A 45,238-nucleotide genomic window follows, 5' to 3' on the forward strand; every position below is an offset into this window, starting at 1 on the left:
CGGCACGGCACGGGTCGGCACGGCACGGGTCGGCACGGCACGGGTCGGCACGGCACGGGTCGGCGCGGGTCGGCTCGGGTCGGCTCGGGTCGGGTCGGCTCGGGTCGGCTCGGGTCGGCTACACGTAGTACGCCAACCCCTGAGCGGCTGACTGTCCACTTCGGAACCGCAGGAACCGGAAGAACCGCAGGAACCGATCCGGTTGGGTCCCGTTGCCCGGCGGTGTGCCTGCGTCGCCGGGCAACGGCGGCGGCGCGCGTTTGGCGGAAAGGGCCGGGTGTTCGGTGGATCTCGGATCGGACCGGCGCGGCTACGGTCTGAGCCATGGGTGGCAAGCAGGTAGCGGTCAGTGATCTTCCGGCTGACTGGCCCCGGCGTTCCCGGTTCGCCGGCATCTCGTCGCGGGCGTACGAGCACCCGGCCGACCGTGCCGCGCTCGTCGCGATGCGGAAGGTGCCCGGCGCGGACGTCGCCGTCAAGAAGGTCCGCAGCGTGCTGTCCGACCGGATGCTGCGCATGGAGCAGCTCGGCTCCGCTGTGTGCACCAGTGAACGGCAGTTCTCGCGGGTCCATGCGATGCTGCGGGACGCCGCCGATGTGCTCGACCTCGACAGCGTGCCGGAGTTGTACATCCGGCAGCGTCCGGAGGTCAACGCGGCCGCCGTCGGCGTGGGCGAACCGTTCATCGTGCTCGACACCGGGCTCCTCGACGTGATGGAGCCGGACGAGCTGCGGTTCATCATCGGCCACGAGCTGGGCCACGTGATGAGCGGACACGTCCTGTACAAGACGATCGCCCGGTACCTGATCACGATCGGCACCATGGCGGCGGGTGTGCCGCTCAGCGGGCTCGCCATGCAGGCGATCCACGCCGCGCTGCTGGAATGGTCCCGCAAGGCCGAGCTGTCCAGCGACCGCGCCGGGCTGCTCGTGTCCCAGGACCCCGCGATCTGCCTGCGCGCGCTGATGAAGCTCGCCGGCGGCAGGTACGCCGGCGAGATGGACCTCGAGGAGTTCCTCCGCCAGGCCGACGAGTACAGCCAGATCACTGACGTCCGGGACCACGTCGCCAGGTACCTGGTGGCGCACGATCTGACGCATCCGATGACGGCGGTGCGGGCCGGTGAACTCAACCGGTGGGCGCTCGGACCGGACTACGCCATGCTGATCGCCGGGATCTTCCCGCTGCGCCGCCACGACTCGGCCACGTCGATGCGGCAGGAGGTCCGGGAGACCGCGAGCCACTACGGGGTGCGGCTCAAGGAGCAGACCGACCGGCTCGGCTCGTCGGTGCGCAGGCGGATCAGCGGCAACCGGCAGCTGGAGCTGGAGCAGGGCGACCCGGAGCCGAGCCCCGGAACCCCGGCGGGCGAGACGCCGTAGGCACCGTCGGCCGGGAAGCCGTACGCATCGGCGGTGCCCGATCGGGTGACGCCCGGAGACTCGCGAGGGATGACGGGGCCGGGGGTGGCGTTGGAGGATGGTCGGGACCGGTCGCGACGCGAGGTGGGGAACGAGTTGACGACGCTGTTGTTCGTGCACGGCACCGGTGTGCGGGAGCCCGCCTACGGGGTGACGTTCCGCCGGTTCGCCGAGCGGATCGCCCGGATCCGGCCGGACGCCGTCGTCGCCGAGTGCTACTGGGGTGAGCTGCACGGGTCGCGGCTGCACGCGGGTGGGGTGACCATCCCGGCCGGCACGTCCAGTCGCGGGCCGGACGGGCCCGGCGGCGCTGAGGACGAGGACGTCGAGGTCGCGCTGTGGGGCGTGCTGGAGCGGGACCCGCTGTTCGAGCTGCGGCTGGCGGCCACCGACAGCCAGAGCGCCGACGACGACGAGGAGCTGCCGCCCCACGCGCTGCCGGCGGGTCAGGTCTTCGCCGCCGCGGCGCTGCGGCTGCCGGCGAACCCGGCCGTCGCCGAAGCGGCCGCGGCGGCGCACCTCGACGATGTGCTGCTCGACGCGATCCAGTCCGTCGTGCGCTCCGACGAGGCCGGCGAGGCGCTGCGGCACGCCGACGCGCTCGGCGGTGAGCTGCGCGGGGCGCTCGCCCGGGCCGTCGTCGCGGAGTCGCTGCTGTGCGCGGACGAGGAGCTCGGCGGCACCGCGCCCGTCGACGGCCGGCGGCGGGACGCGCTGGTGACGGCGATCGTCGCCGGGCTCGGCGGCTCCGACCGGGGCGTCGGCGGGGCGCTCGGCCGGTTCGGCGCCAACCTGGCGTTGAAGCTCGGCGTGACCCGGCCCGTGGAGCGGCGGCGGGTCGCGATCACCGAGGCGTCGGCGCCGGCCGCCGGTGACGTGATGCTGTACCTCGCCCGGGGCGGCGGCATCCGCGACTTCATCGCCGAGCAGGTGGCGGCCGTCGAGTCCGGTCCCGTGGTCCTGGTCGCGCACAGTCTCGGCGGGATCGCCGGTCTGGAGCTGCTCATCAGCCAGTCGCTGCCGCAGGTGGAGCTGCTGGTGACGGTCGGCTCGCAGGCGCCGTACCTGTACGAGCTCAACGCGCTGCCGACGCTGCCGTACAACACCGGACTGCCGGGCTCCGTGCCGCGGTGGGTCAACGTCTACGACCGGCGGGACCTGCTGTCGTTCACGGGGGAAGGCGTGTTCCCCGGCCGGGTCGAGGACCGGGTGGTGGACAACCGCGCGCCGTTCCCCCGCTCGCACAGCGCCTACTTCACCGCGGACCCGTTCTACGCGGTGCTGGACGAGGTCCTGCCGTGACGTTGCCGGCACGGACCAGCGCGGTCGTCGTGGGCGTGGAGGAGTACGCGATCGGCAGCCGCTGGGGGCTGGACGGCCCGGCGTCCGACGCGTGCCGGTTCGTCGAGTGGCTGCTGGCGCGGGGCGTGCCGGCGGAGCGCATCACCGCGCTCGTCTCGCCGCTGCCGGGCAACGCCGACGCGGTCGCCCAGCGGCTCGCCGGGGTGTCACCCGGGAGCGGCTCGACGCGTGGATGCGGCCGGTCGCTGACCGAGGACGAGCAGGAGGAGCTGCAGGCCCTTGATCTGGAGCCGCTCCGAAGGGCTACAGACGGCCGCGGAGCGGGCCGCCGCGGTGATGCTCCAGGTGCTGCCGTATCTGGTCGAGCCCAACCCGGTCAGTGGGCGAGCTGGTCGGCGAGGTCGTCCAGGTCGCGGATCGGCACGTCGCCGGGCAGGCCCCGCAGTGCCGCGACCCGCATCCCGGCCGCGTGGCCGGCGTCGATGCCGGGCTGGGCGTCCTCCACCACGAGGCAGTCCTTCGGGTCGACGCCGAGCAGGGCCGCCCCGGCCAGGTAGGGCGCCGGGTCGGGTTTGCCCCGCGGGGTGTCCTCGACCGTGACGAGGTGGCCGGTTGGCAGGCCGGCGGCGGCGAGGCGGACCGTGGCGAGGCGGCGGTCGGCGCTGGTCACCACCGCCCACGGCAGTCCCAGCTCGTCCAGCGTCCGCAGCAGCCGCGCCGCGCCGGGGGTGGCGACGACGTCGGACAGGTCGTCGTACTGCAACTCGAGGTTGCGTTGTGCGGCCACGGCGACGGCGGCGTCGGACAGGTCCGGGCGGACCACGCGGATCGTCGTGGCGGCCGGGTTGCCGTGGAAGAGGGTGGCGTCGACCGAGACGCCGTGCTCGGCGGCCCAGCGGTGCCAGGCGCGCTCGACGGCGGCGTCGGAGTCGACGAGGGTGCCGTCCATGTCGAGCAGCACGGCCTTCACGGGGATCATGCCGGACTCTCCTCAGGTCGCCGGTAGCGGGCCTTCATGACCGCGAGGGTGATCAGGGCCGCGCCGGTCGCCGCGTTGGTGAGCACGATCGGCAGGTCGCCCTGACTGGCGCCATACACCACCCAGAGCAGGACGCCGGCGGCCAGGGCCAGCAGATACACCCACGAGATGTCGCCGACGGACCTGGTCCGCCACGACCGGACGAGTTGGGGGAGCCAGCATCCCGTCGTGAGGATTCCGGCCAGCACGCCGAGCACCGACATGGCCGCCTCCTTTAAACTCGTCCAGCGAGGATATTATACGCACATGGACCATCGCGCGGAGACGCAGCGGGCGCAGGGGGCGCTGGCGATGTTGCGGTGCGCGCACCGGTTCCCCGGGATCACCCGGGCCGAGGCGGCGGCGCGGCTGGGGCTCAGCAGCGGCTCGGCGGCCGACATCATGAGCCGGCTGCGGCAGGCGCGGCTGCTCGCGGAGGCGCCGGCCCCGCAGACCGGTGGCCGCGGCCGGCCGACGACGGCGCTGGTCCCCCACCCCGAGGGCCCGCTCGTCGCCGTGGTCGACATCAGCCACGCGACCTGGACGGTGACGACCGCGGCGATCGGTGGCACGCTCGCCCCAGCGGCCGCCCACCGGCACCTGGGGTTGCCCGCCGAGACGGTGCTGCCGTCGGTGCGCGACGCGCTCGCCGCCCTGCACGGCCCCCGCCTTCGCGCGGTCGCAGTGGCGATCCCCGGCACCGTGCACGGCCACACCCTGGTCGAGGCGACGAACCTGCGCTGGCGCGGGGTGGACCTGCGCGCCCTGACCGACCTGCCGCTCGCCGTCGGCAACGACGCGTCACTGGCCGGGGTCGCCGAGGCGCTGCGCGGGGCGGCCCGCGACGCGAGCGTGGCGCTGCACCTGACGGTCGAGGTCGGCGTCGGCGGGGTGCTCATCGTCGACGGCCGGCCCGTCCTCGGCGCGTCCGGCGCCGGCGGCGAGTTCGGCCACCTGCCGTTCGGCGATCCCGCCCGGCACTGCCCGTGCGGGGCGTGGGGCTGCTGGGATCTGGAGGTCGACGGCCGGGCGATGGCCCGGCACGCGGGCCGGCGCGCCCCGGCGGATCCCAGGGCGTATGCGGAGCGGACCATCGCCGCCGCCCGGTCCGGGGACCCGGACGCGGTCGCCGCCTGCCGGGCCACCGCGACGGCCCTCGGGCGCGGGATCGGGGCCCTGCTCAACGCCGTCGACCCGGCCGTGGTCACCCTCGGCGGCCTGGGCGCCGACCTGCTGTCCGTGGCCGCCCCGGCCCTGCACGCGGGGGTCCGCCGCGGCGCGATGGCGTGGCGGCGCGACGACCTGCCGCCGGTGCTGCCGGCCGCGCTCGGCTCCACCGGCCCGGCGATCGGCGCCGCGGAGAGCGCCATGGCCCTCGTCCTGACCGAGCAGACCGTCAAGGTCTGACGGGCCAGGCCGCCGAGCGCGACGCCGAGCGGCAGCCCCAGAGAACACACCGCCCTGAGGCGATCTCAGGGAAAGCCCTGACTCCTCGGCTGGCACCTCTGGTGCTAGCGTTTCACGTGTAAGAAAATTCTTACACGTGAAGGAGCATCATGACAGCGAGTCCGCCCACCGGCGACGACCTGGTCGAGATGCTGGCGGCCCTCTCCAACCCGCTGCGACTGCGCATCGTCGCGAAGCTTGCCGGCGGCCGTGACTACGTGAGCCGACTCGCCCGGGAGATCGGCGTCAGCCGTCCCCTGCTGCACATGCACCTCCAACGGCTCGAGGCCGCCGGCCTGATCGTCGGCAGCCTGGAGCTCTCCGAGGACGGCAAGGCGATGAAGTACTACGAAGTCGCGGACTTCGACCTGCACCTGACCGCCGCGACCCTCGCCGCGGCGGCCGAATCCCTCACGGACCCCGACCAGGGTCCCACCCGCAAGGAGCGGTCCTGATGTATCTGAGCGCGGAAGAAGTGATCACCTGGCCGGAGAGCGTGGCCTTCCTCGGGCTGCTGCTGGCCGTGCTGTTCCTGTTCGGCTTCAGCGTCGCCAGCTGGCTGGAGTACCGCAAACTCAAGGTCACCGGCATCCAGCAGGAGGACCTGCGCCAGCTGGTCAGCCGCTACGAGAAGCTGGCGGAGAGCTCGATGGACGCCCAGCAGCGCATCGCCACCGACGTGGCGGACCTGCGCACCCGCACCGCGTCGATCGAGACCATCCTGCGGACCGTCGAATGAGGCGCGCGGTCGCGGTCCTCGGGCTGTGGCTCGTCGCCGGGTTCCTGCTGCTCCCCCTGGCCGGGAAGCTCGACGAGGTCACCTCGACCGACCCGGCGCTGGTCCTGCCCAAGAGCGCCGAGGTGACCCGGGAGCTGCTGCGGGAGCGCGAGGCGTTCCCCGGCACGGACGCGCCGGAGGCGGTGGTCGTCTACGTCCGCGACGGCGGGATCACCGACGCCGACCGGGCCGCGGTGGAGGCCGACCGGGCCGCGTTCGAGGCGGCCGGGCACGTGGTCGGGCCGATGACGGCGAGCCGGGACGGGCAGGCGCTGCTGCTGTCGTTCCCGGTCCCCGGCAAGGAGTCCGTGCCGCAGGTCAAGGCGGTGCTCGCGGACTCGCCGGCCGGGCTGCGCACCGCGGTCACCGGCGAGGCCGGCGCGCTGGCCGACATGGACGAGATCGGTGAGGGCGTCGACACCACGCTGTTCCTGGCGGCGGCCGGGATCGTGGCGGTGCTGTTGCTGCTGACGTACCGCAGCCCGGTGCTGTGGATCATCCCGCTGCTGTCGGCGGTCGCGGCCAGCCAGTTCACCACCGCCATCGTCTACCTCATGGGCCGGCACCTGGACGTGACGGTGACCCCGGACATCACGACGATGATGACGGTGCTGGTCTTCGGCGCCGGCACCGACTACGCGCTGCTGCTCATCGCCCGCTACCGGGAGGAGCTGCACCGCCACGAGGACCGCACGGCGGCGATGGCGGTCGCGGTGCGCAGGTCGTTCCCAGCGATCCTGGCCTCGGCGGCGACGGTGACGATCGGGGTGCTGTGCCTGCTGGCCGCGCAGATGAACGACATGCGCGGCTTCGGCCCGATCGCCGCGAGCGGCATCATCGTGTCCCTCGCGGTGATGACGACGCTGCTGCCGGCGCTGCTGGTGCTGCTGGGCCGCTGGGTGTTCTGGCCGTTCGTGCCCCGCTTCGGCGCCGCCGTGGTGGCCCGCCGCACCGGCTGGCACCGGGTCGCGGACCTCGTCGGCCGCCGCCCGCGGATGCTGTGGACCGCCACCGCGGTCGTGCTCGTCCTGCTCGGGCTGGGCGTGTCCGGGCTGCGGCTGGGGCAGAGCACGGCGCAGATGTACACCGACGAGGTCGGCTCCGTCGTCGGCCAGCAGCTCATCGAGCGGCACTACTCCGGCGGCGCCTCGTCCCCGGCGGTCATCGTCGCGGCGGCGGACGGCGTGGACGGCGTGGTGGCGGCGGCGAAGGGCGTCGACGGGGTGGCGGACGCGACCGCGACGGGCCGCTCCGCGGACGGCCGCTGGGTGCGCATCGCCGCGACGCTCACCGACCCGCCGGACTCCGACGCGGCGGAGGCGACCATCGACCGGCTGCGGGCGGCGGTGCACGCGGTCCCCGGCGCGGACGCTCTCGTGGGCGGCCAGACCGCGACCCTCGTCGACGTCGGCCGGGCCTCGGAGCGCGACAACCTGGTCGTCATGCCGCTCATCCTGCTGGTGGTGTTCGTCGTGCTGGTCCTGCTGCTGCGGGCCCTGGTGGCACCGCTGCTGCTGGCCGCCAGCGTGGCGGTCTCCTACGTCGCGGCGATGGGCCTGTCCGGCCTGATCTTCACCGCGATCGGGCATCCGCACATCGTGCAGGGGATGCCGCTGTACGCCTGGCTGTTCCTGGTCACCCTCGGCGTCGACTACACGATCTTCCTGATGACCCGGGCGCGGGAGGAGGTGGCGACCCGCGGCAACCGCGACGGGATGCTCACCGCGCTCACCACCACCGGCGGCGTGATCACCAGCGCCGGTCTGGTCCTGGCGGGGACGTTCGGCGTGCTGGTGGTCCTGCCGTTCGTCGCGGCGATCCAGATGGGCGTGATCGTCGCGGTCGGGGTGCTGCTGGACACGTTCGTCGTGCGGACGCTGCTGGTGCCGGCCCTGGCGATCGACGTCGGACCGCGGCTGTGGTGGCCGGGCCGGCCGATCCCCCAGCCGGCCGCGCCACCACCCACCCGGGTGACGGCCGACCTGGCCGGCTGAGGACCGTGTCGCGGTGCCGGACCCCCGGTGCCGCGACGCGGCCGTTGCCCCACCCGACTGTTGCGCCACCCGACCGTTGCGCCACCCGACCGCTGCGCCACCCGACCGCTGCGCCACCCGACCGCTGCGCCACCCGACCGCTGCGCTATCCGACTGCCAGGAACGGCAGACCGGCGTAGCCCAGCGCCTCGAGGTACAGGTCCTCGGCCGACCCGAGCTCCGGCAGCTGCCCGTTGAGCTCCAGGTTCACCATCCCGTGCGAGACCGCCCACAGGTGCAGCGCGACGCGTCGCGGGTCGCCGCCGCCGAACACGCCGGCGGCCTGGCAGCGCGCGACCGCGTCGACGAGCGGCTGATACGTGGCGTCCGCCGCCTCCCGGTCCGCGCCCGACGGCTGGAACTGCGGGACGGTCCGGCCGAACATCAGCCCGTAGAGATGCGGGCTGGACAGGGCCGCCCGCCGGTACGCCAGGCCCAGCTCGATCAGGTCGGCGAGGGGCTCCGCGGTCGCCGGCACGGCGGCGAGGGCGGCGCCGAGGCGGCGGAACCCCTCCCGGTGCATGGCCGCGAGCAGGCCCTCCTTGTCGCCGAAGAGCGTGTAGACCGGCATCGTCGAGACCCCCGCGGCGGCGGCGACCTTGCGCAGCGACAGCCCGGCCGGCCCGTGCTCGACCAGCAGCCGGGCCGCCTCGTCGACCAGCCGGGCCTCATTGACGTGCGCCATGGCGCCGACTATAACAATGTTATGAGCAATAACAGTGTTATTGGCGTGCTGATCCCCCTGCACGCGGGCGGCGCCACCGTCGCCCTGCTCCTGGGCGCCTGGAACCTGCGCCGCAACCCCAAGGGCGACCGCCCGCACCGGCTCGTCGGCCAGGTCTGGGTCGTCGCCATGTACTGGACGATCATCAGCTCCTTCTTCATCAAGGAGCTGCGGCCCGGCCACTTCAGCTGGATCCACGGCCTGTCGATCTTCACGTTCGTGACGCTGTCGATCGGTCTGTGGGCCGCCGTCACCCACCGGGCCCAGCTGCACCGGCGCTTCATGACCGGCTCCTACTTCGGCCTGCTCGGCGCGTTCGTGGGCGCCGTCGCGGTCCCGGTCCGCCACATCCCGCAGTGGCTGGTGCACGAGCCACTGCGGCTCGCCCTCGGCGCCGCCGCCTGCCTGCTCGTCGCGGCCGCCGTCGTCACGCTCAGCCGCCGCCGCGCGGCGGGAAAACCCCCGACCCCCACGAAGACCCGGGACGTGGCGGGAAAACCCCCGACCCCCACGAAGACCCGGGACGTGGCGGGAAAACCGCCGGCCCCCGCGAAGACCTGACACCCGGCGGGAACCCCGCCGGCCGCGAAGACACGGCACACACAAGGCACCACGCAACGTCGCGACGCCGCTACGATGGCGCCCGTGCGGAAGTGGGGCATTGCATTGACGATCGCCGCGGTCTGCGTGGCCGGCGTGCTCATCGCCGTGAACCGGGTGACGGCCGCTCTCGACGGCGACGAGCAGGACTGCCTGCGCCAGTTGCAACTGGACGAGGCCGCGGTGCGCACCGGTCGCGACTGGACCTCCGAGGACATCCCCGGCGTCGGGGACTACGTCGACATCCACTGGCAGGCCGAGGCGCTCGGCAACCCGTGCTCGCCGGCGCCCGGCCCGACCGACTGGGTGTATGAGGGCGTCCTGCGGCTGCGGGACACCGACACCCCCGCCTTCGCCGCCTGGCCGGCCGCCCCGCCCGGCCTGCCACCCGTCCGGGACGCGCTGCAGGCGTTCGTCCCCGCCGGCGTGAAGTGGCGGCACGACGGGCAGTTCCCGCAACGCGTCCAGAAACACAACGTCGACCTGTACGTCGACCCCGACCTCGCCGTGGCCTGGTTCACCATCAGGGACTGAGGCGGCCGGAGGCCCCGCCGGGCAGCACACCGGCGCCGCACGGCCTAGGTTGGATCACATGACCGAGACGATGCTGCACGTCAACGGGGTCGAGCTGTGTGTCGAGACGTTCGGTGACCCGGCCGGCCCGGCGGTCCTGCTCATCGACGGCGCCGCCGCGTCGATGCTCTGGTGGGACGCCGGCCTCTGCCGCCAGATCGCGGCCGGCGGCCGGTTCGTGATCCGCTACGACCAGCGCGACACCGGCCGCTCCACCGCCTACCCGCCCGGCAGGCCCGGCTACTCCAACGGCGACCTGGCCCGCGACGCGGTCGGCATCCTCGACGCGCTCGACATCCAGCAGGCCCACGTCGTGTGCCGGTCGATGTCCGGCGGGCTCGGCCTCATCCTCGGCGTCGATCACCCGGCGCGGGTGGCGACACTCACCTTCGTGAGCACCTCGACCGGCGGCGACGGGCTGCCACCGTCCACAGTGGAGCATCTGGAGCCGACCGGTGACGCGGTCGCCGACACCGTCGCGGCGGTGCGTGCCTACGCCGGCGGTTCCCCGTATTTCGACGAGGCCGCCACCCGGGACCTGGCGCAACGCGACGCGGACCGGGCCCGGGACATCACCACCGCGGCGAACCACTACGCGATGCGGTTCGACCCGCCGGTCAACGGGGACTTCGCGGACCTGAAGGTGCCGGCGCTGGTCGTGCACGGGGATCTGGATCCGCTCCTGCCACTGCCGCACGGGCAGGCGGTCCGCGACGCGATCCCCGGGGCCCGGCTGGTGGTGCTGCCCGGCGCCGGGCACGACCTGCCGCCGCAGCTGTGGGACACGTTCACCACCGAACTGCTGCGACACACCGGGAACCGGCCCGCCGCCACCGGCGTCTGACCAATCATGACGGACGATGGACGCAGGCGCTGGCCGGTGGTGGCCGCGGCGGGGATCGGCACGTTGGCAGCGTTGGTGGCGGTGGTGCTGGTGGTGAACCGCCCGGCGGACACCCCCGAAGAGGCGCCACCACCGGTCGCGACCGGCGCGGTGGACCAGGCGGCGCTGGTCGTCGACGACGGTGACACGGTCGAGGCGAGCGGCCAGGTCCTCGTCACCCCCGGCAAACCGGCCCGGTTCTGCGCGCCAGCCCCGGTCCCGGCGATCGGCCGCCCGCCCGGCGAGAAGCCGACCTGCGCGGTCGGCGTGGACGTCACCGGCGTCGACCCGGCGAAGCTGACCGAGGCGAGCGTCGTCAACGGCGTCACCGTCGGACGGGCGAAGCTCACCGGTGTGTGGAACGCCGGCACGCTGCGGGTGACCAAGCAGAGCGCCCCGGCCAACCGGGCCGAGCCGATGCTGGCGGACGAAGGGGTGCCGTGCCCGGCACCACAAGGCGGCTGGAAACGCGACGGCGGTGACCCCGACCGCAACACCCTGCACCGGTACATCTACGACCAGCACCCGGACCGGTTCCGCCCGATGCGGGTCGGCTGGCCCGAGGGTTTCCCGACCGGCGCCACCGACGGCCCGCAGCCGCCGCAGGTGCTGGTGGTCGAGGTGGTCTCCGGCGACGCCGCCGCGGAGGACCGGCAGCTGCGCAAGCTGTTCGACGGCAACCTGTGCGTGATCGCCGCGCCCGGCAAGCCCAGCATCGCCCGCCAGCAGCAGTTGCGCGACCAGGTGAGCGCCGGCATCACCCCGCTGATGAACGACCCCGCCAACGGCGTCTACACCATGAGCGGCGACGACCTGTTCACCGTCGAGTTCGTGGTGCTCACCCCCGCGCTGTACGAGAAGTTCCGCGCCATCGGCCTGGACCTGCTGCACCTGGAGCCGTGGCTGCGGCCTACCGTGGAGCGATGAGCGACAGCAGCCTCGAGATCCTCGGCCGGCGCAAGCAGGCCAGTTTCACCACGTTTCGCAAGGACGGCCGGCCCGTCGCGACCGCCGTGTGGCTCGCGATCGACGACGGGCAGGTCGTGATCGTCACCGAGCCCGGCTCCGGGAAGGTGAAACGCCTGCGCAACAGCGGCCGGGTGCTGCTCGCCCCGAGCGACATCCGCGGGCGGGTGCCGGCCGGGGCACCGTCGTTCGAGGGGACCGCCCGCCTCGTCGAGGACCCCGAGGGCATCGCCCGGATCCGCGCGGCGATCGCCCGCCGATACGTGTCGGCCCGCATCGGGTACCTGATCAACCGGCTGCTGCGCCGCCCCCAGGAGAGCATCGGCGTCATCGTCACCCTGTAGGACGGCACTCAGCGCAGCGTGGACGGGGGGCCGAAGCGGACCGGGACGCCGGGTGAGAACAGCACGCTTGCCGGTGGCCCGGCCGGGGCCGGCAGGCCCGCCGCAGTGACCAGGGTGTCGTCGAGGTCGAGCAGCTCGGCGCGGTGCAGCGGCCACCGCGGGTGCTCGTTCGGCAGGTGCAGGGTGCGGCCCCACGCGCGGGTGTGCAGCCCCCAGCGGGCGGTGACGAAGTGCTCGATCGGGGTCGGCTCGGCGATCGGCGGGCCGACCCGCACGGCCATGGCGTTCACCGCCGGGCGGGGACCCGGCCAGCGACGGCGGCTGGTGTACCGCACCACGTCGCCGTCCTTCTCCAGCCGCATCCGCGCCCACTTGTACGGCAGCCGCAGCGACGCGTGCGCGGTGAGCACCGGCACCAGCCGTTCGGCCTCCAGCGACAGGAACACCACGGCGCGGCGGCCGGCGGGGTCGACGCTGTACAGCCGCACGTTGGTCTCGCAGAACGTGCCGAGGTACGGCAGGCCCGGGCCGTTGAACAGGCCGAGGCGCACCATCCGGAACCCGATCAGGCCCACGTAGGTGACCCCGTCGAGGGTGTCGGGGACGGTGCCGGCCGGCAGGAACGGCGCGACGGCCTGCGGCGGCACCGCCCAGTGCAGGAACGCCAGGTCGTGCCAGCGTTGCACGAGCACCGAGCGGCGCACCGGCCGCGGCGACTCCGGGGTGACGTCCTCGACCCGCATGGCACCATGATGCGGCACGGACCCCGGTGGGCCCGTGCCGCACCGGTGCCGCATCGGTGCCGCTCAGTCCAGCCGGATCACGGTGCGGGTCCAGCGCAGGCCGTCGGCCGACCGGTACAGCGCGCCCGCGTCGAACGCCAGATACGCTCCCGCCGCGGCGACGACGACCCGCACGTTGCTCTGTTGCAGCAGCTCCGCGCCCAGGCCGGGTTGGCTCGCCGGATGGTAGCTGTTGCCCCCGTCGCTGCTGGTGTACCAGCGGTCCGGCGGGTCGTCGGTGCCCAGCACGACGTGACTGCCGTCGGCGGCGACGTAGGAGTCCCCGCCGATGTAGTACCGCCGCGGCAGCGTCTGGGTGGGGTGCACCCGCTGCCAGGTATTCCCGGCGTCGCCGGTGCGGAAGACCAGCGCCTGGACCCCGGCCGTCGCGGCGCCCTTCGGGTCCGCCGCCGTCATGATCGTGTAGCCGTTGACGCCGTCGGTGCTGGCCGCCCCCATGAACCTGAGCATGTCCAGGTCCGCGTCGCCGGTCTCGGTGGCGGTGAACACGTGTGTCGACCAGGTGCGGCCGCGGTCGCGGCTGACGGCCACCGCCGGCCGTTGCCCGCCACGGTCCCGACCGGTGACCCAGAACCCACCCGCGACGGGCACGTCGACCGGCTCGTCGAGGAACAGGTCGGGCGGCCCGGCCAGCGGCGCCGAGCGGGCGTTGACCGGGTCGACCGCGATCAGGGTGCAGGGATCGTTGATGCCCCGCGGGGAGGCGCACTGCAGCCAGCCGCCGGCGGCGACCTCCGCCACCGCGCCCCCGCCCGCGCGGACCTCGGCCCAGCTGCGGCCGCCGTCCCGGCTGACCCACGGCACGTGCAGCGGCAACGGGCCTTCGGTGCCCGTCTCCACCATCCGCAGCAGCGATCCGGGGGCGGGCGCGGACAGGTCACCGGTGAGGTTGCGCGTCCGCACCGTCCAGCTGCGCCCGCCGTCGTCGGAGCCGACCAGGTCGAGCGTGCAGCCGCCGCCGCAGTTGCCGACCTCGGCGTACAGGTGCTCGGCGTCCGCGGCCGCGACCGCGAAGATCCGGCCGTCGCCGCGTGGGGCCTGCATCGGCGTCGCCGGTGGCAGTCCGAGCGCACCCGCGGCGAGGCTGACGGCGAGCGCGCCGGCCACGACCCCGCCGCCCACCCACGCCGCCACGCGCCGGTGCCGCCGCCGGAACGCCGCGGCGTACACCGCGTCGGCGGACAGCCGGCTGGGTGGCGCGGCGGCGGCGATCTCGTCCAACTGTTCCCGCATCTGGTTCATCGCAGCCCCTCCATCATCGTCAGCTCGCCGTCGGCCTCGAGCAGCTCCCGCAGCTTCGCCAGCCCACGCGCGGTCTGGCTCTTCACCGTCCCCTGCGAACACCCCAGCGCCGCCGCGGTCGCCGCGACGTCCAGGTCCTGGTAGTACCGGCACACCAGCGCCGCGCGCTGCCGCGGTGGCAGCCGGCGCAACGCGGCCGCGAACGCCATCCGCCGCGGCGCCCCCTCGGACGCGCCCGGGTGGCCGAACACGTCGGGTGGCTCCGCGACGCTGCGTTCCCGCCGCCGCCACACCCGGCGCACGTCGGCGAGGTATGCCCGCACCAGGCAGGTCCGCACGTACCCGTCCAGGGCCTCCCGGTCCCGGACCTTCCGCCAGCTCACCGCGAGGCGCATGAACGCCGTCTGGGCCAGGTCGTCGGCCCAGTGCCAGTCGCCGCACAGCAGGTACGCGGTCCGGCGCACCGCGTCCCGGCGCGCCGTGAAGTACTCGCGGAACTGGCGCTGCTCTTCGGTCTCTCCGCTCGGCATCGCACCTCCTCGCCCACTAGGTGCGCGCCGGCGGCCCGTTCGGTTGCACGGCAGCCTGCATAATAGAGAGCCTTCACTGGATCGGGGGAAGCTCGTGACGCGCGCGGATCCGGACCGGTCGGTGGCGATCCTCATCGGCACCACCAACCACACCCAGCAGCCGCCGTTCCCGTTGCCGGACCTGCCCGCGGTCCGCAACAACGTCACCCAGCTGTTCAACGTCCTGACCGCGCCGCCCGTCGACCTGGTCGACCCGTCGCGGTGCCGGCAGCTGCTGGACCAGCCGGACCCGAGCACCGCCGGGCTCGCGCTGCGCAAGCACTGCGCCGCCGCCGAGGACGTCCTGCTCGTGTACTACGCCGGGCACGGCCTGGTCGACGACGACGGCGAGCTGTACCTGGCGCTGCCCGGCACCGACAGCCGGCCGGACCAGCTCGACCTCACCGCGATCCCGTTCGCCCGGATCCGCACCGAGATGCACCGCAGCCCCGCCCGCACGAAGATCCTGATCCTCGACTGCTGCTACGCCGGACGGGCGATCAACACGATGTCGACGGCCGAGGCGGAGACCACCGTGGCCGACAGCACCGAGATCGACGGCGCGTTCACCCTCACCGCCACGTCACGCAACCACACCGCCAGCGCCCCCGCCGGGGAGCCCTTCACCGCGTTCACCGGCGAGCTGCTGAGCCTGCTGCAGCACGGCCCACCCGACGACGCCGACCTGACCCTCGCGGAGCTGTTCCGCCACCTCAAGCGAGCCCTGCGCAGCAAGGGACTGCCGCTGCCGCAGCAACGCAACACCGACCGCGCCGCCGACCTGATCCTGCGCCCCGCCGCGGGGAAACCCGCACCGGCCGCCGGGACCGCCGCCGGAACCGTTTCGGAGGCCGCTGCGCACCTGCCGCCCGCGACGTACCAGCCGGTCATCGACACGCTGTCCAAGCCGCGGACCGTCTGGCACCCGCTGTTCCGGCAGCTCCTCGCACCGCACTGGCGCCGCCTGCCGGCACCGCTCGGCGCGCTCGCCGCCACCTTCGCCGCCACCGTCCTGTGGTGGCAGGTCTCGTGGCACGACGTCCCCGTGCCGCGCTGGATCCCGCTGCAGGCGGTCCTGCTCTGCTTCGCCGCGAGCGTGCCGGCGCTCGCGCTGCTGCTGACGGTCCCGGATCTCGTGCGGGGCCACCACGCCGGCGTACCCACGCGTGACGTGCGGATCAAACGGTCGTTCGCGATCACGGTCTGGGTCATGTGCGTGGTCGCCGTCGTCTGGGCCTTCTGGATCGAGCCGGCGCTGACCGGGACCGGGATCTCCACGTGGATCGTCGCGGCGCTGCCGCTCGCGGGAGCCGTCGCCGCCCTCGCGGGGAACTCGGCGCTGGGCGACCTGCGGGCGCGCCGGGCCGCGCCGGCCGCCGCCGCACCCGACAGCTGGCGGTCGCCGGCCGCGGCCGGGGTCGCGGTCGGGCTCCTCACCGGCGGCATCGGGCGCCTCGGGTTCGCGACCTTCGCCCTGGCCTGCCTCACGTTCTGGGTCTTCGGCCGCCTGCTGGGCGTGCGGGTCGCCGACTGCTTCCGGACCTACGCGGCCCTGCGCCGGCCGCTGACGCTGAAGTTCAGCCGCGACGGCATGGCGATCCGCCGGCCCGCACACGACCGGTTCATCCGCTGGCACGACCTGGACCGGGTCTTCGTCGCCGGCAACATCCTCGCGATCGCCTTCAAACGCGACTACCCGGAGTCGGCCAAACCGCAGGAGCTGCCGTTCTCCCTGGCGCTGAACGGTTTCCGGGTCGCCGACATCCGTCACTTCCCGCACAGCCGGCAGGACGTCCTGCAGAGCCTGTCGCACTTCGCCGGCGCGACCATGCACCCGACCGAGCTGTCATTCGACGACTTCACTGACCTTTGAGCCGGTGCCGGAACTCCGCGAGCGCGGACTGGACCACCCCGTGCAGCCGTTCGAGCTCGTCCTGGGTCGGTTCGCGGCGCAGGTGCACGTCGATCTTGAAGTCTCCGTCGGCGATCGTCACGTCGAAGCGCTCCAGCAGGTCCTGCGGCAGCCTGCGCACGACGAACTCGCGGAACGCCTCCGCGACCACCCGCGGGGTGTCCCCGCAGCCGCAGGTGCGGCCCTCCTGCACCGCGCCGAGGTGGCCGCGCCCGGCGATCGCGTCCGGGTGCACCGGTGCCAGTGCCGCCAGCGCGTCCTGCAGTGCCTTGGCCGCCTCCGGCAGCCGCGACTGGTGCTGCAGGAAGATGCCAAGGGCGACGCCGGCCCGGCCGAGGATCTCGAAGTCCGCGCCGCGCTGCGCCTGTGTCACCGCGTCGGCGAGGCACCGCTCGGCCGCGGCCGGCTGCCCCGCCTCGTTCAGCGCCAGGCCCCAGTTGCGCAGCACCTGACTGATCAGCTCGGGCCGGCCGATGCGCTGTGCCCGGCCGTACGCCGCCTCGTAGGTGCGCAGCGCCGCCTTCTCCTCGCCGGTGTCGCCGTACGCCAGCGCCAGCCCGAGCTCGGCACTCAGCGCGTCCTCGGCCCGTCCCTGCCGGTCGTGGGAGGCCAGGACCTGACGGATCGCCTCGACGCGGCCGGACTGGTCGCCGAGATCGCGGCCGGCGTTGGCGAGGTTGGCCAGCACGTTGAGGGTGGCGGGGTGGTCGGGCCCGAGCCGGGTCTGCAGGACGGCGGCGAGCGTGGCGACGACGGCCCGGTGCGCGGCCGGGTCGGCCAGGTCCCGCCGGAGCAGCACCGCGTCCGCCAGCCGCGCCACGGCGTCGCCCGGCAGCTGCTCCACGCCGTGGAACAGCGGCTCGCCGGCGCCCGCGGCGTGCACGACCTCGGCCCGCACGGCGAGCGCCGCCGCGACGTGGTCGTGCCCGTTCTGCCAGAGGTTGCGCACCGCCTCCTCGATCACCGTCCGCGCCTCGCTCACGTTGCCGCGCTGCAGCAGCACGTCGGCGAGCGGCTCCAGGCCGAACGCGTATCCGGCGTGCTCCCGGCCGTAGAACACCCGGCGCTCCTCGGCGCCGCGCCGCAGCTCCGCCTCGGCCTCCTCCAGCCGGCCGGCCATCCGCAACGCCAGGCCCAGGTTGAGCCGGTAGGTCAGGTGCTCCTTGCGGTCGTGCGCGGGCACCGACGTCGCCTGGCGGTAACACTCGATGGCCCGGTCGAGCTGGTCGCAGTTGAGCAGGATGTTGCCGAGGTCGCACTGCGCCGACGCCCAGGCCGCGCTGCCGTGGCCGTGCCGGACGGTGGCGGCGCGCACCTCGCGCTGCATGACGGCCTCGGCGTCGCCGAACCTGCCCTCACGCATGAGGGAGACGGCGATGTCGATCGGGGCAGCGGAGGCGGTCACGGCGCCGGAGTCTAGTGCGCCACCGCCGCCCTTTACAGGGTGTTGCCGTATGGCCACAGAGTTGTAGAGTGGAGGCCGTGAATGTGCAGCGACACGTGCCGGCCGTCTACCACCAGATCGCGGACCTCCTGCGTGCAGAGGTCACCCGCGGCACCTACCCGGCCGGCGAGCCTTTGCCGAGCGAACGCGAACTCCGCGAGCGCTACACGGTCAGCCTCACCACGATCCGCCGCGCCGTGGCGATCCTGCGCGAGGAAGGCCTCATCACGTCCCGCCGCGGCGCGCCGTCGACGGTGCGGGAACGCCCGGCCCGCTCCACGGTGGTGATGGGTCGCGGCAGCAAGCTCACCTGCCGCATGCCCACCACGACGGAACGCTTCGCCATGGGCATCGACCGGGGTGTGCCACTGGTCGAGGTCCGCGACAAGTCCGGCCGGGTCGAGGTGTTCCTCGCCGACCGGGTCGAGGTCCTCAACCCCGAAGGCCTCGCCAGCGCCGCGACCAGGGTCATGGACGTCGCCTGAGCGAGCGGAAGAAGGCGCGGATGTCGTCGACGAGCAGGGCGGGCTGTTCCATGGCAGCGAAATGGCCGCCGCGGTCGAACTCGCGCCAGTGGACGATGTGGTTGTCTCGTTCGGCCAGCCGACGCACGGGAAGCGCAGCGTCATGGGGGAAGACAGCGACCCCGGTCGGCGTGCTTGACCGACGGCTGGTCGGGGGTGCGGCGGGGTGGAAGGTCTCGTAGTAGAGGTTGGCCGATGAACCGGCGGTGCCGGTGAGCCAGTACAGCATCACGTTGGTCAGCAGCTGGTCGCGATCGACGGCGTCGTCGGGCAACTGCTTCGAGTCGGTCCACTCCTTGAACTTCTCGACGATCCAGGCGAGCTGGCCGACCGGGGAGTCGGTCAGCCCATACGCCAGGGTCTGCGGCCGGGTGCCCTGGATCCTCGCGTAGCCGGACAGCTCCGGCTCCATCCGGGAGAACTGCTCCAGCCGGACCCGATCCTCATCGCCCAGCGTCGCCGCCTCGCCGGGATCACCCGACGGCAGGGTCAGCACGGTGTTGAGGTGCACCCCGACCACCCGGTCACCGTCGATGATCCCCAACTCCCGGGTGATGGCGTGCCCCCAGTCGCCGCCCTGCCCGCCGTATCGGTGATAGCCCAGCCGCCGCATCAGTTCGGCCCAGGCCCGGGCGATGCGCGGCACGTCCCACCCTGACTCGCGGACGGGTCCGGACAGCCCGAAGCCGGGGATGGACGGCGCGACGACGTGGAAGGCGTCGGCCGGGTCACCGCCGTGCCGGCGCGGATCGGTGAGCGGGCCGATGAGGTCGAGGAACTCCACCACCGAGCCCGGCCACCCGTGGGTGATGATCAGCGGCAACGCGTCCGGTTCGGGCGAACGCGCGTGAAGAAAGTGCACGTTGACCGCGTCGATGGCGGTGGTGAACTGCGGGATCCGGTTGAGCCGGGCCTCGTGCGCCCGCCAGTCGTACCCGGTGCGCCAGTAGTCGACCAGCTCCTTCAGGTACTCCACCGGCACGCCGCGGCTCCAGCCGGTGCCGGGCAGTTGCTGTGCCCAGCGGGTCCGCGCCAGCCGGTCCCGCAGATCCGCCAGATCCGCCTCAGGCACCTCCAGCCGGAACGGACGCACGGTCGTGTCGTCACGCATCGGGGTCCTCCTGTTCTTCCAGCCACCGAAGGTGGGTCTCCCACGCGGACTGCTTGCTGGTGCCCATCGCGGCGCCGACCTGCGACCACGAGGCACCGGTGGCGCGGGCCGTGCGCACCGTGAGCTGCCGCCCATAGCCCGCCTTGCGGATCAGCACCTCGGTCAGCGCGAGCAGCTCCAGCGCCTCGTCCCGGGTCAACGGCACCGCCTGCGGGTCCGGGTCGTCCGAGCCGGGCGGCGCCAGCGCGTCCCGGCGGCGCAGCTCGTCGAACCGCGCCGCCGCGGTCAACAACGTGAACCGCCGCTCTACCTCGTCCGGTGTGACCACGCGTCCAAGTCTTCCGTCAGGTCAACCTGACGTCAAGTTGATCTGACGGTCGCGCTGGACGCAGCGGAGCGCTGGTCCAGATCGCACATTTCTGACCACGATCGACAGCAACTCAACGACCAGCGCAGTTCTGCCAAATCTTGACGGAACGTTGATCAGCGACTATGAATGCATCGAGAGCGCTCTCCCGTCCTCACCGCCACGAACGGGAGACCACCCATGTCCCGATCACGCACGGTCCGACTGCTCGCCGGCGCCGGTGCGGCCCTGCTGGGCAGCGCCTTCGTCGCGCTCGCGCAGGCCCCACCAGCACAGGCCGCCGACCTCAACCTGACCCAATACGTCAACCCGCTGATCGGCACCGACGACAGCAACTCCCCCAACCCTGTCGGCGGCGGCGCCGGTGGCAGCACGTTCCCCGGCGCCACCGTGCCCTTCGGCATGACCCAGTTCAGCCCCGACACCCCGACCGCGTCGCCGTCCGGCTACCGCGACCGGGACCGCACCATCGAGGAGTTCAGCCTCACCCACTTCAACGGGGCCGGCTGCTCCAACAACGAGGACCTCGGCCTGCTGCCGATCACCGGCGCGCTCGGCTCGTCCCCGGGCACCGCGTGGACCAGCTACGCCTCGGCATACACGAAGACCAACGAGGCCGCGTCCGCCGGCTACTACAAGAACCGGCTCGACAAGTACGGCGTCGACGCCGAACTGTCCGCCACCACCCGCACCGGCGCGCTGCGGCTCACCTACCCCAACACCACCACCGCCCGGCTGCTCGTCAACACCAGCCGGTCCGCCACCGGCAACCGCAGCGGCACGGTGAACATCTCCGGCAGCAACGTCACCGGCAGCGTCACCGCCGGCGGGTTCTGCGGCTCCAGCAAGACCTACCAGATCTACTACTCGATCCGCTTCGACCGGGCCCCGTCCAGCGTCGGCACCTGGAACGGCGGCACGATCAGCAACGGCTCGACCAGCACCAGCGGCGTCAACACGGGCGCCGTGATCACCTGGGACACGAGCAGCAACCGCACCGTCAACGCCACCGTCGCCCTGTCGTTCGTGAGCGTCGCCAACGCCACCGCGAACCTCAACGCCGAGACCGGCGCCTTCGACACGATCCGCGGCAACGCCAACGCCGCCTGGAACACCGCCCTCAACCGGGTCCAGGCCACCGGCGGCAGCGCCACGGAGCAGCAGAAGTTCTACACCGCGCTCTACCACGTGATGCAGAACCCCAACGTCGCCAGCGACGTCAACGGCCAGTACCGCGGCTTCGACAACGCCGTGCACTCCGCCACGCACCCCGTCTACCAGAACTACTCCGGCTGGGACATCTACCGCTCGTGGGCCGCGCTCGTCGCGTTCATCGCCCCCGACGTCGCCAGCGACATCATGAAGTCCATGGTCCTGGACGGCCAGCAGGGCGGCCTGCTGCCCAAGTGGTCCCAGCAGATCAACGAGGACTTCGTCATGACCGGCGACCCCGGCCCGATCATCGTGTCCAGCGCCTACGCGTTCGGCGCCCGCGCCTTCGACACCGCCGCCGCGCTGCAGCTCATGAAGAACGCCATCGCCGGCGGCAACATGCAGGGCTCCCCCATCCGCGGCCGCCAGTCGGAGTACGCGTCCAAGACCTACATCCCCGGCGCACCCTCGGACTCGATGGAGTACTCGGCCTCGGACTTCGCCATCGCCAAGTTCGCCCAGTCGGTCGGCGACACCGCCACCTACAACTCGGCGATGACCCGCGCCCAGTACTGGCGCAACACCTTCAACACCGAGTCCGGCTACATCCACCCCCGCAACAGCGACGGCTCCTGGCCGTGGCCGCTCAACCCCGCGCAGGAGAGCCCCTACACCGAGGGCAACGCCTCCCAGTACACCTGGATGGTCCCCTACAACCTCGGCGGCGTCATCAACCTCATGGGCGGCCCGCAGACCGCGGTGCAGCGCCTCGACCACCACTTCACCGAGCTCAACGGCGGGCTGTCCCGGCCGTACTTCTACATCGGCAACGAACCCGAGCACAACGTGCCGTGGGCGTACAACTTCGCGCAGCGCCCGGCCAAGACCGCCAGTGCCGTCCGCCGCGTCATGACCGAGTCGTTCACCACCGGTGCCGGCGGCCTGCCCGGCAACGACGACCTCGGCGCCACCTCCGCCTGGTACGTGTGGTCCGCGATGGGCATGTACCCCGTCACCCCCGGCGCGGACACCCTCGCCATCCACGGTCCCACGTTCCCGTCGGTGCTCATCCAGCGCTCCGCCGGCAACATCCAGATCAACGGCGGCAGCTCGTCCAACGCCTACGTGCAGAGCCTCACCCTCAACGGCTCCGCCGTGTCGAACAACTACCTGCGCTACCCCGACCTCGCCGCCGGCGGCACCCTGCAGTACACGATGGGCGGCGCCGAATCGAGCTGGGGCACCGGCGCCGGCAACGTCCCGCCGTCCTTCACCGACGGCGCCACCCAACCGCCGACCCCGGCGTCGTTGGGGGCCAACCTGGCCCTGAACAAGACCGCGACCGGCTCCACCGCCTGCGGCACCACCGAGACCGCGGCGAAGGCCGTCGACGGCAGCCTCGCCAACAACAGCAAGTTCTGCTCCAGCACCGCACCGCGCTTCCTGCAGGTCGACCTCGGCTCCAACCAGACCGTCAGCACGTTCGTGCTCAAGCACGCGGGCCTCGGCGGCGAGTCGACCGGCTGGAACACCGGCGCGTTCACGATCTCCACCTCCACCGACGGCACCACCTGGACCCAGGTCGTCTCCGTCTCCGGCAACCGCTCCAGCCGGACCCAGCACTCGATCACGGCCCGCACGGCACGCTACGTGAAGGTCGACATCGGTACCCCCGCCAACGACGGCAACGCGGCCGCTCGCATCTACGAGTTCGAGGTGTACGGCGGCGGCACCCCGAGCGGCAACCTCGCCCTCGGCCGCCCCGCCACCGCCGACTCCTCGTGCGGCGCTACCGAAGGCCCGGAGAAGGCGGTCAACGGCACCGTCACCGGCGGCAACTCCGACAAGTGGTGCTCGCTCGGCACGAACAAGTTCCTGCAGGTCGACCTCGGCAGCACCGTCCACATCGGATCGCTGGTGGTCCGGCACGCCGGCGCCGGCGGCGAGGACGCGGCCTGGAACACCCGCGACTACGACCTGCAGACCTCCACCGACGGCAGCACCTGGACGACCGCCGCCCAGGTCCGCGCCAACACCGCCAACGTGACCACCACGACGACCAACGTCAACGCCCGCTACATCCGCATGAACATCATCACCCCGACCCAGAACACCAACACCGCCGCCCGGATCTACGAGTTCGAGGCGTACAGCTAGCCCGTTCTTGACCTTGGAGACTTTGTCTGGTCAGGGGCAGACAAAGTCTCCAAGGTCAACTGACCAACCCCCGACCCGCGATCAGCAGCAGCTGCCGCACGGTCCCCGCCGGATCCGCCGACTGCTCCCCGGCCCACGCGAGCCCGGCGGCGAGCGCCAGCACCTGCGCCGCGGTCACGTCGGCCCGCACCTCTCCCGCCTCCTGCGCCCGCTGCAACAGCTGCCCACCCGCGGCCCGCATGCCGGCGCACGACGCGTGCAGCTCGGACTCCTCGTCCCGCAGCGCCGCCATCACCGACTCCGGCAGCCCGCGCACCGTCACCGACCCGGCGGCCAGCTCCCCGAGCCAGCCCAGCAGTGCCTCCCCCGGCGCCGCGGTCGCGGACAGCTCCTCCGCCCGGTCCCGCAGCGCGTCGAACCGGCTCGCCAGCAACGCCTCCAGCAGTGCCTCCCGGGTCGGGAAGTGCCGATACAGCGTGCCGATCCCGACGCCCGCCTGCCGGGCGATGTCCCGCAGCGAGGCATCGGTGCCGTGCGTCTCGAACGCCTCCCGCGCGGCCGCCAGGAGCAGGTCACGGTTGCGGCGCGCGTCGACCCGAACGGTCATGCGCCCTCCTTCGGTTGACAATACGGAGCAGTGCTCCGTATTTTCGGAGCAGCGCTCCGGAAGTCAGCATACAAGGGAGAAGACCCATGCCCGACCGCATCATCGTCGTCACCGGCGCCACCGGCCTGCAGGGCGGCGCCACGCTCCGGCACCTCCTGGCCGACGGACGCTGGCACGTGCGCGCCCTCGTCCGCGACCCGATCCGAGCGGCGAACCTGACCGGCGCCGAGCTCGTCACCGGCGACATGGGCGACCGCGCCTCCCTCGACGCCGCCTTCGCCGGCGCGTACGGCGTGTTCAGCGTGCAACCGGCGTACGACGCGCCGCACTTCGACACCGACGAGGTCCGCTACGGCGTGAACGTCGCCGACGCCGCGCACGCCGCCGGCGTCCGGCACCTCGTCTACACCTCGGTCGGCGGCGTCGAACGCGGCACCGGTATCAGCCACTGGACCACCAAGTGGGAGATCGAGCAGCACATCCGCGCCCTCGGCCTGCCGGCCACCTTCCTGCGACCGGTCATGTTCATGGAGAACCACGCCTCGGAGAAGTACGGCGTGACCAGCCCGACCGCCCTCCTGCGGATGATCGGCCCCGGCGCCCGGGTCCAGCTGATCGCGGTGGACGACATCGGGGCCTTCGCCGCCCTCGCGTTCGCCGACCCGGACACCTACCTCGGCCTCGCCCTGGAGCTCGCCGGCGACGAGGTGACCCGCGAGGAGCTCGTGGCCGCGATCAGCCACGCCACCGGACTGGACCTCAGCACCGCGCCGGTCGCCCCGGAGATCCTCGCCGCGCAGGGCATCAACCTCGACAACGTGCGCCGCGGCGGCTCGTTCGGCGGCTGGCAGGCCGACATCCCCGCGCTGCGCGAGCTGCACCCGGACCTCATGGACCTGCCGACCTGGCTCGACCGGCACGGCGTGGCCCTGTTCACCTCGCGTACAGCGTCCTAGGAGGCTAGTCAACGGCAAAGCGGCAGCCCAGGCCTCTTGTTGATGCGAAGATCGACAAGAGGTCGACCGCGAGGAGCCGTGATGCATCCGCTGACCGCGGACGACGAGCCGCAACGCCTCGCCGCCCTGCGGGAGACCGGGATCCTCGACACCCGGGCGGAGACCGACTTCGACGACATCGCCGCGCTCGCCGCGGACATCTGCGACGCGCCGATCGCGATGGTGTCGATGGTCGACGCGGACCGGCAGTGGTTCAAGGCCCGCGTCGGCTGGGACCCCGAGCAGAGCGCCCGCGACGACTCGTTCTGCACCCACGTGGTGCGGGACCGGCAGCTGCTCGAGATCGACGACGCCGCCGCCGACCCGCGCTACGCCACCAACCCGGCGATCGCCGAGCACGGCGTCCGGTTCTACGCCGGCGCACCGATGCTGCTGCAGGACGGGCACGCGGCCGGCACCGTGTGCGTCATGGACCGCAAACCGCGGCACCTGACCCTGCAGCAGCGCCGGGCGCTGCGGTCACTGGCCCGGCACGCGGCCGCCCACCTCGAGCTGCGCCGCTACGCCCGCACCGTCGGGCACACCGCCGACCGGCTGCGCGAGCTCGACCGGCTCAAGGACTCGTTCCTGGCCAGCGTCAGCCACGAGCTGCGCACACCGTTGGCGTCGGTGCGCGGCTACATCGAGGTGCTGCTGGACGAGGACGAGGCCGCCAACGACCCGGAGACGGTCCGCCGCTTCCTCGCCGTCATGCAACGCAACGCCGACCGGCTCCTGCGCCTCATCGACGACCTGCTCCTCGTCGCCCGCCTGCACGAGACCGGCCTGCGGCTCGACGTCGTCGAGGTCGACCTCAACGAGCTAGCGTTCCAGGCGACGCTGACGTCCCGCCCGATCGCCGAGCACAAGCGGCTCACCCTCACCACCCGCACCGACGGCCCGGTGCCCACCACCGGCGACCCCGAACGCCTCGCCCAGGCGCTCAACCACCTGCTGTTCAACGCGATCAAGTTCACCCCGGCGGGCGGGCACGTCACCGTCACCACGACCGCGACGCCGCACCCGACGCTCTCGATCGTCGACACCGGCGTCGGCGTCCCGGCCGAGGACCTGCCGCACGTCTTCGACCGGTTCCACCGCAGCAGCACCGCCGACCACCTCGCCGCCCAGGGCGCCGGCCTCGGCCTCACCATCGTCAAGGCCATCATCGACGCGCATCACGGCGACATCACCGTCACCAGCGCCCCCGGCGAGGGCACCACCGTCTGCCTGACCCTGCCCGCCACGGCCGGATGACAGGCGGCGAGCCAGCCCGCGCACCCCGATCACGAGCCCGAGCCCCGCGGCGAGGGCGACCTTGAAGACGGTCTTGCTCCACAGGACGCCCTTCACCGCCGCCCACGCCAGCACCGGCCACGGCCGGTCGTGGTGCTGCCACCACAGCAGCGCCGCGAGCACCAGCAGGGTCACCGCCGTCGCGGCACCGATCAGGGCCGCCGGCGCGGCGACGGAGCGGAGGTGCTGCCATCTCGTTCGCATACATCCGAAGCTATGGCCGGCCGGCCCCGGGGTCGTCGGGCCGCGGTCGGATTCCGGGCCCCACCCCAGGTTGTAGACCGGGGCGGGCCAGACCGGCGTCGTAGGCGAAAATCGTCGCCTGGACCCGGTCGCGCAGGTCCAGCTTGGCAAGGATCGCGTTCATGTGGGCCTTGACCGTCGCCGGCCGGACGCCGAGCTCGGCGCCGATCTCCGCGTTGGTCAGCCCCCGGGCGACCCGCCGCAGGATCTCGACCTCGCGGGCGGTCAGCCTGGCGACGCCGGCCGCGACCGCGGGGTCGAGCGCCGGCGTCCCGACGTACGCGTCGATGAGCTGGCGGGTCAGCGCCGGGTCGATGAGCGAGTCGCCGGCCGCGACGACCCGCACCGCGTCGACGACCCGCTGCGGGTCGGCGTCCTTGAGCAGGAACCCGGACGCGCCGGCCCGCAGTGCCGCGTACACGTACTCGTCGAGGCCGAACGTGGTCAGCACCAGCACCCGCAACGGATCCGGGCCGGTGGTCAGCCGCTCGGTAGCGGCGAGCCCGTCCATGCCGGGCATGCGGATGTCCATGAGCACCACGTCGGGGCGCAGCCGCCGCGCGGCCGTGACCGCCTCGGCGCCGTCGGCGGCGACCGCGACCACGGACAGGTCCGGCTCGGCGTCCACGACGGCGGCGATGCCGGCCCGGACCATCGGCTGGTCGTCGACGACCATCACGGTGATCACGCCGGCACGGCCTCCGTCATCGGCAGGGACGCGTCCAGCTGCCAGCCACCGCCGACGGGCCGCGTCGTCGTGAGCGATCCTCCCACCGCGTCGACGCGTTCGCGCAGGGCGGCCAGGACCGGCCGCGGGACCGGCGCGGCGAGCCGCTGCACACAGAGCCGGAGGGCGTCGGGGGCGTGCTCGATCCGCACCATGGCCGCACCGATCGGCAGGACCGCCTCCACGACCCGGAACGCGCACAACTCGACCTCCAGCGGCACCGGCCCCGCGCCGTGCACCTCCAGGGCCACGCCCCCGTCGCACAGGTCGGCCAGGCCCGCCAGGGTCGGCTGTGCGGCGCGGGGTGCTGGCGTGCCGGCCCGGAGCACGGTGAGCAGTTCCCGCATAGCGGCCAGCGCGGCCCTCGCGTGCCCGAGCGCCGCTGTGATGTCGTTTTCGCCAGGTGTACGACCAGCGACCGCCGCGAGCAACTCCGAGGTGTGCGAGAGCACCCGCCCGCGCAGGCCCTCGGCGATGCGGGCCCGCTCGTCGCGGGCGGCGCGGACGGCCCGCTCGGCGACGTCGCGCAGGGCGACCCGGTCCCGCCGGTCGGCCCGGGCGCGCTGCCACGCGACGAGGAGACCGGCCAGCCACCACGGCAGCGCCAGGAGGCCGAGCCCGGCGGCGGACCCGGCGGCGAGGACCGCCACCCCGGCCGGCACCAGCTGCACCGGGTTGCCGGCACCGGCCAGCTCGCCCGGGGGCAGGAACCGGATGATGAGCGCCGCGGCGGTGCCGGCGCCCGCACCGATCGCGGTCAGCCAGGTGAGCCCGGGATGGCGCGGGTCGTACCGGCCGGCCGCGTACACGGGCACCACGACCCCGGCGAGCGCGACCGACGCGACGATCCCGAACCCCGTCGCGGCCGCCTCGACCCGGCCCAGCACCGCCGCGGCCACCCCGACGGCCAGCATCGCCGCGAGCACCGTCACCGGCGCCCGGCGGCGCCACCACAACGGTCCACAGTAGACAACGAGGAACAGCGCCGTCATGGCCGCGTCGGCGGTATCGGCGAAGAGCGGGCCGTGGCCCTCTTCCGCGCGACCGGCGGCCCCGAGGAACAGTGGCAGCCCGGCGACGAGCACGATCAGCAGGCCGTCGATGACCCGCCCGCCGTTCGCGGTGACGGCGGGTGCTTCCCTGGCTTCCCTGGCTTCCCTGCCTTCCCTGGCTTCCTTCGCGTCCGTCGCGTCCGTCGCGTCCGTCGCGTCCGGTGCTTCCGCTGCGCGCGGTGCGGCCGGGGCCGGGCCGGGTGCCGCCGGCAGGGCGGCGTGCACGGCCCAGCCGCCGCCCGGGCGGGGTCCAGCGCTGAGCGTGCCGCGGAGGCGGGCGGCGCGGGCCCGCATGCCGGGGATCCCCGCGCCGGACCCGAGGTCGAAGCCGGCCGCCCCGCCGCCGGTGTCCTCGACGGCGACGGTCACCGTGTCGCCGGCCCGGCTGACGGTGACCGTGACGGCCGCGCCGGGGGCGTACCGCAGGACGTTCGTCAGCGCCTCCTGCACGATCAGGTGGACGGCCTCGGCGACCTCGGGATGCAGCGGCCCGCTCGCGGCGTCGCCGTCACGGCGGTGCTCGGCGGGCCGCTCCTCGCGCAGGTCGATCCGCAGGCCCAGGCGGGTGAAGCCGGCGACCAGGTCGGGGAGGCCGGCGGGGGGCGGCGGCTCGTCGCGGCCGGCGAGGGCGGCGAGCCGGTGCAGGGAACTCGCCGCCGACCGGCCCGAGGTCCGCGCCACGTCGAGTGCCTGGGCGGTCATCGCCGGGTCGCGGAGGCGCTGGGCGGCGGCGAGCTGCACCACGACCGCGGTCAGGTGGTGCGCGGACACGTCGTGCAGCTCCTGGCTGAGCCGCTCGCGCTCGTGGGCCGCCGCGGCGCGTTCGTGCTCGGCGGCGCGGGCCACGTGGGCGCGGACCGCTTCCTGCCGCGCGGTCCGGCGGCGCAGGGAGCGGCCGAAGACGACCACGGCGGCGTACACGACGGCGGACAGCGCGGCGTCGGCGCCGGCGGTCAGCGCGACCGACCCGGCGACCGGGTCGGCCTCGGTGAGGACGTCGGCCACCAGCGTCGACCAGAGCGTGGCCACGGCCGCGCACACCACGCTCACCCGGAGCGTGCGGTGGGCGGCGACGGCGTACAGGGCGATGAGGTCGGCGAACGGCACCACCAGCGCCTGATCCTGCAACCCGAGCGGCTCGACGCAGCTCACCGCGGCCAGGATCACCGCCCACGCCGCGACCGGCGCGGCCGCGCGCACGCTCAGCGCCACGCCGGCCACGAGGGTGATCGCGGTGAGCTGCCAGGCCTGGCCGACGCCGACCGGCACGCCGAACGCGAGCGGGCCGAGCGGCCACGCGGCGAGCTGCGCGGCGGTGAGCGCGGCCGGCAGCCGGACCGCCCGGCCCCACCCGATCCGCTCGGCGCCGTCGTCCATGGTCCGCTCGGCGCAGTCGTCCATGGCGTGAGGCTATCGCCCGGCGGCGGGGGTCAGGTCATCCCGGCGGCGGAGGCCGCCTACACCCTGGGTTGGTGCCGTGGCGTGAGGTCGCCGACGGCGTCGGCGTAGAAGGTGCTGCCGAGGTGGAACGCCACCTGCCGCAGCGTCCACGCGTCACCCTCGACCCGGTCGAGCCGTTCGGCGTCCAGGGAGTGCAGGCGCAGCGACCAGATCCGGGCCAGCCGGGTCAGCCGGCTGCCCGCCTCGTCGAGGTCGGCGGCGGTGAACGCGGCGAGGTCGGCGGGGGTGGTGACGGCGGAGGCGTGCCAGTGGTCGGGCGGCGGGGTCTGCCCGGCGAGGCGCGCCTCGAGCTCGGCGAGGTGGTCCACGAGGTGGTCGCCGAGGCGGCGGATCGCCTTGTGCGGGGTGTAGACCCGGTCCCCGGCGGCGATCGGCCGGCCGTCCCACGCCGGCCAGGTCCGCGCCAGCCGCAGGGCGTGGGCGACGGCGCTCTCGATGACGAGGGCGGGGTCGCGGTCGTCGGTGGCGGGGATGTCGTCAGTCATGCGCCGAGGCTAGGTCGCGCACTGTTCGGCCCTGGTCGAACACTGCCTTCGGGCTCGTCGGCTTCCCCGTCAGACTTCGGGGCTCGTCGGCTTCCCCGTCAGGCTTCGGGGCTCGTCGGCTTCCCCGTCAGGCGAAGCGGATGTGGACCGGGCTCGCCGGGGCGGTCTGTGGGGCGAACGCGAACGCGGCCAAGGCGCCGCGCACCACCTCGACGGTGTCCTCGCCGACGAGGTCGATCCAGGTCCGCTCGGCGGCGACGCCGGCGGTGCGCATCGCCTCGACGGCGCGGCGGCCCTCGGCGGTGAGCTCGAGATGGCGGACCCGTGCGTCGCCGGCGCTGGCCTGGCGGCCGAGCAGGCCCTCGGTGTGCAGGGTCGCGCAGATCTTGCTGATCGCCTGGGTGGTCATGCCGAGCCGCTCGGCGAGCTGGGTGACGGTGTCGAAGCCGTCGGCGATGAACAGCACGGTGAGCGACTGCGACGGGGTGAGGTGCCCGTAGCCGGCGGAGGCGAGCTCGCCGAGCAGGTTGCGCACGATGCGCTCGCAGCAGGCCGCCAGCAGCATGCCCAGATCGTGCTCGGCCCGGTCGACCTGACTCATGCCGAAAACCGTACCGGACTTGACTCGGTAACTCAGATACGTATCTAATTTTGGTAACTCAGTTACCCAGAGGAGGAGCCATGCCAGTCGAGACCGGACGGATCGTGTTCACGGACGCCACCGGCGCCGTGGTGACGACGGAGGACCTGCGCGGCGGCGCGCGGGGCGTCGCACTGTTCTTCATGCGGGCGGCGAGCTGCGCGATCTGCGTGCGGCACGCGCGCGCCCTGGCCGCGTTGCGGCTCACCGACCGCGACGTCGCCCCGGTCGTCGTCGTGCCGGGTGGCGCCGCCGAGGCGGCCCGGGTCCGCCGCGCCGCCGGCGACGTGCGCGTGGTGTCGTCCACCGGCGCCGAGGCGCACCACGCGGTCGGCCTGACCAGGACCATGCTGCTGCAGCACAGCGGCACCCTGCTCGTGGACGCCGCGGGCGAGGTCCGCTACCGGCTCGCCACCGCCCTGCCGATGGGCGCCTTCGACGCCGCTGCGCTCACCGCGGCCGTCGACCGGCTCTGAGCCCGTCAGCCGGTGCGCACCGGCAGGCTCGTGAACCCCTTCAGGCTCAGACTGTCACGCCGCTGCCCCTCCCCCGCGAGCGTGAGGGACGGGAAGCGGCGGGCGAGGGCGGGCAGCGCGATCTGCGCCTCCAGCCGGGCGAGGGGTGCGCCCAGGCAGTAGTGGATGCCGCCACCGAAGGACAGCGGCGCGTTGTCGGAGCGGTCGAGCCGCAGCCGGGACGGATCGGCGAAGCGCGCCGGGTCGTGGTTGCCCGCGCCGAGGTACGCCACCACCCGCTCACCCTCGGCGACACCGACCCCGCCGAGCTCGATCGGCGCGGTCACCACACGGCTGCTGAGCTGCACCGGGCTGTCGAAGCGCAGCAGCTCCTCGACCGCCGGCTGGGCGAGCTCCGGCCGGCGGCCGAGCAGCTCGTACTGCGCGGGGTCCCCGAGCAGCGCGACGACGCCGTTGGCGAGCAGGTTGGTGGTCGTCTCGAAGCCGGCGGCGAACAGCAGCGCGGCGTTGCTGAGGATCTCCTCGTCGGTGAGCCGGTCGTCCGCCGCCTGCGCCTGGACCAGCGCGCTGAGCAGGTCGTCACCCGGGTGGCGGCGGCGCTCCTCGACGAGCCCGGCGAGGTGCTCGCGGATGGCGGTGGCGGCCGGGTCCGCCCTGGCCAGCACGTCCGGGGTGATCACCTCGAGCACCTGGGTCCAGTCGCGCACCAGGGACTGGAAGCCGCCGCGCTGCTCCGCCGGCACACCGAGCAGCTCGCCGATGACGTTGACCGGCAGCGGGAACGCGAACGCGGCGACGAAGTCGGCGTCGCCGTCCAGGCCGTCCAGGAGGTCCTGCACCATCCGTTCGATCGCGGGCCGCAGCGCCTCCACCCGCCGGGGCGTGAACGCGGAGCTCACCAGCCGCCGCAGCCGGGTGTGGTCCGGCGGGTTGAGGGTGAGCATGCTGGTGAAGAGCTGGTGCAGCGCCGGATGGTCACGCCAGTCCGGGAACCCGACGAAGGCCAGCAGGTCCGCCGGCGGGTGCTGCAGGCGCGGGTCACGCACGACGGTCGCGCAGTCGCCGTAGCCGGTCACGACCAGGGCACCGTCCTCGGCCCGCACGATCGGGGAGATCTCCCGGAGGCGGGCATAGCGGGGGTACGGGTCGGCCCGCCCCGGCATCCTCGTCAGCTCGTCCAGCAGTCGCAGCACTTCCGGGGTCTGCACGATGTCCGGCATCCGTCCACCATAGGCCGGGTCACGAGCGCAGCCAGGCCACGCGGGCGGCCTCGGCCGGCATCACGAACGCAGCCGGGCGGCCTCGGGCGGCCTCGGGCGACATCACGAACGCAGCCGGGCAGCGCGGGCAGCGTCACGAACGCAGCCGGGCAGCGCGGGCAGCGTCACGAACGCAGGTGGGCGGCACGAGCGGCCTCGGGCGGCATCCGGAGCCGTTCGGCGTCCCGGGCGGCAGCGGCCCAGACCCGCTGGGCGGCGCGCACCCGACCGCGCAGCGCGAGATGCCGGCCGAGCACGATCCGCGCGCGGGGCCGGGCCATCGGATACGTCCGTGCGTAGCGGCGCAACCGGCGCACGGCCGCGGCCTCGACCGCACGCACCTCGTCCGCAGGCACCTCGTCCGCCTCGACGCGACGCCCCACCGCGCCGGCCGGGTCGAGCAACGCCTGGCAGACCTCGGCGACGCCGGCGTGCGCCTCGAGGCCGTACTGGGCCAGGGCGGGCCGAGCGCCGATGAGCCGGTCGGCGGTGCGGACCGCCTGCCACGCCTCGGTCCACCGGCCGGCGGCGAGGTGCAGCCGGGCAGCGGCGGTGTGGAAGCGGGCGGCATCGATGCTCGACGCGGCCGGCAGCAGCGGCGCCGCCTCCTCGATCCACGCGTCGAGCTGGGCCCGCACGTCTAGCCGGGCCCCTGCATCGAGCCGGGCCCCCGCATCACGCTGGGCCCCCGCATCACGCCGGTCCCGCACGTCGAGCCGGTCCCGCACGTCGAGCTGGGCCCGCGCGTCGAGCTGGGCCTTCGTGTCGACGGGCGGGGCGCCGGGGTGGGTTGCCTCGATGAGCAGCAGCAGGCTCCACAGGTGCACGACCGGGTCGCGGCGGTCCCGGCCGGACGTCAGGCATCGGGAGGCCGACGCGACCGCTTCCTCGATCCGGCCGGTGAGGTGCTGGGCGACGCCGGCGATCAGCCGTGCCTCGTCCTCCCACCGGTGCTGCGGCGCGACCGGCCGCTGCGGGGTGGCACGAGGCTGCGGGCCGACCCTCGCGGCGGCGGCGTCGACCGCGGCCCAGTCGGCGACCCCGATCCAGTGCAGCCCGCCGACGATCGCGACCCAGCAGGCGGTGAGCGGGTCGTCCGTGCGTTCGGCGGTGGCCACGGCGAGGTGCCGGCGGGCGAGGCGGTGCAGCCCGAGGCTGCCGGTGATCATGCCGAGGCCGGCGCGGGACCGGGCGATCAGGTCGGGGTCGCCGGCAAGTTCGACGTCGTTGAGGGCCTGCACCGCCGCGGGCAGCATCAGCCGGTGCTCGTCGAGCACCCAGTACACCTCGTTGATCGAGAAGTAGGTGGCGGCGCGTTCGTGGAACAGGTCGCGCCGGTGCGGGCTGCGGGCGACCCGGGCGCCGGGCCGCAACCCGCGCAGCGCCCGGCGGGCGAGCTGACCGGCGAGCATCCCGGGCCGGCCGGCGGTGGGCACGGCACCACCGAGCGCGGCCAGGGCCTGCTCCAGCTGGTCGCGGGCGGCGGCGGCCTCGCCGAGCTGCTGGTGCGCCTCGCCGAGCAGCCGGTGCCAGCGGCCGCGCAGCAGGCCCGGCACCCCGGACCGGCGCAGCGCGGCGCCGAGGACGGCCTGTGCTTCACGGAACCAGCCGTTGCGCCGGCACAGGGTCCAGAGCCGTTGCAGGTGGCCGTCGAGCACCTCGGGGTCGGCCTCGACGATGAACCACTCGGTGGCGGCACGCAGGTTCGCGGCGTCCTGAAAACCGTCCTGAGCGGCGTCCTGAAGCGCCGGATCGGCGGTGAGCAGCGCGTCGTAGTGGGCCGCGTGGCGGCGCCGGGTGTCCGTCTCCTCCGCGGGGTCCTCGGCGAGCCGTCCGGCGGCGTACTGGCGCAGCAGCTCGTGCATGGCGTACCTGCCGTCCGGGCCGGCGGTCACCAGTGACTGGTCGACGAGGCCGGCGAGCAGCGGCAGGCCGGCGGCCGCCACCGCCTCGGCGGCGGTCAGGTCGAAACCGTGGTGCACGGACAGCCGGCGCAGGGCGCGGCGCTCCTCGGCGGTGAGCAGCCGCACGGAGGCGTCGAGCACGGAGCGGATGCTGCGGTGCCGGGGCTCCACGTCCGGCGCGGTGGTCTCGAGCAGCTCGAGACCGCGGGTGAGCCGGTCGGCGATGGCGGCCGGCGCGGCCGAGCGCACCCAGCGGGCGGCCAGCTCGATCGCGAGGGGCAGACCCCCGACCAGCCGGCAGATCCGCGCGGCACCCTCGACGTCGGCCTCGACGCCCGGGCGCAGCAGCCGGGCCCGTTCCTGGAACAGCTGCACCGCCGCGTACCCGGCGGCCTCGGCGGCGGCGGTGCCGGCCGGCGGGGACGGCAGGCCGGGCACCTCGACGAGCCATTCCACGCCGAGGCCGAGGGGGCGCCGGGAGGTCACCAGCAGCTGGACGCCCGGAGCCCGGCGCAGCAGCTCGGCGAGCGGGCCGGCCGCGCCGGGCAGGTGCTCCAGGTTGTCCAGCACGAGCAGCAGCTCGCGGCCGCCGACGTGCTCGACGAGCAGCTCCAGCGGGTCACGGGGCACCGTGAGCACCACCCCGAACGCCCGGGCGAGGTCGGCGACGACCAGGTCGGCGGTGTCACCGTCGGCGGCGGTGTCGGCCACGGTGTCGCGCCGGCCGGTGCCGGTGCCGGCGAACGACACGAACACCGCCCGCCGTGCCCCGGCGACCTCGACGGCGAGGCGGGTCTTGCCGATGCCGCCGGGACCGACGAGGGTCACCAGCCGGCACGCGGGGTCGTCGAGGAGGTCGTGCAGCCGGGCCAGTTCGCCCGCCCGGCCGACCAGGGCGGTGAGCGGCCGGGGCGGCACCGGCACCGGCGGGGGTGGCCCGGGCACCGGCACGGGCGGCGGCACCGAAAACGTCGGCGCACCGGCGATCTCGTCGCGCAGGGCGGTCGTCGCCGCCGACGGCGCGAGCCCGAGCTCCTGGTCGAGCAGGTAGCGGCAGGTCTCGTACTGGGCGAGCGCGGCGCTGCGCTGTCCCCCGGCGGCGAGGAACCACATCAGGGCCCGGTGCGCCTCCTCGTGCAGGCCCTCCACTTCGAGCATGCGCCGCGCGGCGTCGACCCCGGCCGCCGGGTCGCGCCGGTCGCGGGCCTGCCCCACGGCGCGTTCCAGCAGCGCCAGCATGTCGGCCCGGGCCGCGGCCCGGCGGGTGGCCACCCAGTCGTCGAACACGGGTGCCCCGGGCACGTCGAAGCCGTGCAGGAACTCGCCCCGGCACAGCTCGACGGCGGCCGGATCCACCACGGCGGCGGACGCAGAGAAAGCCGACGCGGCGGGCGCAAAGGAAGCCGACGCGGCGGGCGCAAAGGAAGCCGACGCGGCGGGCTCAACGGAGGCAGCCGCGGCGGGCGCAAAGGAGGCAACGGAGGCAGGCGCGGCAGGCGCAAAGGAGGCAACGGAGGCAGGCGCGGCAGGCGCAAAGGAGGCAGCCACGGCAGGCGCAACGGAGGCAAAGGAGGCAGCGGCGGCAGAGGCGGCGGAGGCGACCTCGACGGCGTCGACCCAGACCGGCGCGCCCGCGGTGAGCGCGACCACCCGCCGGGTCACGTCGAGGTGCGCCGGCACCACCCGGCGCAGCTTCGTCAGCACGAGCCGCAGGTTGGCCCGGGCCGCCGCCTCCGGCAGGTCGCTCCAGAGCAGCCCGGCCAGCGCCGAACGGCTGTGCCCGGTGCCGGTGACCGCCAGGTAGATCAGCAGCGCCGCCGCCTTGACCGAGGCGAGGTCCACCAGCGGCCGTCCGCCGAGCGCCAGGTCGGCGCGGCCGAGCACATGGACCGTGAGCCGCTGATCCGTCATCGCCACCGCCGTCGTCATCGAGCACCTTATCGGGGCACGCACACGATCGGGAAACGGTTCACACACGCTGCCCGGCCTACCGTCCGGTCACCCAGGAACCGACGCGAAGGAGCCCCGTCATGACCACCGTCCACCCCGTGCACGCAGCGCTTCCCGACGTGGAGGTCGGAGGCTTGGCCGTACACCACCTCGTGCTGCGAAACGCGGCCCGCCTCGGCGACAAGGCAGCGCTGCTCGACGCCGCCACGGGGCGCACCCTCACCTACCGGGCGCTAGCGCGCGGGGTCGAACGGGTCGCCGCCGGCCTGGCCGCCCGCGGTTTCACGACGGGAGACGTCCTGGCCGTGCACAGCCCGAACCAGCCCGACTACGCCCTGGCGGTGTACGGGGCGATGGCCGCCGGCGGCACCGTCACCGGGGCCGACCCGACGCTGACCGCCGGGGAGCTGGCCGGTCTGCTCGCCGAGGCCGGGGCGCGGCTGCTGGTCACCGCGCCGCCGCTGCTGGAGGTGGCCACCGAGGCGGCGCGGCTGGCCGGGGTGGCGGAGGTGCTGGTCTTCGGTGGGTCGTTCGACGCGCTGGTGGAGCACGACCACCCGGCGGCGGCGGTCGCCGTCGACCCGGACCGGGACGTCGCCGCGCTGCCGTTCTCCAGCGGCACCACCGGCCTGCCGAAGGGGGTGGAGCTCACCCACACCGCCCTGGTCACCAACGTGCGGCAGGCCCTCGCGGTGCTCGACTACGCCGAGGACGAGGTGATCCTGGCGGTGGCGCCGTTCTGCCACGTCATCGGGCTCAACCTGATCATGACGGCCGGCCTCGCCACCGGGGGCACCGTCGTCACCCTGCCCCGCTTCGAGCTCGACGCGTTCCTGCGCACAATCCAGGACCACCGGGTGACGCTCACCATCGTGGTGCCGCCGGTGGTCCGGGCCCTGGCCGGGCACCCGCTCGTCGACCGGTTCGACCTGTCGTCGCTGCGCAACGTCGGGGTCGGTGCGGCACCGCTGGACGCGGCGACGGAGCAGCGCTGCGCCGAGCGGCTCGGCTGCGGTGTCAGTCAGGGGCTGGGCATGACGGAGACCGGGGCACTGATCGCCGTCGGCGACCCGAAAGCCACGCGCCGCGGGTCGGTCGGGCGGTTGCTGCCCAACACCGAGGCCCGCGTCGTCGACCCGGGCAGCGGCGCCGACCTGGGCGCCGGGCGCACCGGCGAGCTGTGGGTGCGCGGCCCGCAGCTGATGCGCGGCTACCGCGGCCGCCCCGAGGAGACCGCCGCGACGGTCGACGCCGACGGGTGGTTGCACACCGGCGACCTGTGCCATTTCGACGAGGACGGCCACCTGTACGTCGTCGACCGGCTCAAGGAGCTCATCAAGTTCCGTGGACATCAGGTCCCGCCGGCCGAGCTGGAGGCGCTGCTGTGCCTGCACCCGGCGGTCGCCGACGCGGCCGTGGTGCCGCGGCCGGACCCGGACGCCGGCGAGGTCGCCGTGGCGCACGTGGTGCTGCGGGCGCCGGTGAGTGCCGAGGAGCTGCTGGGGTACGTGGCCGAGCGGGTCGCGCCGTTCAAGCGTCTCGCGGCGGTCACGTTCGCCTCGAGCATCCCCCGGTCGCCGACCGGCAAGGTGCTTCGCCGAATGCTCTCCGGGCGATGACCGGCGGCCTGCGGGCGTGGGCGGTCAGCGTGGCCGCGACGGCGGTGTCCGCCTACGCCCTCGACGCGACCGCGACGGCGGCCGGGGTGGCGCTCGTCGCCTCCGGCCTGCTCGGCGGCGACGGGAACCACCGGTGGGCCCTGGCGCTGCTCGCGGCCAGCTACGCGGTGTGGGCGTGGGGGCTGCGGGCGAACCTGCGGGCCAACCAGGAGCTGCTCACCTCGACCGGCACCAGCACCAACGTGCTGTCGAAGGCGGCGCACGACCTGACCCGGCGGCACACCACGAGCCCCCGCGCGGTGCGGCTGGCGGCGGCGGCCGGCTACACGGTGACCGAGGTCGCCAAGGAGGTGCCGTACTACGCGGGTGCGTTCGGCGCGGCGGTGCTCACCGACTCGGTGACCGCGACCGGTGCCCTGGTGTTCCTGGCCGGGGCGAACCTCGGCGCGGCCGGCTACGAGTACGGCCTGGCCCGCCTCACCACGGCGTTCCTGCGGCGGCGCCGGTACGCCTCGTTCGACACCGACTGGGAGCCGGCCGCGTACCTGGACGGCTACTACCGCACGGTCGAGCCGGACGAGGTCGCCACCATCGCGTTCTTCGTCGACGCGTTGCGCGCGGCCGAGCGCGACCGGCCGGTGCTGTTCTTCGGGGTCGGGCCGACGCTGCACCACGTGTTCGCGGCCGCCGAGGTCGCCTCGGAGATCCACCTCGGCGACTACCTGCCGGCGAACCTCGCCGAGATCCGGCGGTGGCTGGACCGCGACCCCGGCGCCCACGACTGGCGCCCGTTCGTGCGGCACACGCTGCGGTGCGAGGGCGTCGCCGAGCCGACCGACGAGGAGGTGGCCGCCCGGGAGGACCTCACCCGCAAGAAGGTCACGGACCTGGTCGAGGTCGACGCCCGGCACCCGCGGCCGGTGGCCCGGTCCTACCCGACCGTGGTCAGCGCCTACTGCGCCGACTCGGCGACCGCGGACCGGGCGACGTGGGCGCTGTTCATGCGGCACATCACCGGGCTGGTCGAGCCGGGTGGGCTGTTCGTGACCTCGGCGCTGCGCCGGTGCCGCGGGTACACGGTGGCCGGCCGGTCGTTCCCGAGCGCCGGCGTCGACGAGCACGACCTGCGCGCGGTGCTGCGACCGGGCTTCGGGTCGCCGTCGATCGAGGTCAGGCAGGTGCCGCAGGAGGCTTCCCACGGCTACGGCGGCATCGTGCTGGCCGCCGCCCGTCGCACCGCGACTTCCCATTCCTAGCCTTCCATCGCTCGATACTGCAAATTCGATGCAGAGTGTGCAATCCTCTGTGCATCGAAGGGAGTAAGCATGTCGAGACTGATCGCCGCACTGGTGCTCGGGCTCGCCGCCACCGCCGTGACGGCGGCGCCGGCGGCCCAGGCAGCGGAGAGCAACGGCGGGATCCGGGTGCTGCCGCTGGGCGACTCGATCACCGACGGCGGCACCGCGAACCCCGGCGCCTACCGCACCGAGCTGTGGCGCCGGCTGACGGCCGGCGGCTACACCGTCGACTTCGTCGGCTCCAGGGCGAACGGGCCGGCCGAGCTGGGCGACCACGACCACGAGGGGCACCCCGGCTACCGCATCGACCAGATCCAGGCCGGCATCGCCGGCTGGGTGCAGGCCACCAACCCGCAGACGGTGCTGCTGCACCTCGGCACCAACGACATCGGGCAGAACTGGGACCTTCCCAACGCACCCGCCCGCCTCTTCCAGTTGGTGGACACGATCATCCAGCTGGCACCGGCGGCGGAGATCTTCGTGGCCAGCGTCGCCCCGGTGGCCTTCGCCGATCGCGAGGCGAGGACACAGACCTACAACGCCGCCATCCCCGGACTCGTGCAGCAGCGGGCCGCGGCCGGCAAGCACGTGCACTTCGTGGAAATGCACGCCGCGCTCACCACCGCCGACCTCACCGCCGACGGAGTGCACCCCACGGCCGCCGGCTCCGCGAAGATGGGCGCCACCTGGCACGCGGCGCTGCGCACGGTGCCCACGTCCATCGGCCCGGGCACCGGCCTGGAGCACCGCGCGTCGGGGCTGTGCCTGGACGTCGCCGGGAGGACCGCCACCGCCGGCGCCCACGCCGTCATCGCCACCTGCGACGGCGGCCCGAGCCAGCGCTGGGTCGCCGGTGTGGCCGGTGAGCTGCGCGTGTTCGGCACCATGTGCCTGGACGTCGCCGGCGCCGCCACCGCCCACGGCTCCGACGTCGTCATCTGGACCTGCAACGGGCAGTCCAACCAGCGGTGGACGCTGCGCGCCAACGGCTCGCTCGTCGGGGCGGCCTCCGGCCGCTGCGTGAAGTCGACCTACGGCGGCACCACCCCGGGCACGATCCTGCGCATCGCCGACTGCGACGGCACCGCCGTCCAGCTGTGGTCCCGCCGATGACAACGATCATGCCGGCGGTCCTCACGACCGCCGCCGTCCTCGCCGGTCCGGCACCCGCCAGTGCCACCCGGACCGTCACCGCCTCCAGCATCGTCGCCGGGCACGACTACGCCCTCACCGGCGGCGCCTGACCGTCGCATCGGGGCCGCCTGCCGTTCGCGGGCGGTCCCGGTGCACCGGATGGCTCAGCGCCGCCGGCCGTGCTCGCTGAACACCCGCTGGACCTGCTCGGTCCAGAACACGTGCGGCTCGGTGAAGCGGTAGCCGAGCGTGCGGGCCTCGTTGTAGAAGCTCTGCGCGGGCTCCCGGTCGCTGTACTGGGAGGTCACGATCGCGGTCAGCGCCGGGCCGCCGGCGTCGTACTCATCCTCGAAGACCCCGCCGAGCAGCTCGTTCATGAGCGGCGAGGTCGGGTCGACCCGGATCACCCGGACCTGGGCGGCGACCTCACCGTAGGAGGTCATGCGCCGGTCATACGCGGCGCCGAGGATCGCGTCCCGGACCTCGTGCTTCGCGGTGGTCCACTGATCCTCGCGCAGGCCGACCTGCGATGCGGTGCGCCTCATGTGGTTTCCATCCCAACCCACCTGATGGCGGCTCGACGTCGCCGGAGCCGGGCCCGGACTGCTGCAGTCTGCCCTGTCCGCACCGCGACCGTAAGGGTCCGTCCAGCTCATTCGCCCGCGGCGGCGGCCCGATCCCGCCGCGGCGGCCCGATCCGTCGCGGCGGCCTGGTCCGCTATCCGGTGATCGCCGGACGGAGCATGGCCCAGGCGCGGTCGGCGAGCTCGGCGCGCTCCCCGGGCACCGACTTGGCGAGGAGCCCGGCGACCATGCGGACGGCCAGCAGCAGGTCGTCGGCGGTGACCGTGGGACGGATCCGGCCGTCGTGCCGGGCGGCCCGCAGCTTGCCGTCGAGCAGGTCCCGGACCCGGCCGACCACGTCGCGGAGCCGGGGGTCCTCGTCGGAGGCGTGCAGCATGTCGATGAACGCGACCGACGCGGCGGTCTGCTCCGTGATCAGGGCGAGCAGGTCGTCGAGCGTGCTGGCCGGGGTTGCGGCGAGGGCCTCCAGGGCGGTGACGTTGTCGTCGAAGACCGCGAGGGCCAGGCTCACCCGGTCCGGGAAGTGGCGATACAGGCTGCCCTGGCCGACGCCGGCCTGCCGGGCGATCGCGCTGAGGGACGCGTCGAAGCCCTCGCTGGCGAACTGCTCGCGGGCGGCGCCGATCAGCGCGACCCGGTTGGCGGCGGCGGCATTGCGCCCCCGGTTCTCTCGACGTGTCCGCATCACGGGTGTAGCTTACCAACCGGACGGGGTCGTCCGGTTGATTGGAGGCGGCATGGCCGTGCAGTGGGACCGTGAGGTTGACGTGCTGGTGGTCGGCACCGGGGCGGCCGGCATGACCGCGGCGATCGCCGCCGCCGACGCCGGCCGGCGGGTCCTGGTCGTGGAGAGCACCGGAAAGTGGGGCGGCACCACGGCGCTCAGCGGCGGCGGGCTGTGGATGCCGACCAACCCGCTGATGGCCGGTTTCGGGCAGGTGGACTCCGTCGACAAGACCCTCACCTACCTGGAGGCGGCGATCGGCGACGCCGGCCCGGCCAGCTCCCCCGAGCGGCGGCGCGCCTTCGTGGAGAGCGTCCCCGAGGTGTTCACGTTCCTCCAGCGCCTCGGCGTGCGGTGGGCCGCGGCGAAGGAATACCCGGACTACTACCCGGACCGGCCCGGCGGCATGACCGGCCGCAGCATCGAGGCCGAACCGTTCAACACCCGCAAGCTCGGCCCGTGGTTCGCGACGTTCCGCGGCCGGGACAGCATCCCCGCGCCGCTGAAGACCGACGACGTGTGGCTGCTGTCCCGGGCATGGTCGACCCCGTCCGGTTTCGTGCGGGGCGCCCGGTTCGTGTTCCGTACCATCGGCGGCCTGGTGCTCGGCAAGCGCCTCTTCGGCATCGGCGGCGGGCTCACCGCGAGCCTGATGAGCATCCTGATCGAGCAGGGCGTCGAGGTGCTGCTCGACACCCCGCTGACCGACCTGGTCCTGGACGACGCCGGCGCGGTCCTCGGCGCCACCGTCACCGGCGCCGGCGGCACACCGCAGCACATCCGCGCGCTCGGCGGGGTCGTGCTCGGCGCGGGCGGCTTCGCCCAGAACGCCGAGTGGCGCCAGAAATACCACGGCATCCCCGGCTACAGCTCCGCCGCCGACGGCGACCTCGGCGGGCCCATCGCCATCGCCGAGGCGGCCGGGGCGCAGCTGGCCCTCATGGACGACGCCTGGTGGGGCGCGTCGGTGCCGCTGCCCGACGGGCACGCCCAGTTCGTGCTGTCGGAGCGGTCGATGCCGTTCAGCATCGTCGTGGACTCCGCCGGCGACCGGTACACCAACGAGTCGGCCAGCTACATCGACTTCGGCCACGCCATGCTGGCGCGGGACAAGACCGTGCCGGCCATCCCGAGCTGGCTGATCCTGGACGTGCGGCACCGCCGCCGCTACCTGTTCAACGCGTTCCTGCAGGGCACCAAGCAGCTGCGGGCCAAGGGCGTCGTGCGCTCCGCCGCCACCATCGAGGAGCTCGCCACCGGCCTCGGCATGCAACCCGCCCGCCTGCGCGCCACGGTCGAGCGGTTCAACGGCTTCGCCCGCGCCGGCGTCGACGCGGACTTCGGCCGGGGCCGCACCGCGTATGACAACTACTACGGCGACCCGGGCGTGAAACCGAACCCCAACCTCGGCCCGCTCGAGAAGGGGCCGTTCACCGCGGTCCAGTTGGTGCCCGGCGACCTCGGCACGAAGGGCGGCCTGCTCACCGACGCCGACGCCCGCGTGCTCGACCTCGACGGCGCGCCCATCCCCGGCCTCTACGCCGCCGGCAACACCACCGCGTCGGTCATGGGCCGCACGTATCCCGGCCCGGGCTCGACCATCGCCCCGGCGGTCATCTTCGGCTACCGCGCCGGTCGCGCCGCCGCGGCGGCGGCCTGACCCGTCCGCCGCCGCCTGACCCGTCCGGCGCCGGGCTTTGGCCGTACACCGGCCGAAACGTCGACGCAGAAGGCTGCGTGGAGCCGACGGCGGCGCGGTGTGACCTCGGGAACAGCACAGCGGCGGGCGCTCAACTCCGGCGGCACCGTCCCGATGCGGAGGGCACACCGTTGCCTTGCCGACCCCCGGGGGACCACCCATGAGCACGACGACCGCCCCACCCGTCCCAACCGCCCGGCGGGGCGGCACGCGACCCGCGGCGCCGGTGCCGCCGCCGGATGCGCGGCCGGGTCGCTGGTGGGCCCTCGTCGTCCTGGCGATGGCCCAGCTCATGGTGGTCCTGGACGCGACGATCGTGAACATCGCGCTGCCCACCGCGCAGCGGGACCTCGGGTTCTCCGACGGCGGCCGGCAGTGGGTCGTCACCGGCTACGCCCTGGCCTTCGGCAGCCTGCTGCTGCTCGGCGGGCGGCTGTCGGACCTGTTCGGCCGCAAGCGGATGTTCCTCGTCGGCCTGGTCGGGTTCGCCCTCGCCTCGGCGCTCGGCGGGGCCGCGCAGGGCCTGACGATGCTCATCGTGGCCCGCGCCCTGCAGGGTGCCTTCGGCGCCGCGCTCGCCCCGGCCGCACTGTCACTGCTGTCGATCACGTTCCCGGACCCGAAGGAGCGCGGCAAGGCGTTCGGCATCTACGGCGCGATCTCCGGCGCCGGCGGCGCGGTGGGCCTGCTGCTGGGCGGGGTGCTCACCGAGTACGCCTCCTGGCGCTGGTGCCTCTACGTCAACCTCGTCATCGCCGCCGTCGCGGTGGCCGGTGGCCTGCTCAAGCTGCGCGACGAGCCCGCCCGGCCCGGAGGCCGCATCGACGTGCCCGGCGCCGTCACCGCCGTCGTGGGTCTCGTCGCACTGGTGTACGGCCTGGGCAACGCCGAGTCCGACGGCTGGAGCGACCCGATGACGCTCGCCCCGATCGCGGTCGGCGTGCTGGTGCTGCTCGCGTTCGTGGCCATCGAGCGCCGCGTGGCCCACCCGCTGCTGCCGATGCGGGTCGTGCTGGACCGCAACCGGGGCGGCTCCTACGCCGCGGTCGGCATCGCCGGCGCCGGCATGTTCGGCATCTTCCTGTTCCTCACGTACTACATGACCGGCGTCCTGGGCTTCACCCCGATCCAGACCGGGTGCGCGTTCCTGCCGATGCTCGCCGCCATCATGCTGTCCGCGACGACCGCCGGCTCCGTCCTGACGCCCCGCGTCGGCCCCCGCCCGCTCGTGCCGCTCGGCGCCCTCATCGCCGCCGGCGGCATGGTGCTCATGACCCGGCTCGACCTGGACTCCACGTACGCCACCGGCGTCCTGCCCGGCCTGCTCGTCATCGGCCTCGGCATGGGCCTGATCTTCGCCCCCACCCAGAACGCCGCCACCTCAGGCGTCGCCCACACCGACGCCGGCGTCGCCTCCGCAATGATCAACACGACGCAGCAGATCGGCGGCTCGATCGGCACCGCGCTGCTCAGCTCGTTCGCCGCCAGCTCCGCGACCGGCTTCCTGGCCGGCCGCACCCCGACGCCGCAGCTGGCCGCGCAGGCCGCCATCGAGAGCTACCACACGGTCTTCTGGTGGTCGGCCGGCTTCTTCCTGCTCTGCGCCACCGTGTCCGCCGTCCTGTTCCGCACCGGCCCACTCGACGTCGACCCCGACGCCCCGAAGGCCATGGCGCACTGAAAAGCTGCCGCAGCGGAGCTGCGGCGGCGGGGG

At 73.8% G+C, this 45,238-nt stretch carries 41 protein-coding genes; 23 read left to right on the forward strand and 18 right to left on the reverse strand.

Annotation, left to right across the window (positions count from 1 at the left end; all coding sequences use genetic code 11):
• Nucleotides 1–324 precede the first annotated feature (324 nt).
• Both Dsi01nite_RS49410 and Dsi01nite_RS49415 read left to right on the forward strand, forming a co-directional pair.
• Nucleotides 325–1,383 carry a M48 family metallopeptidase gene (locus Dsi01nite_RS49410; protein WP_203853445.1) on the forward strand — a complete coding sequence of 353 codons (1,059 nt, stop codon included), beginning with the start codon at nucleotides 325–327 and terminating at the stop codon, nucleotides 1,381–1,383.
• A 135-nt stretch (nucleotides 1,384–1,518) separates the two neighbouring features.
• Nucleotides 1,519–2,724 (forward strand): alpha/beta fold hydrolase, encoded by a 1,206-nt coding sequence (locus Dsi01nite_RS49415; RefSeq protein ID WP_203853446.1) that lies wholly within the window; start codon nucleotides 1,519–1,521, stop codon nucleotides 2,722–2,724.
• A 376-nt stretch (nucleotides 2,725–3,100) separates the two neighbouring features.
• Here the strand turns inward: Dsi01nite_RS49415 and Dsi01nite_RS49420 are convergent, their stop codons facing one another.
• Together Dsi01nite_RS49420 and Dsi01nite_RS49425 are read right to left on the reverse strand one after the other, a co-directional pair.
• Nucleotides 3,101–3,703: an HAD-IA family hydrolase gene (locus Dsi01nite_RS49420; protein ID WP_203853447.1), complete on the reverse strand. Its 603-nt coding sequence runs from the start codon at nucleotides 3,701–3,703 to the stop codon at nucleotides 3,101–3,103.
• On the reverse strand, nucleotides 3,700–3,966 hold the full coding sequence (locus Dsi01nite_RS49425) for a SemiSWEET family sugar transporter (protein WP_203853448.1): 267 nt from the start codon (nucleotides 3,964–3,966) through the stop codon (nucleotides 3,700–3,702). Before Dsi01nite_RS49425 ends, Dsi01nite_RS49420 begins: the two co-directional genes overlap by 4 nt.
• Nucleotides 3,967–4,009: 43 nt before the next feature.
• On the opposite strand from Dsi01nite_RS49425, the gene Dsi01nite_RS49430 reads away from it, so the two are divergent.
• The 4 genes from Dsi01nite_RS49430 (at nucleotide 4,010) to Dsi01nite_RS49445 (ending at nucleotide 7,960) form a co-directional block, all read left to right on the forward strand.
• A complete protein-coding gene (locus Dsi01nite_RS49430; protein WP_239136930.1) occupies nucleotides 4,010–5,149 on the forward strand; it encodes an ROK family protein in 1,140 nt (379 codons plus the stop codon).
• A 149-nt stretch (nucleotides 5,150–5,298) separates the two neighbouring features.
• Nucleotides 5,299–5,643, forward strand: a complete 345-nt coding sequence (locus Dsi01nite_RS49435) for an ArsR/SmtB family transcription factor (protein WP_203853449.1) — start codon at nucleotides 5,299–5,301, stop codon at nucleotides 5,641–5,643.
• A complete protein-coding gene (locus tag Dsi01nite_RS49440) occupies nucleotides 5,643–5,927 on the forward strand; it encodes a hypothetical protein (protein WP_239136932.1) in 285 nt (94 codons plus the stop codon). Before Dsi01nite_RS49435 ends, Dsi01nite_RS49440 begins: the two co-directional genes overlap by 1 nt.
• Complete coding sequence (locus Dsi01nite_RS49445) at nucleotides 5,924–7,960, forward strand: MMPL family transporter (RefSeq protein ID WP_203853450.1); 2,037 nt, start codon at nucleotides 5,924–5,926, stop codon at nucleotides 7,958–7,960. The genes Dsi01nite_RS49440 and Dsi01nite_RS49445 overlap by 4 nt, the downstream gene beginning before the upstream one ends.
• A gap of 145 nt (nucleotides 7,961–8,105) precedes the next feature.
• Here Dsi01nite_RS49445 and Dsi01nite_RS49450 read toward each other — a convergent pair whose 3' ends face one another.
• Nucleotides 8,106–8,684 carry a TetR/AcrR family transcriptional regulator gene (locus tag Dsi01nite_RS49450; RefSeq protein WP_203853451.1) on the reverse strand — a complete coding sequence of 193 codons (579 nt, stop codon included), beginning with the start codon at nucleotides 8,682–8,684 and terminating at the stop codon, nucleotides 8,106–8,108.
• Nucleotides 8,685–8,729: 45 nt separating this feature from the next.
• On the opposite strand from Dsi01nite_RS49450, the gene Dsi01nite_RS49455 reads away from it, so the two are divergent.
• From Dsi01nite_RS49455 to Dsi01nite_RS49475, 5 genes are all read left to right on the forward strand, one after another.
• A complete protein-coding gene (locus Dsi01nite_RS49455; protein ID WP_203853452.1) occupies nucleotides 8,730–9,284 on the forward strand; it encodes a DUF2306 domain-containing protein in 555 nt (184 codons plus the stop codon).
• A gap of 84 nt (nucleotides 9,285–9,368) precedes the next feature.
• Nucleotides 9,369–9,857 (forward strand): hypothetical protein, encoded by a 489-nt coding sequence (locus tag Dsi01nite_RS49460; RefSeq protein WP_203853453.1) that lies wholly within the window; start codon nucleotides 9,369–9,371, stop codon nucleotides 9,855–9,857.
• Nucleotides 9,858–9,915: 58 nt separating this feature from the next.
• Complete coding sequence (locus tag Dsi01nite_RS49465) at nucleotides 9,916–10,740, forward strand: alpha/beta fold hydrolase (RefSeq protein ID WP_203853454.1); 825 nt, start codon at nucleotides 9,916–9,918, stop codon at nucleotides 10,738–10,740.
• 6 nt (nucleotides 10,741–10,746) lie between these two features.
• Nucleotides 10,747–11,706 (forward strand): hypothetical protein, encoded by a 960-nt coding sequence (locus tag Dsi01nite_RS49470; protein WP_203853455.1) that lies wholly within the window; start codon nucleotides 10,747–10,749, stop codon nucleotides 11,704–11,706.
• Nucleotides 11,703–12,089 carry a PPOX class F420-dependent oxidoreductase gene (locus tag Dsi01nite_RS49475; protein ID WP_203853456.1) on the forward strand — a complete coding sequence of 129 codons (387 nt, stop codon included), beginning with the start codon at nucleotides 11,703–11,705 and terminating at the stop codon, nucleotides 12,087–12,089. The genes Dsi01nite_RS49470 and Dsi01nite_RS49475 overlap by 4 nt, the downstream gene beginning before the upstream one ends.
• Nucleotides 12,090–12,097: 8 nt before the next feature.
• Here the strand turns inward: Dsi01nite_RS49475 and Dsi01nite_RS49480 are convergent, their stop codons facing one another.
• The 3 genes from Dsi01nite_RS49480 to Dsi01nite_RS49490 form a co-directional block, all read right to left on the reverse strand.
• Entirely contained in the window at nucleotides 12,098–12,832 is a 735-nt protein-coding gene (locus tag Dsi01nite_RS49480) for a YqjF family protein (protein WP_203853457.1), read from the reverse strand.
• A 63-nt stretch (nucleotides 12,833–12,895) separates the two neighbouring features.
• Complete coding sequence (locus tag Dsi01nite_RS49485; RefSeq protein WP_203853458.1) at nucleotides 12,896–14,125, reverse strand: sialidase family protein; 1,230 nt, start codon at nucleotides 14,123–14,125, stop codon at nucleotides 12,896–12,898.
• A 5-nt stretch (nucleotides 14,126–14,130) separates the two neighbouring features.
• Nucleotides 14,131–14,664: a SigE family RNA polymerase sigma factor gene (locus tag Dsi01nite_RS49490; RefSeq protein WP_203853459.1), complete on the reverse strand. Its 534-nt coding sequence runs from the start codon at nucleotides 14,662–14,664 to the stop codon at nucleotides 14,131–14,133.
• Between the two features lie 94 nt (nucleotides 14,665–14,758).
• Here Dsi01nite_RS49490 and Dsi01nite_RS49495 point away from each other — a divergent pair, with 94 nt between their 5' ends.
• A complete protein-coding gene (locus tag Dsi01nite_RS49495; protein WP_203853460.1) occupies nucleotides 14,759–16,576 on the forward strand; it encodes a caspase family protein in 1,818 nt (605 codons plus the stop codon).
• Here Dsi01nite_RS49495 and Dsi01nite_RS49500 read toward each other — a convergent pair.
• On the reverse strand, nucleotides 16,563–18,020 hold the full coding sequence (locus tag Dsi01nite_RS49500) for a tetratricopeptide repeat protein (RefSeq protein ID WP_203853461.1): 1,458 nt from the start codon (nucleotides 18,018–18,020) through the stop codon (nucleotides 16,563–16,565). The genes Dsi01nite_RS49495 and Dsi01nite_RS49500 overlap by 14 nt on opposite strands.
• Nucleotides 18,021–18,097: 77 nt before the next feature.
• Here Dsi01nite_RS49500 and Dsi01nite_RS49505 point away from each other — a divergent pair, with 77 nt between their 5' ends.
• Entirely contained in the window at nucleotides 18,098–18,544 is a 447-nt protein-coding gene (locus Dsi01nite_RS49505; protein ID WP_239136934.1) for a GntR family transcriptional regulator, read from the forward strand.
• Here the strand turns inward: Dsi01nite_RS49505 and Dsi01nite_RS49510 are convergent.
• Both Dsi01nite_RS49510 and Dsi01nite_RS49515 read right to left on the reverse strand, forming a co-directional pair.
• Complete coding sequence (locus Dsi01nite_RS49510) at nucleotides 18,528–19,676, reverse strand: epoxide hydrolase family protein (protein ID WP_203853481.1); 1,149 nt, start codon at nucleotides 19,674–19,676, stop codon at nucleotides 18,528–18,530. The two genes, Dsi01nite_RS49505 and Dsi01nite_RS49510, sit on opposite strands and share 17 nt — an antisense overlap.
• Before the next feature lie 10 nt (nucleotides 19,677–19,686).
• Nucleotides 19,687–20,022, reverse strand: a complete 336-nt coding sequence (locus Dsi01nite_RS49515) for a hypothetical protein (protein WP_203853463.1) — start codon at nucleotides 20,020–20,022, stop codon at nucleotides 19,687–19,689.
• A gap of 219 nt (nucleotides 20,023–20,241) precedes the next feature.
• Between Dsi01nite_RS49515 and Dsi01nite_RS49520 the strand changes: the two genes are divergently transcribed.
• Nucleotides 20,242–23,370: a GH92 family glycosyl hydrolase gene (locus tag Dsi01nite_RS49520; RefSeq protein ID WP_203853464.1), complete on the forward strand. Its 3,129-nt coding sequence runs from the start codon at nucleotides 20,242–20,244 to the stop codon at nucleotides 23,368–23,370.
• Between the two features lie 55 nt (nucleotides 23,371–23,425).
• Here Dsi01nite_RS49520 and Dsi01nite_RS49525 read toward each other — a convergent pair whose 3' ends face one another.
• Nucleotides 23,426–23,977, reverse strand: a complete 552-nt coding sequence (locus tag Dsi01nite_RS49525) for a TetR/AcrR family transcriptional regulator (protein ID WP_203853465.1) — start codon at nucleotides 23,975–23,977, stop codon at nucleotides 23,426–23,428.
• An 86-nt stretch (nucleotides 23,978–24,063) separates the two neighbouring features.
• Between Dsi01nite_RS49525 and Dsi01nite_RS49530 the strand changes: the two genes are divergently transcribed.
• Both Dsi01nite_RS49530 and Dsi01nite_RS49535 read left to right on the forward strand, forming a co-directional pair.
• Nucleotides 24,064–24,933, forward strand: a complete 870-nt coding sequence (locus Dsi01nite_RS49530; protein ID WP_203853466.1) for an NmrA/HSCARG family protein — start codon at nucleotides 24,064–24,066, stop codon at nucleotides 24,931–24,933.
• An 81-nt stretch (nucleotides 24,934–25,014) separates the two neighbouring features.
• The gene (locus Dsi01nite_RS49535; RefSeq protein WP_203853467.1) at nucleotides 25,015–26,229 is read left to right on the forward strand and encodes an ATP-binding protein; all 1,215 of its coding nucleotides are present in this window, start codon (nucleotides 25,015–25,017) and stop codon (nucleotides 26,227–26,229) included.
• A 253-nt stretch (nucleotides 26,230–26,482) separates the two neighbouring features.
• Here Dsi01nite_RS49535 and Dsi01nite_RS49540 read toward each other — a convergent pair whose 3' ends face one another.
• The 4 genes from Dsi01nite_RS49540 to Dsi01nite_RS49555 form a co-directional block, all read right to left on the reverse strand.
• Nucleotides 26,483–27,199: a response regulator gene (locus Dsi01nite_RS49540; protein ID WP_239136936.1), complete on the reverse strand. Its 717-nt coding sequence runs from the start codon at nucleotides 27,197–27,199 to the stop codon at nucleotides 26,483–26,485.
• On the reverse strand, nucleotides 27,196–29,691 hold the full coding sequence (locus Dsi01nite_RS49545) for a sensor histidine kinase (RefSeq protein ID WP_203853468.1): 2,496 nt from the start codon (nucleotides 29,689–29,691) through the stop codon (nucleotides 27,196–27,198). Before Dsi01nite_RS49545 ends, Dsi01nite_RS49540 begins: the two co-directional genes overlap by 4 nt.
• A 56-nt stretch (nucleotides 29,692–29,747) precedes the next feature.
• Nucleotides 29,748–30,236 carry a hypothetical protein gene (locus Dsi01nite_RS49550; RefSeq protein ID WP_239136939.1) on the reverse strand — a complete coding sequence of 163 codons (489 nt, stop codon included), beginning with the start codon at nucleotides 30,234–30,236 and terminating at the stop codon, nucleotides 29,748–29,750.
• 127 nt (nucleotides 30,237–30,363) lie between these two features.
• Nucleotides 30,364–30,837: a MarR family winged helix-turn-helix transcriptional regulator gene (locus Dsi01nite_RS49555; RefSeq protein ID WP_203853469.1), complete on the reverse strand. Its 474-nt coding sequence runs from the start codon at nucleotides 30,835–30,837 to the stop codon at nucleotides 30,364–30,366.
• A gap of 80 nt (nucleotides 30,838–30,917) precedes the next feature.
• On the opposite strand from Dsi01nite_RS49555, the gene Dsi01nite_RS49560 reads away from it, so the two are divergent.
• The gene (locus tag Dsi01nite_RS49560) at nucleotides 30,918–31,352 is read left to right on the forward strand and encodes a redoxin domain-containing protein (protein ID WP_203853470.1); all 435 of its coding nucleotides are present in this window, start codon (nucleotides 30,918–30,920) and stop codon (nucleotides 31,350–31,352) included.
• 5 nt (nucleotides 31,353–31,357) lie between these two features.
• Here Dsi01nite_RS49560 and Dsi01nite_RS49565 read toward each other — a convergent pair whose 3' ends face one another.
• Both Dsi01nite_RS49565 and Dsi01nite_RS49570 read right to left on the reverse strand, forming a co-directional pair.
• A complete protein-coding gene (locus Dsi01nite_RS49565; protein ID WP_373318947.1) occupies nucleotides 31,358–32,515 on the reverse strand; it encodes a cytochrome P450 in 1,158 nt (385 codons plus the stop codon).
• A gap of 221 nt (nucleotides 32,516–32,736) precedes the next feature.
• Nucleotides 32,737–36,444 carry an AfsR/SARP family transcriptional regulator gene (locus Dsi01nite_RS49570; protein WP_203853472.1) on the reverse strand — a complete coding sequence of 1,236 codons (3,708 nt, stop codon included), beginning with the start codon at nucleotides 36,442–36,444 and terminating at the stop codon, nucleotides 32,737–32,739.
• A gap of 101 nt (nucleotides 36,445–36,545) precedes the next feature.
• Here Dsi01nite_RS49570 and Dsi01nite_RS49575 point away from each other — a divergent pair, with 101 nt between their 5' ends.
• From Dsi01nite_RS49575 to Dsi01nite_RS58590, 4 genes are all read left to right on the forward strand, one after another.
• Nucleotides 36,546–38,084: an AMP-binding protein gene (locus Dsi01nite_RS49575; RefSeq protein WP_203853473.1), complete on the forward strand. Its 1,539-nt coding sequence runs from the start codon at nucleotides 36,546–36,548 to the stop codon at nucleotides 38,082–38,084.
• Nucleotides 38,081–39,340, forward strand: coding sequence for a guanitoxin biosynthesis pre-guanitoxin forming N-methyltransferase GntF (gntF, locus tag Dsi01nite_RS49580; RefSeq protein ID WP_203853474.1), 1,260 nt, complete (start codon nucleotides 38,081–38,083; stop codon nucleotides 39,338–39,340). Before Dsi01nite_RS49575 ends, gntF begins: the two co-directional genes overlap by 4 nt.
• A gap of 69 nt (nucleotides 39,341–39,409) precedes the next feature.
• On the forward strand, nucleotides 39,410–40,495 hold the full coding sequence (locus Dsi01nite_RS49585; protein WP_203853475.1) for a ricin-type beta-trefoil lectin domain protein: 1,086 nt from the start codon (nucleotides 39,410–39,412) through the stop codon (nucleotides 40,493–40,495).
• Nucleotides 40,492–40,626 (forward strand): hypothetical protein, encoded by a 135-nt coding sequence (locus Dsi01nite_RS58590; protein WP_275423485.1) that lies wholly within the window; start codon nucleotides 40,492–40,494, stop codon nucleotides 40,624–40,626. Before Dsi01nite_RS49585 ends, Dsi01nite_RS58590 begins: the two co-directional genes overlap by 4 nt.
• Nucleotides 40,627–40,680: 54 nt before the next feature.
• Here Dsi01nite_RS58590 and Dsi01nite_RS49590 read toward each other — a convergent pair whose 3' ends face one another.
• Entirely contained in the window at nucleotides 40,681–41,061 is a 381-nt protein-coding gene (locus Dsi01nite_RS49590; protein ID WP_203853476.1) for a hypothetical protein, read from the reverse strand.
• A gap of 173 nt (nucleotides 41,062–41,234) precedes the next feature.
• On the reverse strand, nucleotides 41,235–41,786 hold the full coding sequence (locus tag Dsi01nite_RS49595) for a TetR/AcrR family transcriptional regulator (protein WP_203853477.1): 552 nt from the start codon (nucleotides 41,784–41,786) through the stop codon (nucleotides 41,235–41,237).
• Between the two features lie 52 nt (nucleotides 41,787–41,838).
• Between Dsi01nite_RS49595 and Dsi01nite_RS49600 the strand changes: the two genes are divergently transcribed.
• Both Dsi01nite_RS49600 and Dsi01nite_RS49605 read left to right on the forward strand, forming a co-directional pair.
• Nucleotides 41,839–43,485 (forward strand): FAD-binding protein, encoded by a 1,647-nt coding sequence (locus Dsi01nite_RS49600; RefSeq protein WP_239136941.1) that lies wholly within the window; start codon nucleotides 41,839–41,841, stop codon nucleotides 43,483–43,485.
• A gap of 199 nt (nucleotides 43,486–43,684) precedes the next feature.
• Nucleotides 43,685–45,205 carry a DHA2 family efflux MFS transporter permease subunit gene (locus Dsi01nite_RS49605; RefSeq protein WP_203853478.1) on the forward strand — a complete coding sequence of 507 codons (1,521 nt, stop codon included), beginning with the start codon at nucleotides 43,685–43,687 and terminating at the stop codon, nucleotides 45,203–45,205.
• Nucleotides 45,206–45,238: the final 33 nt, after the last annotated feature.

It is taken from the genome of Dactylosporangium siamense, from assembly GCF_016862795.1.
Lineage (GTDB): Bacteria > Actinomycetota > Actinomycetes > Mycobacteriales > Micromonosporaceae > Dactylosporangium > Dactylosporangium siamense.

Bases quoted from the DNA above. Each gene is read 5' to 3' on its own strand.
- Dsi01nite_RS49410 (WP_203853445.1), top strand. From the start codon at position 325: ATGGGTGGCAAGCAGGTAGCGGTCAGTGATCTTCCGGCTGACTGGCCC.
- Dsi01nite_RS49420 (WP_203853447.1), bottom strand. From the start codon at position 3,703: ATGATCCCCGTGAAGGCCGTGCTGCTCGACATGGACGGCACCCTCGTC.
- Dsi01nite_RS49425 (WP_203853448.1), bottom strand. From the start codon at position 3,966: ATGTCGGTGCTCGGCGTGCTGGCCGGAATCCTCACGACGGGATGCTGG.
- Dsi01nite_RS49430 (WP_239136930.1), top strand. From the start codon at position 4,010: ATGGACCATCGCGCGGAGACGCAGCGGGCGCAGGGGGCGCTGGCGATG.
- Dsi01nite_RS49435 (WP_203853449.1), top strand. From the start codon at position 5,299: ATGACAGCGAGTCCGCCCACCGGCGACGACCTGGTCGAGATGCTGGCG.
- Dsi01nite_RS49440 (WP_239136932.1), top strand. From the start codon at position 5,643: ATGTATCTGAGCGCGGAAGAAGTGATCACCTGGCCGGAGAGCGTGGCC.
- Dsi01nite_RS49445 (WP_203853450.1), top strand. From the start codon at position 5,924: ATGAGGCGCGCGGTCGCGGTCCTCGGGCTGTGGCTCGTCGCCGGGTTC.
- Dsi01nite_RS49450 (WP_203853451.1), bottom strand. From the start codon at position 8,684: ATGGCGCACGTCAATGAGGCCCGGCTGGTCGACGAGGCGGCCCGGCTG.
- Dsi01nite_RS49465 (WP_203853454.1), top strand. From the start codon at position 9,916: ATGACCGAGACGATGCTGCACGTCAACGGGGTCGAGCTGTGTGTCGAG.
- Dsi01nite_RS49470 (WP_203853455.1), top strand. From the start codon at position 10,747: ATGACGGACGATGGACGCAGGCGCTGGCCGGTGGTGGCCGCGGCGGGG.
- Dsi01nite_RS49475 (WP_203853456.1), top strand. From the start codon at position 11,703: ATGAGCGACAGCAGCCTCGAGATCCTCGGCCGGCGCAAGCAGGCCAGT.
- Dsi01nite_RS49480 (WP_203853457.1), bottom strand. From the start codon at position 12,832: ATGCGGGTCGAGGACGTCACCCCGGAGTCGCCGCGGCCGGTGCGCCGC.
- Dsi01nite_RS49485 (WP_203853458.1), bottom strand. From the start codon at position 14,125: ATGCGGGAACAGTTGGACGAGATCGCCGCCGCCGCGCCACCCAGCCGG.
- Dsi01nite_RS49490 (WP_203853459.1), bottom strand. From the start codon at position 14,664: ATGCCGAGCGGAGAGACCGAAGAGCAGCGCCAGTTCCGCGAGTACTTC.
- Dsi01nite_RS49520 (WP_203853464.1), top strand. From the start codon at position 20,242: ATGTCCCGATCACGCACGGTCCGACTGCTCGCCGGCGCCGGTGCGGCC.
- Dsi01nite_RS49525 (WP_203853465.1), bottom strand. From the start codon at position 23,977: ATGACCGTTCGGGTCGACGCGCGCCGCAACCGTGACCTGCTCCTGGCG.
- Dsi01nite_RS49530 (WP_203853466.1), top strand. From the start codon at position 24,064: ATGCCCGACCGCATCATCGTCGTCACCGGCGCCACCGGCCTGCAGGGC.
- Dsi01nite_RS49535 (WP_203853467.1), top strand. From the start codon at position 25,015: ATGCATCCGCTGACCGCGGACGACGAGCCGCAACGCCTCGCCGCCCTG.
- Dsi01nite_RS49545 (WP_203853468.1), bottom strand. From the start codon at position 29,691: ATGGACGACTGCGCCGAGCGGACCATGGACGACGGCGCCGAGCGGATC.
- Dsi01nite_RS49550 (WP_239136939.1), bottom strand. From the start codon at position 30,236: ATGACTGACGACATCCCCGCCACCGACGACCGCGACCCCGCCCTCGTC.
- Dsi01nite_RS49555 (WP_203853469.1), bottom strand. From the start codon at position 30,837: ATGAGTCAGGTCGACCGGGCCGAGCACGATCTGGGCATGCTGCTGGCG.
- Dsi01nite_RS49560 (WP_203853470.1), top strand. From the start codon at position 30,918: ATGCCAGTCGAGACCGGACGGATCGTGTTCACGGACGCCACCGGCGCC.
- Dsi01nite_RS49565 (WP_373318947.1), bottom strand. From the start codon at position 32,515: ATGCCGGGGCGGGCCGACCCGTACCCCCGCTATGCCCGCCTCCGGGAG.
- Dsi01nite_RS49570 (WP_203853472.1), bottom strand. From the start codon at position 36,444: ATGACGACGGCGGTGGCGATGACGGATCAGCGGCTCACGGTCCATGTG.
- Dsi01nite_RS49575 (WP_203853473.1), top strand. From the start codon at position 36,546: ATGACCACCGTCCACCCCGTGCACGCAGCGCTTCCCGACGTGGAGGTC.
- gntF (WP_203853474.1), top strand. From the start codon at position 38,081: ATGACCGGCGGCCTGCGGGCGTGGGCGGTCAGCGTGGCCGCGACGGCG.
- Dsi01nite_RS49585 (WP_203853475.1), top strand. From the start codon at position 39,410: ATGTCGAGACTGATCGCCGCACTGGTGCTCGGGCTCGCCGCCACCGCC.
- Dsi01nite_RS58590 (WP_275423485.1), top strand. From the start codon at position 40,492: ATGACAACGATCATGCCGGCGGTCCTCACGACCGCCGCCGTCCTCGCC.
- Dsi01nite_RS49590 (WP_203853476.1), bottom strand. From the start codon at position 41,061: ATGAGGCGCACCGCATCGCAGGTCGGCCTGCGCGAGGATCAGTGGACC.
- Dsi01nite_RS49595 (WP_203853477.1), bottom strand. From the start codon at position 41,786: ATGCGGACACGTCGAGAGAACCGGGGGCGCAATGCCGCCGCCGCCAAC.
- Dsi01nite_RS49600 (WP_239136941.1), top strand. From the start codon at position 41,839: ATGGCCGTGCAGTGGGACCGTGAGGTTGACGTGCTGGTGGTCGGCACC.
- Dsi01nite_RS49605 (WP_203853478.1), top strand. From the start codon at position 43,685: ATGAGCACGACGACCGCCCCACCCGTCCCAACCGCCCGGCGGGGCGGC.